Raw genomic sequence first — 41,838 nt, 5'->3', positions numbered from 1 at the left:
TGGGTTTACACCGCCTTTATTATTGATGTGTTTGCTCGCGCTATCGTAGGTTGGAAAGTCTCTAATCGCATGAACACCGATATGGTAATGGCAGCTTTAAATCAAGCGATAACAGACAGGAACCATCCCAAAGATGTCATTCATCACAGTGATCGAGGGGTTCAGTACTTATCCATTCGCTACACAGATAAGATGACGGACTCTGGCATTATTGCCTCGGTCGGCACTACGGGTGATTCTTATGACAATGCACTGGCTGAAACGGTTAATGGGCTGTACAAGTCTGAGGTAATTGACTATTTAAAGGAAGACTGGACTGGCATTAACGATGTTGAATTAGCCACGCTTGAATGGGTAGATTGGTTCAATAGGACTCGTCTACATAGCACAATTGGTTACGTGCCACCTTTTGAGTTTGAAAAGCGGTATTATGATAGTTTAATCCTGTCAGGTATTGCTGCCTGACTCAAGTAAATCACTCTCCGATATACTCGGGGCGGTTCAATGAAGTCTTTATCACCTACTTTGTATAAGTCTCGAAACTTATTGGTCATTATCTTCATTATATCTCTATCTTCAATAAATCTATCTAAAGTCGGCAAGAGCTGATCACTATTTTCAGACGCAAATAACCTTGGTTTATTATGAATGGTTTGAAAATCAGCATGATTCTTAAGGTGCTGAGCCTTACTAAGCCAACCGTCAAAAACATGCGGTTCTATCTCAAAAATATCTATTAATTCAGTATGCGTATAGTCTCCTTTTTTCGTGTAAGCATTCAGAACTTGGCGTACTTCATCAAACGCATATTTCTTACGTTTTTTATGCTTTACGCTTACTGGGTCTATAAGCTGGTTTTTGATTTTAGGCCTCATAAGCGGCTTGAGCTTTATTTTCTTAATGAAATAGCCATTCAAAGCAATCGGATCGTTTTTAAGCTTGCTTTTTCTACGTCTAGGCACATCTAGCACGTCACTGTGTTCAGGTTGTAGCATAAAATTTGTGTGATAAAGAAGCATCCCTATCTCAATATCTATCAAATGGACGTAAGAATCGAAAGTAGTACTTGGGCTTGCATGACCCGCTATGCCAGCTAATGCATATGTTTTCTTATACTGTATCGATGTTTCGATATAGTTCAATATTTCACGTGCCTTATCTTCATCATAGGGCAATAATTTTTTTAGCGCCTGCAAGCTGTTATGTTCATAATCATCAAAACGATAGCTGTTATCATATAAAAAAGACATGAGCTGAAAATTGGTCAGACAGCTGTGCCTTAAATGATGTGTTATCAAATTAATTAGTAAAGAAAGAAAAAATTACCATATACTCGATACCAAATGGAAGTTAATAAAATTAAGCGACAATGATAACGACTACAATATCAGTCAGTCAGATATTTATCAGTTGTTTGCTTATGGTCATAAGTATTTAGATGGGAGTGGAGACATGATGCTTATTTATCCTAAGCATCATCAGTTCGAAATACCTTTGGAGTGTTTTTATTTAGTAGAAAAATTGAGGTTGTGGGTAATACCATTTTGTATTGAAACTGACAAATTGGTTATCGGTGAATGGGTAGAAAGGTTTCCGTCTTTACCTCAAACTTAGTTTGAGGCTAATCCTTTAATCTCCTGAACTTATCGATAAGCATAAAATTTGGGGATCAGTTATCATCAGCAACTTTTAATAATCTTGGTCACAAAATGGTCACCGAGCACTTGGTCACCGATTTAGAAGAGTCAGAGTACATGCACACAGACTTATAGAAAATACATTATTAAAGAGTAGACTACTTCTTAAGGGTTGATAAAGACAGAATAACCAACCCTTACGAATAAAGGCTTTAAGGAGAATTTCAGACACAAAAAAACCTCAAACAATCTAATGTTTGAGGCGAAACTTGCTTAAACCCAAAGGTCTAAATTCGTTTTAAATATGGCGCAGCGGACGGGACTCGAACCCGCGACCCCCGGCGTGACAGGCTAGACCCACCATATTTCGTTAATGTATATTAAATTATATTAACCTACAAATTATTATAAAAAAAGGCCTACAGGATAATATTTCAAATGACGTTTAGCGTCATTTAACGTTATTTATCAAGTCAGATGTACCAATTTTGGTCACTTATAGAGTATAAAAATTATACTTTATCATGAAAATATAAGTATATATTTTATACATTTAACTTAGATAGATTTTGCTAAAAAGTGTGTAACTCTACATCCGTACTCCTCCAAAAGCCGTATCATACTGTTTCATTGTTAGCGAATGGCTACCGATTGCTGAACTAGACGTGGTTTAATTTACTGTTAAGATGCGTGATTAAAATCTCCCAAATTTAACTGTATGGGATTGACGGCAGGGTTCAGTCAGTTTGATCAGTAAGTCCGCGATCTACTTATTCTTATCCCTTGCCGCCGACTTTTGATAGTAGCAGGTCACGCTGATATTAAAGATCAAGCAAGCACGGCGTATGCTAATGCAACGCTCTTTGATATAGTGACAATCCATCTCACGGCGCCTTTGTGGCGCTACCACTTTTTTGTCATGGCATCCTGTAGGATGTCGGACTTAAGACATTCATCAGCGTACATTTTCTTAAGACGGGCATTCTCAACCTCAAGTTCTTTTAAGCGAGCAATCAAAGAGGCATCCATACCACCATACTTTGAGCGCCAATTATAAAAGGTGCTTTGGCTAATGTTGTGCTCGCGACATAGCTCGGTGATAGGACACCTTGTTCTGCTTGTTTGAGGATGTTAATGATCTGGTTGTCAGTAAAACGTGTCTTTTTCATAGGATTCTCCTGCTGATATATTTTAGCAGTTACTCTCTATTTTTAAGTGTTCTTTTTTATTGGGGGGATTACACTTCCTTGCCAAACTCCTTAGTAATCTGCGTCTGTGCTCCAAGCTCCTCATTGACTCGATTAGCATCGAAAACATTCTCAAGTATCCCTGCATACTCAGCTTGGTTGCCCGTAGTGATGCCACTATTACCTGCTATGCCCGTGATTCCTGCTTTGGTTATGCTGCTATCACTGTCGCTGTCATCACCGTAACCCAGTCCGTTCATCGTCGCTTGTGGCTTGCCTGTGGTGTTACCTAGACTCACGCCAACCTGAATCACATCACCGTCATAGCTGCTGGTATTCTCAATGTCTTGGGTAGTGATACCGCCAAGACTTTGGTAGTTGTTTAGACCTAGTTCTAGTGCTTTGTCTGTAGTGGTAGTCGCGCCACCTATCAGCGTAGTTTTACCATCCACAGTGAGGTCAAAGCCACCATCTCTTGTAAAGATACCCGACTGCTGACCCACCGCTTTATAGTCGGCGTTGATGTCTGTCTTACCGCCATTGACTGAGAGACTGGAGCCTGCGCCTTTTAGGTCAACATCAGCGCTAAAGCCGATGTTCTTCTGCTTGCTGTCATAATCGTAAGTATCTTGTAGCGATTCGATGTTGACGTTACCGCCAATCACGCCTTGGGCTTTATCAGTGTTGATGACCCCGCCAATGATGTTGACGTCATTGCCGATATCTAGAGTGGTGGTATTACCCACGTTGATTTGACTATTCGCGTAGGTAGTAGTGTCGCTCTTAGCGTAACCTTTGCCGCGACTAGCATTAGCGGTGATACCGATACCGTTTCCTGTTGACGCATATCCCCCAATCGCCGCGCTTGAGCTTGAGTTATCACTACGGGTGTTACTGTTTTGGGCTACCCCGTTGACGTTGAAGTCATTGTCCGCTTGGAACAAGGCGTTGTTGTTGACGTTTAGGTTACTGCCGTTGATATCAATATTACTATCTTTGCCAGCGCTTGTAGCGATAAGCGCTAGGTTGTTAGTATTAATATTTGAGCCTTGGTTGACCTCAGTGTAGCTTAAGCTATTTGATTGGCTCTTTTGACTACCGATAGTGGCTTGAATTCGGGTGTTGCCTGCGACGTTTTGAATGCTGCCAAGTGATTCTTGTACTTGGTTGGCAAGGGCTTTTACCTTATACTCGGATAAAACAGTGTTTTACTGTTCTATCGTTTACCATTAACAAAAGCCTTAGTCTTACAATTAGTCAAAGGTTTTTAATTGAGCTTAAGTATATCGGTGCTCTATTACTTTAAACAATTAAGAAGTTGAAGGTCTCAAGCTCTGATCAGTCCATACAATTCATAAAATACATAATTTTATTTCAATATTGAAACTCTTCTCCATATTCTCTAAAATCAAAAAAGCCTTCCTGCCTTGACAATAAATGAGCTGCGTATTTATCTATTGCTTCTGCTGGGTTGATAAGCGTCTTAATGCTATAAACATCTTGATCTTGGATAAAAAACATATCCTTACTGACGTGATTAGTAATAGAGAATAGTTGAAAATTATTCTCTTGCTCTAGACCATTAAACCTAGTGTCGATTAAAGCACGAAGTTGAAAATGAGTTTCATAACTGTCATCATCTTCATAATCCACTAAAAAAGGCTGTTGAAACTTATCTTCTAAAAAAGCGACTTTTTTCTTAGCCTCTTTTTTCTTTCCTTCAATATCTGTGCAAATTGAACCAAGAGGAGGGTTGTTACTTGATGGTAAAGCACTTGCGGCTAGCGGCCCATAGTTTACTCCGTCGGAAATATACCAACCTGCGCTACGCCACAACCATGATTTGACAATCTCTATTGGGATATTAAATTCATTTTCTTCCGCATCATCGAAGATATAAGGGGAATATTTTAAGTAAATAATAATGCCATTGATATTAATGCCAAACGCTGTGATATCTGAGAATATTTCTGGAATATCTGTTCTTTGGATAGCATAAAAGAACTGTTCTTTAACCTCGGATAAGACCTTGTAAGTTGCAGGCTGAGTAGCTTTAAAGGAGGTGAAAAAGTATTCGTGAAAGCTTTGTTCTTTTGGCTTACTGTCTTTAAAATTTAATGGGTCATGACGAAACCGATCAAATCCTAAGGTGCTAATTCGATTTTTATAGTAAATGTCATCTGCACTAAGCTTACTCAGGTCATAATATATTTCATTAAACTCGTTTAAAATCTGAGTATTCATTTTATTTACCTCCTTTGGCTTTGATAGCATCGGCTATATCTTTGCGTATCTGCATTTGAATTTCTAGAATACGTGCTTTGTATTGTGCATTAATCGGTATTGGCGTACCCCCTTTATTTCCATATTGTACCCAACCTCCATTTGAGTATTCTACTTTACTGCCTTTAGATCCATTCAAATAACCAGGTATAGGCATTAAATTATCACTAGAATTGATGATTTTATTTAATTCAGCAGTTGTTAAGTCTTTACCTGCTAACCTTTTAGCTTCAGCTCTCGGCAAAACATGATCAACCTGTGGTTTCACATTATCAGGAAAGTTCTTTAATTTACCATCAAAGGGATCTAAATAACGAACCTTATTTGTTTTAGGATCAACCCAACCAGCTGCTTTGAATTTTGGTTCAATACTTCCCCAGTTGTTAGTAAAATCGCAACAATCCGCATTATGTACCCAAATACCCATCTCACCAATATGATAAGTATGGAAGTCTTGTACTTCAAAGTTATAAACTGTGTCAGTTTCTTCTAATTGAGTTTGGCTAATAACAGTTGCTGTCACATTGCCATACTTATCTAATAGCTTCATTCCTGATTTTAGAATAGACGCTTTCCGCCAGCCTTCACCATCGATCCAGAATGGATGCTCTTCAGTAGTACTAAAGGTTTCTTCTAAGCCACTATCATGCTTGATCTTAACTTCATAAATAGGGGCATTAGGCGTGACTTTGGTAGCAATAACAGGGCGATAGTCATACTTATCACCAAACTCTTCTCGTGACCAAACCAGCTCACCATACTCAATAGTTTCAATAGGTTTTAGACCGTGTATAGTATGAACTAAAGTACCTGCGGTAAAGCATACTGTACCACTACATACTTTGCTAAAGTCTAAATTTTTGGGTGCGCTTTCTTGCACTGTTTCTTTAACAGCTTTCTGAGCAGTTGTACCAGTAGGTACTTTTCTCAATGCACCAGCGCCTAGAGCTTCATAGACTGCGCCATTTATAACTCTTAAACCCCCATCTATATAGATACAATCAGCAGGACGCGATGTACTACAAGAAACGACAGAATTGTTGTTTTGTTTATAACCATCTAAAGTCGTTTGTGTACCAGGATATAAACGATATACATTCTCAAGCTCTTCAAAATTAACGTTACTATAATCAACTCTAAGCTGATTTAGACAGGCTTCGGTGGGGTTATCTTGACAAGATTTTATCTCTTTAAAATTATCTTCAGCCATTTTTGCTGCTAAAGATCTAATCTCTCTAAGTTCAGTATCAAGTTTACCGCCCGTATATCTTCTTTTTGCTACGGCAATCTTATATAGCAAACTCTCAACATCTTTATTCTTTAAATTATTATTCTCAACCGCAACCTTATTTGTCTCTGCTGCATTGACTGTATCAGTCACATTACCCGTTGTCGCACCAATACCAGCACCCAAAGCGCTAGTAATGCTACTAATCGTGTCTTTTTGCTCAGCGGTTAGTTTGCTAGGATCACTAGTACCATAAAGGAAATTAGAAAGAATAGGAGCGGAAGCTTCTCCTGTACTAGCAGATAGGCCACCAGTCAGCGTATCATTGCCAGTGGCGTAACTGACAGCAGCACCAAGAATGCCATGAGCTAAAATATGGCCCGTTTGCTGAGCACCTGTGAGATTGCCATCTTGATTATCGGCAAGCTCTTTGTAGTACTGTCCAATCTGATTAGATACAAATGGACTAGCCGCTTTAGCAACATAGCCTGTTACGCCATTAGTATTAGGACCATAAACAGCTCCAGAGATAGCATCAAACAACAGACCTTGGTTTTGGACTTTATCAGCAGCTATGAGCTTGTCTTTTGCAAGGTGAAAATCTCCATTGTTAAACGCTGCTTCCGATTCAGCTCTTAAATCTTGTTCTTTTTTATTAATCTCCGTCTTAATCTTACGACGTTCCTGATCAAAGGCTTGGGTGATCTCAACCTGCGCCCCAAGCTCCTCATTAACACGTGTCTCATCAAACACATTTTCAAGCGCACCTGCATATTCGGCTTGGTTGTCAGTAGTGATACCACTATTACCTGCAATACCTGTGATGCCCGCTTTCGTGATACTACCATCACTATCGCTATCAGTACCATAGCCTAAACCGTTAGTGTTGCCTTGTGGCTTTCTATCGGTCATACCGAGACTGACGCCAACTTGTATCGCGTCTCCCTCATAGCCGCTAATATTTACTATATCTTGAGTCGTGATACCGCCTTTACTCACGTATTTGTTACGTCCAGCAGCTACTGCCGCATCGGTCGTGGTAATCGCGCCACCTATCAGCGTAGTTTTACCATCCACAGTGGGATCAAAGCCACCATCTCCTGTAAAGAGTCCTAATTGCTGATCGACTGCTTTATAGTCGGCATTGATATCGGTCTTGCCACCATTGACCGATAGCCTAGAGCCTGCACCTTTTAGGTCGATATCAGCTGTAAAGCCGATGTTCTTTTGCTTACTGTCGTAGCTTGCGCTGTCTTGCAAGGATTCAATGTTGACATCGCCGCTAATAGCGCCTTGGATATTGTCTGTGTTAAGTACCCCGCCTATGATGTTGATGTCATTGCCGATATCTAGGGTAGTCGTACCACCCACGTTGATTTAGCGGTTGGTGTAGAAATGCGAAAAAGCCACAATACTAAAAGTATCGTGGCTTTTTTTAAATTTAAATCGTCTAAAATTGCAAATTCTATTTTCCTATAGTAAAACAACACTATAAAAATTACTAATAGCTAAGTATTTATCAATTCTTCAATACCCTCACAATCACCTGAAACCTCGATAACATACCAATTTACAGCAATTAAAAAGCTCAAGTTACTGTTTGACAAAAAATACTCAATACCAAAAGACTCTTCCATCAACTCACCGACTCTTTGTATGTTTTCAACTTCCAAAACTATATTTCTATCAATTCCTTCTTGATCAAAAAACAGATAACCTTTTTGCCCTTTTATTGCTAAAGTATATGTAAACTCATTATATTCTAAAGGGATAATTTTACTATTATCTGATATTGCTAAATGACCGCTCGTCCTCAAAGGATCAAACTTTCTAAAAATTTTAGAAATTAATTTTTCAGCCTCTATTCCCTTAATAATTGAATAATTGAGACCTATTTTATCTGCGTTTGATGTTAATTCATTTACAATATACATTAACTTTATCTCCTTGTCGCTGGAATATAATCTACAAATATATGCCCTCTAACTCTATCTGAACCTTTACCAGGAGTCTGATATCCTATATGTGGCTGATGAGGCCCTTCACCTAGCTGACCGTTACTTTTTACATTATTAAACCTAGGTATATCTATATTGACGTTAGCACCGTTAGGGCCTACATATTCAGTAGGAATTGTTTTTCCATTGATATCTTTACCCCATTTCGAAACCTTATAACTTTTTCTAGGAATGCCAGTTTTTTTGAAGGCTAGATTTAAAGCATCTCTATAATTTGAAGAAGTTCCTCTTAAATCAAAATCTTTTTTAGGATTGAACTTCCAATTGCTTCCAGTCAGTCCGTTTCCTACTGCAGCTCCTTTGGCAACACGCGAACCACCGACACCTACTACGCCTTGAGCTATTACTCCAAGTATACCATCTTCTCTATACGCCGCATCACTTTGCCATCTAGAGTATCGACTTACAAACTGGTCATTATTAAACGTTACCCCTGTACGTAAGCTTCCCGTGCCAAGCCCACCTAAATTCTCTATTTGAGAATATAGTTTAGGGTCGAAAAGTGTGTCACCTTTGTACTTTTCGCTTCCAGTATAGTAATTCTTAATGTGTTGCCCACATCTTTGATAGTTGTAGTTGGTCTCACAATCGTTAGCGAAGCTTGCTTGCTGTACTTTATCAAGCTTTTGATAAACATTATTGACACGGGTGATACATTTTTGATTACCATTACAACCTTTTAAACCTTTTAGCCAATTCTCTAGTTGTATATGATTCAAGTAATTATTCTGAGTCTGATTGACACTATTAGCCGTACTGGCAGTATTTCCACCAACTGTAGCACCAACAACTGCTGACAGTCCTAAAAGTAGAGCATTCTTAGTTTTTTCATCAACGCCTTGCTCATCAAGATAATGGCTAACCGCAGGAACAGAGACCGCTGTCGTGCCACTGGCAAAAGCACCTTCAACACTTCCTGTCGCAATAGCACCAACTAAGGTATGCATAGCGACACGGTAAGCGCCACCTTCAGCCCATTTATCTGCTTCGTATAATTTGCCTTGTTCAATAAGATCTAATTGCCTTTTAACAGCAAAGTCCCCAACAGCCTTAGGCGCTTCCTTGCCGAATTCTTTAGTAATCTGCGTCTGCGCTCCCAGCTCCTCATTAACACGTGTCTCATCAAACACATTTTCAAGCGCACCTGCATATTCGGCTTGGTTGTCAGTAGTGATACCACTATTACCTGCAATACCTGTGATGCCCGCTTTCGTGATACTACCATCACTATCGCTATCAGTACCATAGCCTAAACCGTTAGTGTTGCCTTGTGGCTTTCTATCGGTCATACCGAGACTGACGCCAACTTGTATCGCGTCTCCCTCATAGCCGCTAATATTTACTATATCTTGAGTCGTGATACCGCCTTTACTCACGTATTTGTTACGTCCAGCAGCTACTGCCGCATCGGTCGTGGTAATCGCGCCACCTATCAACGTAGTTTTACCATCAACTTCTAGATCAAAGCCACCATCTCCTGTGAGTATTCCAGACTGTTCACCAACCGCTTTATAATCCGCATTGATATCAGTCTTACCACCATTAAGAGATAGACTAGAGCCTGCACCCTCCAAAGCAACATCTGCGGTGAAGCCGATGTTCTTCTGCTTGCTGTCATAAGTTGCAGTATCTTGTAGCGATTCGATATTAACGTCGCCAAGGATTTGGCCTTGCGCTTTATTGGTGTTAATGACCCCGCCTTTGATGTTGACATCATTACCAATATCTAAAGTCGTGGTATTACCAACTTTAATGTTACTGTTGGCATAAGTCACTGAATCGCTGTTGGCATAGCCTTTAGCGCGACTGCCACTAGCGGTTATACCTACACCACTGCCTGTTGAGGCATAACCGCCGATAGCGGTATTTGAGCTTTTATTAGTGCTACGGGTATTACTGTTCTGTGCCACGCCACTGACGTTGAAGTTATTATCCGCTTGGAATAGGGCATTATTGGTGACGTTTAGATTACTACCGTTAATATTGATATTACTATCAGTACCTGCGCCGGTTGCGATAAGCGCTAGGTTATTAGTGTTAATATTTGAGCCTTGGTTGACCTCGTTATAGCTTGAGCTGTTGGATTGACTCTTTTGGCTGCCAATAGTAGCTTGGGCACGAGTATTACCCATGCCTTTTAGATTGCCATCTAATAAATCATAACCAGCGCTATTGGCTTCTTTAGCAAGTGCTTTTACCTTGAAAGCGCCAGCGACACCTGCCATACCTTTCATGCGTACGCTGTCAGTGTTACCACCCGCATCCACAAGAGCGTTAATGCTTTTAGCACTGTCAACGAGACTGTTAGAGACCGATACGGTCATACCGCTTTGTTTAGATTTTTGCTCGCTCTGATTGGTGTAGACGTCCATGGCGTTGTCAATATTGATACTCTTAGCTCGAACGACGGTGTTGCCTCGATTGGGGTCTTTGAAGTCCTTATCACTGTCATCCCCCATTCCAGCGATCAAATTACTACCCGTTTGCTGATATTTGCCTCCTGCGGTGATAATGACGTTGCCGTCGATGGCACCGACATTGCTTGCGGTGTGGGTTAGTGCAGTGCTGGCATTGCTGTCATCGTTTTGCTGTTTGCCAATGGTAAAGCCCATGCCGCCATCAGCACTGAATAGGCCTGATTTCTTGGTTTGACTACTGCTGCTTTGGCTTGAGGTGTTCTTAGCGGCTAGGATGCTGATGTCTCTGCCTGCGGTAAGAGTAGTGCCTTTGTCACTAATGGCATTAGTGCCTGTGAGGCTGATGTTGTTACCCGCTTGGATGGTAACTTTATTACCTTCTAAGTTGCTGGTAATGGCATTATCGCTTTGTGAGTCAAAGCGCTCTTGGGTGATCTTTTTGCCTAAGAAGCCTTTGTCGGTAGATTTAGTGGCGGTGCTTAGGTTCTGAGTGTTACGACCCTCACTAAAGGTGATGTTATTGCCTGCAATAATACCAACGGTGCCAGTATTGCTGCTGATTTGAGTGGCTGTGCCGGTGACATTATTACCCGCTTTAACGATGATGTCACTGCTACCCGTAAGGTTGCTGCCAACATCACGGGTTTCGCCTTCTTTGATGTAGTTATTAGCATCGCCAATACTATTAGTCTGGTAGCTAGTTTTGACAGCATCAAGAGCGACATTACCCTTAGTGTCAATAAAGCTGCTTCCGCCTTGATTATCTAAACGACCAGCGCTAAAGGTGGTGTTGCCGCCGACGTTGGCAACAAAGGTAGTTAAGGGGTTGCCACTCGCATCGACTTGACCTTTGAGGCCATCGCCGATATAGATGCTGGCGATTTGAGTGATGCCTGTACGGGTCCCATTGCTAGCGCCTTTAACGGCTTCAGTGCTATAAGTGAGGCTGTTATTATTGAGATCGCCTCCAATATCAAGTTGCATAGCACTGTTAGCGCTTAAGGTCGCACTGAGGTTGTTGAGATCGTTTTTAGTGCCGATTTGGACGAAGTTGCCTTTGATAAGGCCGCCGTTCTCATTGGTTAGGTTATTAGCATTGATTTTGAGGGTGTTATGACCGACGATGTTGCCTTGGTTGCTCAAATCTCCGGTTAGTTGCATGTTGATATTGTTGGCAGCGATTAAGTTACCAGTGCCATCGATTTGACCTACCGCTTGGCGAGTATAGACTTTGGGTACCAATACCTTTTGACTAGTACCATCCGCTAAGGTGACCTCTTGCTGTACCAGCCATATCATGTCGGTAGTTAATTGAGCGACTTGATCAGCGCTCAAAGCAACTCCAGGACGCAGGTTTAGAGCTTGCGCTGTAGTAATGCCAGCATTCATAAGACCTTGATATTGAGAATCTTGATCACCGTAATTTCCTAAATAGTAGCGGCCTGTGAGCATCATGATCTGATCACGGATATACTGCTGCTCGTAGTAGCCATCGCCCAAACGCTTTTGAGTGATACTAGGATCAAGGCTGAGTCTATCGAGCATATAGTTTGACGAGAGCCAGTTTTTATAGTTGGCAAAGGCGGCATCGGACTCTACTAGATAATCCGCATTGCTATCAGGGTTGATACCGTAGAGACCACCATTAGGTAGAGTGACTTTATTGCCACTAGTTCTTATCTCTTCGCTGGCAAACTGATTAATTTGAGTGTTGATATTACCGATTAAGTCCTCAACTTGCGTCGCATTAATCGGCTTACCTTTATTTTGGGCAGCTATTAGATCTTGAATCTGTTGCTTTTGAGATTTAGTTAATTGGCTATTCTCAGCTTTAGCAAATTTATCTAATAAGTTCGCTGCGTCCGCCAGCTCAGTATTAGATACTTCAGTGTTGCCACTTTTGTTATCCGTAGTTTGACTATTTTGCGTAAGCGCTTGCAAAGCATTGGCTATAGACTTTAGCTCATTAACTTTAGGTGTACTAACACCGTAATCGATAACTTCTTTATTTATTTCTTGGTTTAGGATAAGTAGCTCATAAGTGTCTGTAATTATAGGCGCTGGACTATATTTTACAGGCCCCCCTATTTTATCACGGCTCTTTTTACTACCAAGGGCGTGAGAGCGGACTTCTAACAACTGATAGCTACCATCGCGAGCGCTAACTTCGTTACCGATTAAGTCCTCTTTGTTCTCATTAATTAACTCTTTGCCATAAATCTGTTTATTTTCACCAGATAAAATAATACTCTTCTCATTAGTAAAAGTATTACCTGCTAAATACATATCACTACCGGATATAATTCTGGAAGCATCGGAGGCGACTACTCTATCTTTAGATATCGTTTCCGTATAATTATAATCGTTATAGTCTTCACCTAGTTCCTCACCTGTTTCTTTAACATAGTAATCCCAACTGGATCCACGCAACTCGCTTGGATCAAACAATCGACCTTGTTTATCGTTTTTAAAGCGCCATTTATTAACATGTTTTTCAGAGACGATCTCAGTGGTTTTTCTAAAGTCTGCATTAACGTTATTAAGCGTATTAGCGCTGATAGCCATATCGCCTGCTGACTCAATAGAAGCGCCTTTATTAGTTACTGTATTAGCACGACCTATAGCTTGATGATTACTATCTAAACGACCGCCGATATGCATCTCGCCATTACTGATAATCTGCGCTTGACCATTGAAGTCCTCATTAAAGATACCGCTACGTGCCTGATTAGGATTATTATTGAGAGTGTTAACACCAATATCTAAACGGCGACGAGCTGCGATAACAGGAGCAGAGTCTGAGGTAACTTTGTAATATTTAAAGTTATTATTTGCCATTATCTGTTGATATTTACTAGGATCACTTGTTTCTAACTTGGCCAGTTCATCTAAGTAGGTTTGAGACATCCAAACTTGTTCTTTTGATGCGGCATCATAAATCTCTACCAAACACCCAGGACCTGCCTTGCAGTTATCAACCTGTGTTTTAGTAAAGACATCAGGGGTGTTATTTAGCGTTGTCGCCTTTATAGCGACGTGATCGCCATAGATACGCCCATTACTATAGTTATTGACGGTACTAACTGCATCCAGATAGCTATTGACCCCATTGATCAAACCACGATTGTCAATGTTAGCTGAGGCGTTGAGCGCAGTAGTGCCATTACTAGTGATCTCAGCGCCCTTTAGGTTATCGATGTTATTAGCACTAACCGTAAGAGCATTTTGTGCGGATAGTTTCCCACTATTAGTGAAATTGCCTTGAGTCGTCAATTTTAGATCAGCAGCGTTGATGGTATCGCTTGAGCCGTAGTAAACACTATCATAGACATTGATATTGGCTTGATCCACCGCACTAATCGTACCGCCTGCATTGCTATAGCCTCTAGCGGTGATACTCAGATCTTTATTGGCGTTGATTAGCCCTTGGCTGTTAGCAACGACTAGACCGCGCCCTGCTGTATTGCTATCGCTAATGACAATATCTTGACTATTGATGGTACCTGACTGGTTATTAAGCTGATTGCTAGCTTTGATAGTGATTTTATCATTGGCTAGCAGCTGTCCGCCCGTGTTGCTGATTGTAGAGGCGTTAATAGCTAGGGCATTACCAGCTAAGATGCCTTGGCTTTTTTCAGAATTTGCCGATTGCTTCGTACTTTGATTACTCAAAGTACCCGTGGTTAACGTTAAATCTGTGGCGGCTTGAATGAGACTGTCTACGCCATTGTTATTAATACGGCCACTGCTGGCATCACCTATGATTAGATCAACTTTGTTAGCTCCAATCTGACCGCCTTGGTTATCTAGAACAGCATTACCAGTCGCCTTGATAGTCAGCTGCTTAGTGGCTTGCAATTGACCTTGTTTATTGCCCACATTGCCTGAGCTATCAATGGTTAGATTATTAGCAGCGATAAGTCCAGATAGATTGTCCAAGCTACCACTAGTGATAGCCACATCACCATTAGTAATGATACCGAGCTGTTTGTCTGAATTAGCAGGGGTGTTAGTATTTTTATTACTAAGCGGCCCTTTACTTTTAACTAACAGCACTTCATCAGTGCCACTTTGTATAATCAGACCACTGTCGTTATTGATACCTTGCTGACTGAGTAAATCAATAGCAGCTGCAGACAAAGTACCCGTTTGATTATTGAGATCGCCACCCGTGGTGACTTTTAAGGTTTTAGTCGTTGCAATAAGACCTTGGTTGTTCAAAGACTGCTTAGTATCAATAGTCGTATCAGTAGCCGCTTGCAGACGTCCTAAAGAAGCATTGTTGACAGTAGTCGCACTGATCGTGAGATCTTTATTAACTGAGGCAATCTGCGCGTCATTCTTGAGAGTACCGCCATTGATACCCATAGACTCATTACTGGCTATAACCGCATCGCTGCTATTATTTAGACTATCATCCGCTGTGATGGTTGCAGTGCCTTGTGCCATTACAGTCGCTTTATCACTATTGCTTAATTGCTTAGACCCAATAGTGAGGTTTTGACCGCTTTGAATATAAGCTTTTTCGCCTTGATTAATAATATCTGTCGCAACTAGCTGAAGATCACCGCTTTGACTGACCAGTTGACCATTTAAATTAGTAAGTTTGCCCGCAGCGACTTGTAGCGACTTAGCTTGAACGGCTCCCTCAGTACTATCAAAGTCTTTATTAACCGTTGCCGTCATTTTGCCATTACTAATGAGCTTACCTTGCAGGTTTAATAGAGAATCAACAATGACAGTAGCGCCACTGTTAGCACTAGTATTGACATTAGCACTGTGGACTATTGACCCTTGAGTATTGTTAAGCTGTCCTTGAGTGTTGATAGTCAAACTTTCCGCTTTACCACCGATATATCCGGATTTATTATTGATATCGCCTTTGGTTACTAGCGTAAAGGCTTGATTGCCGGTCTGGATGATCGTCCCTGCTATATTTGACAGCTCGCTGATCTGCCAATCAAACTGTCCTGCTTGTAGCACGCCGCTATCGTTAGATAAGCGGCCAGTGGCGTTTAGCGTTGCCAGTTCTGCGACACTAGTATTGGCTTTATTTAAGTTAATATCACCAGCGGTAGCCCTTAGCAGTAGATTACGGCTTTGATTACGACTGCCTATTAAGTCAAGATCACTACCTGTCAAGCTAACACCACCCGTAGCAATGTTAGTACCCGCATTGGTTTGCTGTCCTCGGCTAATTACGCTCAAGTCAGCGTTACCACCAAGCTCACCATTAGCACTGAGTCCTGCGATCAGCTGACCTGTGCTACTTTGAGTAAGGCTACCCGTATTGATAATGCTGTCACCTAGAGCGGCGATACTGCCTGAATTACTAAGCTTGTTTTGATTAGCTATCGTGATGTCTTTGGCATAGAGACTGCCACTATTGATAAGACTGTTTGAATTGACTTGTAGGCTTTGGCTTGACGATATTTGAGCTTTATTATTTTGTAAGTTGCCTGCATTCATAATGAGGCTGCCGGTATTACTAGTAATAGCGCCCTTATCAGTTTGCTCATTACTGCTAGTATTATTGATTGTGCCGCTAACGTTGAGCTGACTATCCTTAGTTTGAGTAGCTACGTTTTCCTTACTGGCTACTGCTAGAATTCGACCATCGATATTATCTAAATCACTGGCGGTAATATCGAAGCGCTGAGCTTGTATCACTCCATTTTGGTTATCGATATTAGTCGCCACTTGCCAAGTCTGATCCCCTAAACTGAGCACTTGGCCTTTATCGTTAATCACTTTATTAGCAGTTATAGATAGACTAGGGTTAGCCTGCGCCGCCTGCATAATTGCGCCACTGCTATTATCTAAAGTACTAGTCGTTATAGCGACAGTACTGGCGTTACTCGCGATGCGACCACGAGTATTATCAATACCTTCTGCTAGACTTAGCATTAAGTTTTGATTGCCGGTTTGCGTGATTTTACCGTCAGTATTATCTAAACTCTTGGCTATAATATCGAGATTTTGCGCTGATATCTCACTGCTTTGATTGTTCAGATTGCCTTGAGCGCTATCAAGGGTCAAATTCTCTTTTGCCACTATCGTCGCTTTTTGATTGCTGATGTCACCAGTGGTAGCCCTCATAGTGATATTACGAGCTTGCGTGACACTTTCATCTAGACTCACACTACTACCGCTGATAGTCATATCACCAGTAGCCATTTGCTTGCCTTGACTGACTACCTTATCTTTAGCCGTCACTGTCAGAGCAGCACTACCACCCTCAATTAAACTACCATCCGTTTGCATACCGGCAACTAGACTACCAGATGCCGTTTGCGTGATGGTGCTTGCGTTAATAGTAGTATTGGCTTGACTACCGATAAGGCCACTGTTTTGTAGATCATTATTAAGGGTAATTTGGTTACCCGTTTGTCCGTATATCTGGCCGCTGTTAGTTAGACGATTCGCCACAATATTTAGCTGCTGCTGAGCACTAAAGCTACCTTGATTGTTAGTGACATCCTTAGCCTTGACAGTTAGTTTACCTTCACTACTAGTACGACCTTTAGTGTTAATAAGGTTGCCGTTAGCATCAATAGATAGATTGCCTTTGCTACTTATTATCCCTTGCGTATTATCAAGCTCACTACTATTAGTCGTTAGATTGCCATTACTCTGAATAACCCCTTGAGTGTTGTTTAGCTGGTTACCTGCATTAAGGGTAATATCGCCCATAGCCGCGATAGTCCCTTGGCTATTATTGATCTGATCCGATGAGCGAATGTTAATGTCTTTGGTCGCTGTAATTTGACCTTTATTATTATCAAAGTTTGCCAGTTGCCAATTGATTTGATCGAGTTGCAAACGACTGTCAGCGTTAGTGACTTGACCATTACCTGCAATATTTATACGATCTACGGCTAAGCTTGATTTACCTTGGTTGACTGCGCTTAGCGCATCAATGTTAATCTTCCCATTAGTGTAGAGGCTGCCCGTATTGGTAAAATTACTGACACTTATATTACCATCACGAGTGATAGCAGGTAGGGGCGCAAGGTTCGGCGTGGACGCTTCAGTATCACTACCCCCTTGCACACTGCTACCATTAGCGGCGCTAGTTGGTGGCTTAGTAGTAGGAGCAACCGTTGAGGGATTGCTGGCATTAGCATACAGATTTTGCCCGATAATGCCGCCTTGGCTATTAATCAAAGCGCTAGTATCAATAGCCAATTGACCGCTGCCAGTTTGTAGTAGTTTACCACTGTTGTTCAAAGCGCTAGCGGTGATATCAAAGCTGCTAGCTGCTATTTCTCCTGAGTTAGTAATACTGTCCGTTTGTTGTAAGCCTAGGGTATCGCGACTACTAATCACCCCGCTATTTTTCAAAGTTGCACTATCAATATCAATATTTGCACGAGAGCTGGCGATCGTTCCTGAATTATCAACGCTGAAACCTTTAGTGGCGATATCAACCTTACCTTGATTGGCAATCAGGCTGCCCGAGTTAATCAAATTACCATCATTGTCTAACTGCAAGCCACCAGAGCTTGCAATGATGCTACCTGCATTGGTCACACCCATGCCTTTATCGGTACCGATCAGACGAATTTTTCCTGCATACATTGCCCCAAGTGCCGACACATCAAGCGCCACACCGGTTGTAGTGTTGCTAGCATTACTATTCGCTGAAGTGATGACAGTGTCTTGAGCATCAGCCTCATAGCTGACTTTATTGCTACCAGTGATGACATCTAAATTCTTAGCATAGACAGCAGCATTAATCTCAGAGGTCTTAGCTATAATCTGTGTGTAGTCAGAGCCACTAGTATCCAAACCATCGCCGTCTATACGTACCTTACCACCTGTCACATCAAAGCCGGTTAGCTTGCCTTGATCCATCAAAGCATTACCGGTGGTCAATGTCGTACGCGAGGCATTGATAAACCCGCAACCGGCACAACTGATACCAGCAGGATTGGCAATCACCAGCTCAGCTCGTCCGCCTGCAATTTCAGTGTAGCCGCTCAAGCGACTTGGATCACTTGAATTAACCTCATTTAAAATAACACGGGCTTCACCGCGAGCCAGATACGGATTACCTTCAACCCAACCAGCAAGCTGGGTCTGAGCATTGGTGCGACTGTTATTTATAATAGCGCCATCAGCACCGACATCAAATTGACTAAAAACGTTACGTGAGACGCCAGCCGCGCTTGGGGCTTGAATATTCACTTGAGTGGTGCCGTTTGAAGACTTTAGTATTATTGCTTGTTGATTGGCAGCAGCGTTACGATCAGCGACAATGCTCGTGGCATCGGCATAAGCGCTATTACTGATACTGACGCTGCTAGCAACGATGGTGGCAAGCCCTAGCGCTAGCAATACATGCGAGCGCAGGGCTATAAGCTGACCGCCTTGATAGGTACTATTTGTTTGAGTAGCTGTTTGTGAAGCGCCTGCTACTTGGCTTACTTCACTACCGCTATTAGCAGGATTACCTGTTTTGCCTTGAGAGCGTGCCGCCTCAGACACCACCATGAGCATACCACGGGCTTTATTAAAGATAACTCGGTAGCAACCACTGTTCATAATGATGTCCTTAGGTATAGCATTGTTTATGACAAATATTTTTTTGAGCTAAGAAATTTGATAACGCTTAAAGGCGAGTCTTAATACTGCCAACCCAAGCTAAAGCCCGTCACCCATTCTTTATCACTAAAGTTATCGGGCTGAGCTAAAGGGTAACCGGCAAATAAGTCATAGCTGGTTCTAATCGGCGTGACATAGCCTTTAATCCCAACGACCCCGCCAACCAAGTGATTACCGAGCAGTAGATCATCTTGCGCAGCATTGTCGAGCTTCACATAACCGGCATCAATACCGGCATAAACCGCATGCGGCTTATCTCCTAGATAGGCACTGAGCTCTTGTCTTAGCAAAGCACCATGATCGCCACTTAAGCTACGCTCACCATCAAAGCCTCGTACGCTATAGCGGCCACCAATGCTAAAGCGCTCATTTGGTGTCAATGCCTCTGTCCCATATTGCCCTTTAAACGCTGCATGGTAATTGAGCGCTTTATCAGCAAGCTTGATAGGTTGATTGACATCAATGTTGGTTTTGATGATACCGGCACGCGCACTGCCTTCATTAAACAAGGCTTCAGGCGGACTAATAGCATTAAAGGCAGCCGTACCACGCTGATAGATCACATCACCTATCCATTGGGTTTGACCAATGATGGTCTCGTAACCAATACCTGCTTTATATCCTGCCGTGCGACGGCGCTGCACTTCAACTTCGGTATCATCGATATAGTTGTTTTGCTGCTTGGCATAACCGCCTGCTTTTAGATAGGTTTTACTGTGATTGTCACGGTGGACCAAATGGCTAACTAACGCTTCCGTGTTATAAGACTCACCACTATAAACATAATCTTGATTGGCACCGGCAACCGTCTGATCATAGTTATAGCCGCTGTGCGTGAGTATCAGTTGAGTATTATCAATGGGCAATACATACCCAACGTTATAGCCCCAACTGCCATCATTCTTATCATTACCGCCATCAAGATCATGGTTATAAGACAGATATAACAAATCGTTGTGCCAAGTTGGGTTGTCTAGTGACAGAGTCACATTACCTTGATAGACGCCCGTGCTCTCTTGACCTGAATCATCAACAGAGGCAGATAAGCGCCAGCGCTTGTCTTGCTGCCACTTGACTTGAATATCACTGTAACCCGGCGTGCTCATACGGCTACTTGGCGCAATGGAGAAATCTGCATCGGCCGTAGGAACACGCTTAAAATTCTCAAGCGCTTGTTCAATATCACGAACGTTTAATAAGTCACCGGAGCGCATTGGCATGGCAGGTGCGAAGTTGGCAGGGTTGCCCCCACTATTGAGGCGGCTATCGACATAAATAGGACGACTGGCTTTAATGTCGACCGCCGTTATCTGATCGATACGTCCAGGAATGAGGGTGAGGAACAGATTGCCAGATTTTAGATTTTGGTTTTGTACCAAGACGCGAGTGGTCACGTAGCCTTTTTCAATAATAAGGTTTTGAACGTTGGTGACTAGTCTGTTGATATCATTGACGGATAAACAGCTGCCAAGTAAGGAGGACTTACCCATCGTATAGGGCGTCAGTGCAAAACTGAATCGCTCGCTCAGCTCGCCGGTTAGATAGATATGATTGATATCAAAACAAGGGAGAGAGGCTGGGTCAGTATCCTGAGAAGCAGAAGGTGTGATAGAGGATGAAGGCGCAGGTTTGAAGACGTTGGTATCGATCGTGACATTGGGATTAACGAGCTGTTGCTGCTTTAAAGCTTCGCTACGCTGCTCTTGGTATTGCTCAGGCGTGATAGCCTGAGTAGCCATGCTCATCAAAATACTTGTCACACTGATCGATAAAAACCGCCACCCATGTCCTGCTCTATTCTGACCAAAAATACTTGTATACATAAGTCCACCATTTTTATAGTGGCAAAATTATGCTATTGATAGCAGCTCATTGCAAGCTTTTTTGCATTGTCTATTAATATCAACTTCATTATTTTTAATATACTTTTAATTGCTTACTTTGTATTAAATGGATACTTCTTTATAGGAATAAGCTTATCTATATAAGGCTTGTTCCTATAAAGATTTATGCCGCGGATAAGTATTTAAATTGAGCAGTTTAGATATCAATTGCTATAACGTAGATTTTTGATTTGATTTATATTTGCTAAGCTTCCATAGTTTAATGTCAGGCTTTGAAAGCTCAGGTAACGCCTCGTTTGGCTACATACGCGTGCAAGCGGGATGTAGATAATATCATTATGTTCGAACCATCGGTAAACACCATTCGTGATTAATAGTGAATCTACCTTGAAATATAGCCAAACAAGTCTTAAAACTCAACACTAACTAACAATGCTAAGGCTCCAATAATATATAGCTCTAATTACTGCCATTTTTCTTATTAACAGTGGACTTGCACTGCTTGTTTATCGTATCACGCTCTATATCTAACAAATTCGCAAAATCAATTTGACGCAAGTAACTTTTCCCACCATAAAAAAACCCGCTCCAGATGTCACTCTTATACTCTTTGCTAAGCACCCGTAATTGAGGCTCCATCGCTCCAGGCTTTTTTAAGGATAAAATTGATATAGATCTAATAAAATCCATATAGATAAAATCTATAATATCTTGTTCAAACTCAGCCTTGCTACTTTTTTTAGATTGACTATAACTGTGAAACAACGTGTTCTCAGTATTTATGTTATTGATATCAAATATAGGATTAAAGCAGCCTCCTATTATAGGATAAGCATTTGTCCCTGATCCTTGGCTAATCATTGATATATAATTGATTGGCAGTCCTCTATGAGGCTGGGGTCTCACAGTCATATCGGCTAAAAAATCCTGTTGGTCACCAAATAAATAGGCTTCATTAATAATTTTAGGGGCTGTAGTAGATAAGAATTAAATATCACACCATTTTCTCAGAGTTTTAAGCTGATTAGATGGTGACCCATAGTTGAATCTAAACTCACACTCTTTTAAAAACAAATGGAAGTTCTTCTTATCAATTCCATTATATTTTCTGAGTGTTCGTTTAGACTGGTTCCAAAAGTTCTCAATGCCGTTGATGTGATTGCTTTTACCGCAAGTGAACTCTTTAGAGTGATTGACTCTGAAATGTTTAAACTCGCTCACATCCAATGCATTGTAACTCCGATAGCTATCCGTATAAATAAAGCTGTCAGGCTTGATTTTACGCTTGATAACAGGCATTAGAGTCGTCTGTTTGGTGTCTGCTACGACAATGGTATAAACCTTGCCATTTCGTTTTAAGATACCAAATACGGCTGTTTTACCAGCAGCCCCGCGACCTCTTTTGCCTTTGCGTACACCGCCAAAGTAACTTTCATCTAATTCGACTTCACCATCAAAAAGCTCATCGGCTTGTAATGAGAGATAGTGATCTATCACAAGTCTGATTTTATGATAAAAAAGTGCCGCAGTGTTAGGCTGAATATCAAGCAAATCTGCGGCTGTTCTAGCAGTCACTTCAGCCGTGAAAAACTCTAAAAGTCGTCGCTGTACTTTTTTACTTAGTTTACAACGGGTTATCTTCATAAAAGTAGTCTAGCATAGTGCTTATCTACTACAGCCCCTACAAAGAGTACGAGCAAGAGGTTTATGGCATTTGTCTCATCGATTGATTCGTAAGATTCTGTCACATAATTTGTGCTTTGTGCTCAACAAAAAACTTGGTAACCCGCCACTTCAGTTTAAATTGCTTGTTTCAAGTTAAGAGTGGGGTATATAACAATAAAAATAAGAGTGTTATAGCTCTCATTTTTGACTTAGAATAAGGTGTGTATGATGTTAGACATTACATCATATTTTTTATTTTGAACTCTCAATCATTCGTAGTAATTTATGTCCGACCTTGTGCATTATTTTTCACAAAATAAATTTTGTGTTTTGATCGAATATCTAACATCTATACCAAATAAGTTTGCTGTCAAAACTATGCTTACAGATTTTCCAGCATTGATGACTTTAGCAGATCGAGTACATTCAGATCAGGATATGAGTCCACTTGATGCAAGTTTTTTTTATCCAGCAGGAATTGATAAAGTATTGCACTTTGCAGGTAAAGATAGAGATATACAGGATTTTTACAAATTTTTAGATCAAGCAAATTCTGCCAATATTCAAAACTTACTTTTACTGACTGGTGATAAATTAAAAAATCATGTTGATGAAGACTCGTATCTGAAGCGTACACGTTATTTAGAGTCTGTAAATGCAGTAATGACTGCCAAACAACATGGTGGATTTAATATCGGAGTCGCATTCAATCCATTTAAATATAATGAAGCTGAACATGATGCTCAATATTTTAAACTTCATAAAAAAATACATGCTGGTGCAGATTTTATCATCACACAATTAGGCTATGACATTGACGCCTTAAAGCATTGCAAGAAAATTATGCATGAAAATGGCTATACACAAAAAATTTTAGCCTGTGTCATGCCACTAAGTCTGGGACGTGCGAACTTTATGTTAAAACATAAAGTTGCTGGAATTGTTATTACTCCGCATATGGTAAAAGTATTAGAAGATGAGAAAAAATCTGGGAAAACTGAGTACGCTTATAGACGTTGTGCATTACAGGTTTTAATTTGTAAACAACTTGGTTTCGCAGGTATTCACCTATCTGCTTGCCATAATCCTGATGAACAATTGTTACTTGAACATTGGATTAATGCGTATCGTCATCTGGATTTAAATGCACTTGAATTATTATGGAATTCATTATGGCAAGTTAAAACAGGAAAAGAATTTATACCTGATTTTTCATATTCTTCGAAACAACCGTCAATAGGACAATTAATCAAATATCATCATTTACACATGATGCATAACACATTCTTTGATGCAAAACCTGCTAGAGCATTTGGTCGCTTTATTTTTAAAGCTTCTTTTTGGGAAAAACAGTCTACTACCAAAGCTTTGTTAAAAACAGAATGGCTAAGTAAGCATGCTGTTTTAGGTTGTGAGAGTTGTGGGCAATGTCGTTTGGGAGAAACAATATATATTTGTCCAGAAACCTGCCCCAAAGGTTTGGCCAATGGTCCATGTGGTGGAACCACATTGGATTACTGTGAGTTCGGTGATCGAGAATGTATTCATTCAGTCAAAGCTAGGCTTGCTAAAGTTGTGGGACAAACGCATATTTTAAAAGAAAAACTGATTCCAACAGTTCCTATTACAATACGTGGAACTAGCTCTTGGAAAAACTGGTATTTAAAGACAAAAGCTTAACTTTTTTCATCCATCGCATTTGAATAAAACTTCACACCAAGTTTAATTCGCTCACGATCATTTTTCATCCGCCATCTATTGGTATCTCTTAGTGAATAGACACACCCACAATATTCTTGCTGATAGAATTCTTCTTTCTTACTAATTTCAAGCATGCGAACAGCACCGCCATGTTTGCGCCAATTGTAATCCCAATACGTAATGCCATCATAGTGAGATGCAGATCGATGACCACAATCATTGATCTGTTGCATATTTTTCCAACGTGAAATACCTAATGAACTGCTGATAAGGCTAAAGCCATTTTCCTTTGCATATAAAGCAGTACGTTCAAAACGCATATCAAAACACATGGTACAACGAATGCCTTTTTCAGGTTCATTTTCCATACCTTTGGCTCGTTCAAACCAATTATCTGTATCATAATCACAGTCAATAAAAGGTATATTGTGTTTCTTTGCAAAACGAATGTTTTCCTCTTTACGAATTTCATATTCTTTGATTGGGTGAATATTAGGGTTATAAAAAAATATAGAAAAATCTATTCCAGATTCAATTAGCGTTTCCATCACTTCTCCTGAACACGGGGCGCAGCAAGAATGTAATAAAAGTTTTTTATGATCATTGGGAAGAGTTAGTTTTTGACGTTGTAATTTGTTAGACATAGTCTTTTGATGTGAGAGTTAAACTCTATATTCTACTTAAACTAAATACTATCGGCAAGCTTGATTACTGGTCTTATGAGGATTATGGCGCTCTAGTTTTTGATAACGATAAACTGGTTAAAATACATGCAAATACTATCTAAAAGCGAAAGAGGACTCCACCCGACATTAGGGTAGAGGTGAATTTCGCCTAGTGTTTATTATATTTTTATACAAATTAGCTACTGTATGAAATCTAAATAATCCTTAGAGTTTATATTCTATCGAACAAAATTAGTTGCGGTAATGAAAATCAACAAAGCGTATAAGTTTAGGCTTGAGCCTAATGCAGAGCAGGAGATTATTCTAAATAATCTTGTCGGCTCTGCACGTTTTGTTTGGAATCAAATACTAGCGATCTCATTTGAGATGTTTGCCAAAAATGAATTTATTAATGCCACCAACTTGGTTAATAAAATCATGGATTTAAAGAACAATCCTGATTTTTCTTTCTTAAGAACCCATGCCAACGCCGTATCTTTACAACAAAAAGTACGTGATCTCGCCTCTGCTTGGTCACGATTTTTCGACCCTAAAGTTCATGCTAGGCTCAAAGCAAATGAAAAGAAGCTTCGAAAACCCAAGTTCTTTAAGCTAAGCGATGGCACAGAGATTCAACTACGACAACTGATGCCAAGATTTAAACGTAAATCCGATGGCTGCGACTCAATCAGGCTTGTTCAGTTTGATAAGTATTGCCGTATTGAAGGCAACCGCATCAAACTACCTAGCAGCATTGGCTTTGTGAAGTTTAGAAAATCGCAAGACATCATCGGCACCATCAAAAACGTCACCATCAGCAAGAAATCAGGGCACTGGTACGTGTCTTTTGGTATGGAGCGAGAACTGGATCAAAACCCAATTCACCCCTCTACAAGCGCCATAGGGATTGATTTGGGCATCACTAAACTGATTACTACCTCAGAAGGTCAGCACATCCAACCCAAAAACAGCTTTAAAGCCAATCAAATTAAACTGGCCGCATTACAGCGCCAATTAAGTAGAAAAGTCTTATTCAGTCAAAACTGGAAAAAGCAGAACCGTAAGATTCAAAAATTACACCATCACATCGCCAATATTCGCCATGACTACTTGCATAAACTCACCACCGCGATCAGCAAAAACCACGCCATGATTGCTTGTGAGGACTTAAAAGTAGCCAATATGTCGAAATCTGCCAGCGGTACGTTAGAAAACAAAGGGCGTAATGTCAAAGCCAAGTCAGGATTGAATAAATCCATTTTGGATCAAGGCTGGGGTATGATGGTTGATATGCTTGAGTACAAGCAGCACTGGACAGGCGGATTGCTTGTCAAAGTCAATCCGCAATATACCAGCCAAACCTGCTTTGAGTGCAAGCATATCGCCAAGGAAAATAGACGCACTCAAGCAAACTTTGAGTGCATCCAATGCGATCATAAAGCGAACGCAGATGTTAATGCAGCTAAAAATATTTTATCGGCAGGACATGCCGTTTTGTCTGCGGAGGGAGGATGCAGTAAAGGTCGCCCGTTGAAACAGAAAACTTGTGACATTCGTGAGAAAGTCGCCTAAGCGCTAACGCTTTTAGAATCCCCCACTTGAGCTTGGCGAAAGTGGCGGGAGTATGTCAATACTAGTCGTCAATAGTAGGTTAAACCCCACTGGAGCCACCCTTTAGGGTCTTCAAACATATTTATAGACCATCTAAAACAGCCTAGTATTAACGAACTACTTATAAAAAGCAGTGTAGCTTTACGTGTGAAGCTACACTGCTTTTTTCAACACTCGATAAACCATCGCCACTCCGACCCCACACGCTTTTGCTATCTCATCTTTTGTCAGATTATTTTGACTGGCTAATTGCTTAATACGATTGTGTTTTGCGAGGTTCGCCTTTTTACCTGTTGGCTTATAGCCGCTATTGGCTAAACCCTGCTTAATGCGCTCCCTACGCTTGTCATTATCAAGCTTTGCCATCGTTGCTAATAAATCTATGAGCATATCGTTAATCACTTTGAAAATGTCACCTGTCATACCCTCACTAACGGTATACGTGGTGGGTAAATCAGCGACGACCAATCGCAAGCCTTTATCTTTAATACGCTGCTTTAAGATAGCAAAGTCGTCTTGTGAGAGACGGCTGAGCCTATCGATGCTTTCAACTAATAATAGATCCCCTTGTTCAGCCTTATGAAGCAATTCTGTTAATGCAGGTCTATCGAGCTTTGTACCGCTGTAATGTTCAATGTAATCAACATAGCTGCCCTCATACTGCTGACTAAACAAAATCAGATCTGCCAATGCTCTTTTGGCGTCTTGATCTTTAGTACTGGCTCTCACATAAATTCGCAACGTCATAGTCATCAACTTATCTTTTAAAGTTATATTTTCAGGTTCAATGATAATATGAGCAGTTTATTATCTTTTAGCTATCACAAATAGTCTAATAATAGACCTACTATCACTTAGTGAGTTTATTATTAGAGAATAGGTTAACGATAGAAAATATGGTCGCTACTAAGCATAGGCTGTTAAGAGCTGCTCACTCTAATTGCAGACTGTCTCGATTAGCTGTATAATATAGACTGTAATCTATATATTGGTTTTTATATGTGGACTGTCATCACAACAGAGCTGTTCAACCAATGGTTTGATCAGCAAGATGAATCAACGCAAGAAAAAGTATTGGCAGCTTTGGTGGTTTTAGAACAGCAAGGTCCAAGCTTGGGTCGCCCTTTAGTAGATACGGTGTATGATTCAAAGTTTACCAACATGAAAGAGTTGCGTATTCAGCACAGAGGCAAGCCACTCAGAGCCTTTTTTGCCTTTGACCCAAAGCGGCAAGCGATTGTGCTGTGTATCGGTGATAAAGGTAATAAAAAGCGTTTTTATAAAGAAATGCTAGCCACTGCAGACCAGCAGTATGAGTGTCACCTCAGAACATTAGGAGATCCATAACATGACTAAGACACTACAAGAGATGTTAGCTGAGCGCTCTTTAGATAGCCGAGCTCGTATTCAACAACTGGCAGAGCAGTTGCTTTTAGAAAACCAGCTGTCTCGTATCCGTGAAGAATTAGAGATCTCTCAAAAAGAGCTGGCTCAAACCATGGGTATTAAGCAGCCTTCATTGTCTGCTATAGAAAATCGCGGCAATGATCTTAAAATATCGACCATGAAAAAATATGTTGAGGCCATGGGTGGTAAGCTTCGTATCGATGTTGAGCTCCCAACAGGGAAGCACATAGGCTTTAATGTGTAATAATGAATTCAAGTGATTCAAGCGCTAATAAGCCACCTTCTTATGGGTGGCTTTTTTATTACTAATAATAGGCTAATGTTATCAGGAAAGCACAGTAGCCAGTCCCTTAATTCAAGGGCCTATTATATATGATTCCATATTAACAGTCTGTTATAAGTGGTCTGTTAATAGGTTTTGGGGGCTTTTTAGGTGGTTCCGCTAGGGTATACCTTAATAAAAATAAAAACGCATCTTTTATCAAAAAAACAATCATGGTTCTTGCGATTTGATTTTTATCGTAAGGCTGTGTGATTAAAACCTCCCAAGTTTAACTGTACGGATTTGACGGCAGGGGTCATACGTAAGGCTGCTGCTTTTTTCGCCCAGGCGGAGCTCGACCGCTGACTAAAATCATGATTCAATTTATCGACGACAATAAACATCTTTATGGGGTCGAGCTGATCTGTCGAGTATTACCGATTGCCCCGTCAACTTATTATCGTGCTCAAGACTTAAGCGACAACCCACACAAGCGCTCACTACGCAGTCAGCATGACGACTTCTACCTCAGTAAAATTATACGCATCTGGCAGGACAGCAAATGCCGTTATGGTGCGCGTAAAGTCTGGCAGCAGATGAAAGCAGATGGATTACGCATTGCTCGTTGCACCGTAGAGCGTTTAATGAGCCAGCATGAGATGCAGGGCGTCTGGCGCGGTAAGGGTAAGATTACCACCAACAGCCGTGACGACCAGAAGCGTGCTGATGACTTGGTTAATCGTAACTTTAGCGCTCATCGCCCTAACCAGCTGTGGGTTGCAGATTTTACCTATATCAAGACGACAAGCGGCTGGGTATATACCGCTTTTATTATTGATGTGTTTGCTCGTGCCATTGTGGGCTGGAAAGTATCTAATCGCATGAACAGTGATATGGTGATGGCCGCGCTCAATCAAGCGATAACAGATAGGAATAATCCTAAAGAAGTGATTCATCATAGCGATCGCGGGGTTCAGTACTTATCCATTCGCTACACTTCTAGAATGACGGACTCTGGCATTATTGCCTCGGTCGGCACAACTGGCGATTCGTATGATAATGCATTGGCTGAAACGGTCAATGGCCTATATAAGTCTGAGGTGATTCATTATTTGAAAGAGAGCTGGACTGGCGTCAACGATGTTGAATTAGCAACCCTTGAATGGGTAGACTGGTTTAACAAGAAGCGTTTGCATAGCACGATTGGTTATGTGTCACCTTTTGAGTTTGAAAAGCAGTATTATGATAATTTAATCCTGTCAGGTGTTGCTGCCTGACTCAAGTAAATAAGCCTCCGATAAAGTCGGGGCGGTTCAGTTTTCTTATAAAAACAACCTTCTACTAGTTTCCCACAGTACATAAATACCGATAAGCAATAGTATAGTTCCTGAAACTCTACCGATTATATTTGCAACTCTATTACTGCTAACTTTTGAAAAAATAAAACAATAAATAGATAGTAAACTATAGTCTAATAATATCCATACTAGCGTAAGAATCAGCATAGATGAATATATATCGCTTGATACCTCTAAGAATAAGGGAAAAAAGGCAATAAAAAAAACAACATCCTTAGGATTAGAGATACCTATAAGAAATCCGTCTTTAAAATGGTTCTTCGTAACAAGACTTGAGCTTTCTTGTACAGTCTGCTTAATATCAATTTTGTCTTTTATAATAGTTATAGAAAAATATATAAGATAAAAGGCACCCAAAAAAGAGAGCCAGAGCATTGCGGTTTCGCTAACTGAAAACACTCCCTGAAGAATAATAAATGATATGGCTATTAAAACTAGAGATGCAATATTAGTCCCTGCTACTGTTGCTAATCCTGCTTTAAACCCACTTTTCACGCTTGCACTTACCACTAGTACAGTTACAGGTCCTGGAGTACCTAAAAATAATAGAATGGCTAAAAAATAGGCAACCAACAGAGAGTAATCAATCATTTATTAATACCTTTTTATAGGAAGTATCTTTAGATACCATTTGACTAAAGTGGCCTGCAGTAATGCCGGTAGCATTATACTTTGGCAACACTCTTATTGAAGGCGTCTTGATGTATAAAGTCACTACTTAAATAAAATTGAATCAGATGAAAAATACACCACGCAGCATTCATTTTGGTTAGTCATAGTCATCATCTCTCTATAATCGTTTAAGGTAGGTACTTAACGAGGTATGCTGAGACTGTCTCAACAATCTTAATCATTTATTTGATTAGCCAACAGCTAAATTCCAACTCCCTGCTTGGGAGGCGCACCCGTTTGATCAGATCAGTAAGTAACATATAAAAAAATGAATGTTGATATCAGCAATGGTATTAGATTAACAGATCCCTTTAAGTCAGCTGCTTTGCTTTATCAGCCACGCGCATATCAAAACCACAATCAGAGCGTTTGTTCTTATCTGCCAACGTTAAGTCAGATTGTGGCAGCGGCTTATTTGAAAAGTTTGGTCTTATGCCGTGGGTTAACTTATTGAAATCACTGTCGCTCATATCTGTTGCGGCAAGTGATTGGTCTAATCCGCTCGTGGCTGTATTAAGATGATTGTCCTCTGATGCGCTCTTAGCTGTACTCGTACTGTATAGCGCATCACAAGACATCAAACTTAACCCAAGTATCATTAAACCTGTTACTTTATATAGAACATTCATTGCAGCTCCTTATTTTATATAGCTTACGTTTTCACAGTCTGTCGTTAAATATGGGGCGTTATATCCACTGCCTAAACCAAAACTTAACCTTTTCCCAAAATGATATTTGAGGATGGCTGTCTTGTTTGGATGTACTATGAGTATTAACTGAATCGGTACTATTACTCAACCCCCTTTTATCAGCGCCGCTAGGGAACGCAGCGTTCAGCTTATTGCAGGTAGGATATTTGGCTTGCAGCTTCTGTAAATAATATTCCTGATCCTCTCCTATAAACCCATCTAATATGCCGATACCATCGTGGCTATCATGGCGACAACTGCCGTTTTCTCGGTTCCATGCTAAAAAAGACACTAAAGGTTTGCCAATTATTAATTTATCATCTTTACAGCTTAGGGTTGCTATTGATACTACCGTATAATCTTTTGGTTTACCGCCATCTTGGTTATACGCCAGCCCAATAACCAAGTCATTTGGCTCGATACCCTTCAACTCAAAATCACTTTGCCAATGTTCAGGCTTAGAGTAAAAAAACCACATTCTAAGGGTACGAAAGACAAAGCGTGGATTGCTAAATTGCAAGTCGAAGCCTTTTTGCTGATCATCTATTAGTGTGGGCTGCGATGATTGCAAACGAGCAATAAATACATCGTTATCCGAGTGCGGCATACAAGCCCAGACAGTTTGCATGGTCAAAAATAGTATGATCAAAATAGGCATGCGATATAAAAAACGCATTTTATAATCCTTCTTTCACAAATCAGCTTACTAGAGTTTTATTTGGTACGAATAATGAATCGATAAACATCACCACATAGTTTCCAAAAAAACCAAATCAATACAGCAGCACACGAACCAAAGCCAAGAACAATAATGCTTATTCTAATACCGCCATCCAGATTACCATTCCAAATATGCGGCGCAATAGGTGGCCCCATCGTGGCAGCAAAGGCCAAGAAAAACCCTAACATTACTATCAAGCCTGTAATGGTAAGACGTATCACTATCACTAATATTTTATCAGCCCAGCTATCTTCCTTTTTATGTTTTAAAAAATCAAACATGACTATCCTTTTGATTAGCTACTTAACTCTATATCTATTGCCTCCAATTAAGGCTTATTCACCTGACCCAAAAATAATATTGCACCAGTTTTATTGTCTTTAATCATAAACATAAATGGATGATCGGCTTTAAATTCGGCAGGATAAGACATACCAGTATACATACCTACAATAGCCGTCGCTGCCGCCGCTTCGGTCCCTTTTTCATCGACGGTGACCACCGCTTGATGATAGACCTCATCCAGCTTTATCGGTGGGCCATCAGCATATAAGTTAAATTCAGCCCCATTATTAAACGCTTTTGGCATACCCATATCAGCGAGCAACGTTTTCATCTGATAACGCGCATCTAACTTAAACTTTGGCAGTTGAAGGTCCACCTCTTGTCTTACTAAGCCTGAACGCCATTGCTTAATCTTAGTTGCATTTAAACTCTTAGCTAATTGCTGCATAGCAAGTTTATGATTGAATTTGGGTAACACTACGAGCATAGATAGGTCATCACCTTTATAAGGCAATTGCACGACCTGTATATGTTTGTCCTCATAATAGTCAAAATAAGACTGTTGCTCCATCATCTGGACGGTAGAGGTTCTGCCGATAGCATTATAAAAAGGCTGGGCACTGGTTCTTTCAGCCATAAAAGGCAGGGTCCAATCGCCCTTGAAATAGACGGCGTTGGTTAGTACCACAGCAGTATCAGATTTAATGCTACCCTTGGGTAATAATTCAGGAATCAACTGTTTGGTTTTATCAGCTATCTTTTTATTAATGGTCTGACGCGCAGGATCAGGACTGCCTTCAAAATCAAGAGCGGTCACTTGGCCGCTGTAATAATGTTGTACTGTATCCAAGTAGTTTTGGTTGGGACGCAACCCTTGTTGCATCCATAAATCATTGGCCGTGGCAAGCTTGTAGTCGGGATTGAGCTTATTAAATTGATTGTAGAGCGCAGCGCTATTAGGGTTAAGAACATCCATTGAGGGATAATGAAAGGTCTTCTGAATTTGCGCTTTTGTTTCCCCTTCCGCTGCGGCATAGAGCATTGCCATCGCAGTAGATAAGCTATAGGGTGAGAAAAATACGTTCTCATCTACTTGCTCAGATTTGCCGTTTATCTGCTGATACATATCAATGGCGAATTGATTGTTGGCAGTGACGACTTCAGCAATACCCTCTGGTATTGAGGTCAAAGCCTTTACCTCAATCGGAAGCGCTTGATGGTTAATAGTTGGCTGATTATGAGGAATGGTATCTGTTACAGCACCCGTTCTATTATTTCTTATAGTACTGTCACAGCCACTGACTACGAATAATAGGCTACTAATCGTTAATGCACTTATGAAGCGGCTATGCCATAGTTTTTTGGAGAAAAGATAAGAGTTATTTTTCATAACTGGTTCACTAATGATATAGAGTTAAGATGATGCCATTCTAGTATCATCTCTATACAATAGTTTAGCGTACTTTGGTAAATATAATATACATAAGATAGAAAGTTTAAAATGAGCTATATTTTTAACAGTATAAAATTAGGGAAGAACAGTTATTTTTTTCAGCTAAATCAGCTATTTTCATGCTCGTTTGTAGAAATTCTGAATAGTTGAATCCCTCTGAACTAATAGAAAAAACTCTCTTGTTTACGTTAAAATCAAGATTGTAAATCTCTTTATTTTCAACGCTTTTTAGATTTTGAAGAGTAGCAAGATGACCTGCTAAATAAAAATTCAATGATTCTATATATATGTGAAGAGAATAATTATTTTCAGGGGTTAAATATATCTCATTTATCTCAAATCGTTTCCCATCATTATTTTCATAATATCTAAAAATAGAATTAAACTTACCTTTATTCAGAGCCCCTGAGTAATCAGCCCCTACAAGCTTCAAGTCATTACCAAGTAATGCTTCTATATCAGTAGGAATAAAACTTAGTTTTTTTAATATATTTTTTAAGCCATTATTTTTTTCCAAAGCAACTTTCAAGTCGCCAGCTTTAGTAAATTCATGAGTAATATTTCCTCCACTATAGCTACCATATTTATTTAAATTTTCAAAGTCCCGTTTCAAACTATTAATTTCAAATTCTGGCAAACCACTATCCGCTACTTTCATGTATTTAACATTACTATCGACATTATCGCTGGATTGAACTAAGTTTTCAGCATCATTAGTAGTTATAGGTAATGCTCCTGTTAATTGGACTTTAGATTTATCTGAAAAAGCTGCATTACCTGCAATCGCTGTGTTTGTGGCTACGTTATCAGTAGGCTTAATTTCTTTCGTGGTACTGTCACAGCCACTGACTACAAATAATATGCTACTGATAGCTAAGGCACTTATAACAGAATTAATATGTGTTTTTTTAAGACAACAATACTTTTTATTCTTCATATTGGGCTCAAAAATAAATTAGGATTATAAGAATATTCAAGGCTGAGTAGTGACTGTAATAGCCACTATCTCGGCTACTGTATAGGGAACTGGACAGATATATATTTGGCGGTTTCAAAACAACTGATTTACTCTGTATTCATCCTCCCAGTTGTTTTGTATTAACGTTTTCAGCTCCTTTTCACTTTGGAATGTGCTGAAGTCCCCCTATGGCAGGATAGTTGTCACCCCTAAAAAAACAATCCAAATGGGGGCATCAAGGACTAATTATGCCACGCTACAGTGAAGACCGTAAAAAAGCCATACTCAGCAAACTACTACCACCCTTCAGCCTAACCGTTGCCGAAGTCTCAAGAAATGAAGGCATCGGCCTACAAACTTTGTATAATTGGCGTCATCAAGCTAGAGAACAAGGACAGCCCATGCCTGGAAACAAGACAACCCCTGATGACTGGACAAGCGAGACCAAACTTGCCACCATCATCGAAACCAGTGGACTATCTGAAACAGAGCTTAGCGAATACTGCCGCCGTAAAGGACTCTATATTGAACAAATAAAAGTATGGCGTGCTAATGCCCTCCAAGGCTTCAATAGTAGCAAACAACAAAGCCTTAAATACAAACGTCAGCAGCAGACGGACAAAAAACACATCAAACAGCTACAACGCGAACTTAATCGCAAAGACAAAGCCTTAGCTGAAACTGCCGCCTTATTAGTACTGCGAAAAAAGTTGGAAGCGTTTTGGGAGACCGACAACGAGGACGACTGACCCTACTGCCCAAGCGCAAACAATACCTGTCGTGGATACAAGACGCGAATCAGTCAGGTGCCAGATTTACCCTTGCCTGTATTGAGGTGGGCATCAGCGTGCGTACCTATCGGCGCTGGTATCGTAACGGTCAAGTGACTGCTGACAAGCGGCCTGATGCCGTGCGCCAAGCCCCGAGGAATAAACTGACACCGACTGAGAAAGCTGCCATTATAGCCGTCTGCAATCAGCCGCGCTTTGCCAGTCTACCGCCCACCCAAATCGTACCAACCCTCCTTGATGAGGGGATATACTATGGCTCTGAATCCACTTTTTATCGGATATTAAAGCAGCATAATCAACTCAATCATCGTGGTCGAGCTCTGGCACCTCGCGTATCTAAAGCACCAAAGACCTTCACAGCGACGGGTCCTTGCCAGGTATTTTGCTGGGACATCACTTATTTGCCAAGCCCGGTTCGCGGGCAGTTTTATTATCTGTATATGATAGAGGATGTCTATAGCCGTAAGATTGTCGGTTGGGAAGTGCATGATTGTGAGTCAGGAGAGCTTGCAGCCGAGCTGCTACAGCGTACGTTAATCAGTGAAAATGCGCTACACACGGGCGTGGTATTACACTCAGACAATGGGGCACCGATGAAAGAAAGCACAAACCATGCGCATGAAAGCGTATGAGCTTGGCGTTGTGACGTCATATAGCAGACCAAGAGTCAGTAATGATAATCCTTTTGCAGAGTCGCTCTTTAAAACTTGCAAGTATCGCTCTAATTGGCCAACTGAAGGCTTCAAGAGTTTGGATGCAGCAAGACGGTGGGTACTGACGTTCACGCGCTGGTATAACCATGAGCATAAGCACAGTCAGCTTAACTTTGTGACGCCCAATCAGCGCCATACGGGTGAGGATAAGAAAATACTGGCGAAGCGTCTGCTAACGATGCAGCATGCTAAAGCTCAAAACCCACTACGTTGGGGTAGTCAAAAGGTTAGAAACTGCGAGCCTGTGGGACCGACAACACTCAACCCTGTAAAAGAGCACAAACAGCCAATATTACAAGCCGCTTAATTTGGCTTGATAGTGACAACTAGCTTGATAAACTCCGAAGTAAATGGTTTAGTTGCGCTAAAAACATTAAAAAAATGTCATTTTTGTTAAGTTCATGAATAAAAAATAAAATAAATTAGAATAATAATATAATAAAGTCTTTTATATCAAAGGTATTATATGATATTTTTATCATGAACCTAATTTCAGATAAATATAAGTTAAATGGTTTTAGAGGAAGAAACGGATTTTCCTAAAAACTGTGTAACTGCTTATAATTTACTAACAGGAGAATAAGCAATGACTAACCAAACTGACCTTAAGAACTGGCTGAGCAAATACAAAATTTCTTGAACCAACCATACGTTTTATATAGTGCATATTATATATAAAAATTATTTTCCCTTATAAGGCTTACAATATATATCTTATATAATTACTACTAGATATAACGCTTAGGTGACTTAGAAGGCGCTTTGTATCTTGCTGCACGCGCTATGGCCCTTCATCACCGCTTACTTTATTATAAGATAAGTGTTTATGTTCAAGGTTGGGATGTAGCTAAAGATTTTATTAAAGTATTTAGAAGTATTTAAATCCAAAGTAACGCTATGAATTACCGAAAAACGATTTTGAGACAGCCAAACGTGCCAGCCTAAACGATTTGCTAATCGTGTTAATCTGCTCTAGGAGCCTTGTTAGTCCGGTTTAGTTGTAGGTATCACCCTAAACGTAAAACAGCTACTATAAGCGGCTGTTTTTTAATGCTGGCGGGTATGATCGTTATTCCTCCATGCGCTGCTTTCTGAGATAACCGATGTATTCATCACAGAATTCATCGGCGGCTTTATTGGCAAAATTGGACGGGTCATCATCAATTCGTCGATCAACATGGAAATTTGCGCTATTAGCGAAGACCCGCGAACCCTCGTCTAATCGATGACAGATGAAAAACTCATCAGTTTTAAAGTCGAGCGCTATCAAGCGGCTTTGATCCTCAATTTGAGCACTACCACTCACCACGTTACCGCTTAGGTCTAAAACTGCATTTTCACTCATAATTAGTTCAAGCTCATGACTGCCCGCCACGTTGATTTTAGCCACAGTGTCATCAGACAAACAAAGTAAGTCCCGATCATTAACGCTCTTTGAAGTAGATGTCATACTAAGCTCAACGAAACATGAACCCCGGGTTACAACGCTTGATAGTTTTTTAAGGTTTATATGCACTGGAATATTTTCTGTTAACGGCTCTTTCTTTTTTATATAAATGCCGGTAATCACTCTTTTTTTGCCTGTGCCACTCCAAAACATTTGTATGTAATAGGTATTACATACCTCATAAAGCTCTTCTAGCGTACCGATGAACCTTGCATTTTTCTCTTTTGGCTTGGACTCTACGTTTATTTGTCCGTTAAACAAACCTATTGAAGTGACTTCTGATAGGTCAATTAAGGCCAGTCGGTCAGTATTAAAGCCGCCGCTGATATATGTTAGCCAATAACAAGCGTAGTACACCATAATATTGACCACATCTCGTTTATATTCCTCTTTTAGCTGACCTGCATTGATATATTCATTGGCTTCTTCAGGCCATATTTGATCACTAAGCGTTGTTAGTCGTGCAGCTGGATCGTCAAACTGTGTTATTAACGCCAGTAAGATATCGTCAGAATGAGTATCCAAATAAGCGTTTAGAGCGGGCATGTTGTTATCACTAAGCTCTTTTATCCCATTCAATATTTTGGTTGCGGCTAACAAATCAGAGCCATCATCTTCATCAATTTCAACCTGATTGCCAAGACTATTAGCAAATATCATAGGCCAAACAACATTTGTGAGCTCAACAAGTGCGTCAAACCCGCCTACCAGCTCAAAAGTGGCATCGATAAGCGGTTTACTCCAGCCCTTACTCGCCAGCAATGCGATCAGCTTTTCTTTGTTATGGTGCATGTTGCGCTCCCTATTTTAAGTATATGGTATAAATCAGAACTTCTTAGCGACAAACTAAGAGGTGTAGAACGTATTAACTGATATTTCTTCTTCGGTTGCATAGCCATTTATTTCAACGCCGCCAGTGATATTTAACTGAACTATAGTAGCAAGCTCCAATTCTACAGTTTGCTTAAGCAAGCTATTGTCAAAGTCTTTAAAGTCAATGAAACTGACTTCAATGTTATCTATGGTAAAGTAAAACGAAACGTCTTTGCTATCTGTAATATAGTTTTCTAAAAAAGTAAGAGGGTTTTCATCAGTGGAAGCCTAGATACAAACATTAGCGATGTAGTATTTTTTATGATTGGTCATATCGCTATATCCTTTGTGGTTTATGCGGCTGGTATGATTGACTTATTGCCTAATCATTAATAGCTAATATTATATAACCAAACGTAATTTTGAAGGATTTTTTATACATACCTACTTATATGTTTATCTACTCAAAAACCCCATTCACCGCGTTACTAGGTCTTTGTCTTTTATGAGGTAGCTCGCCCATGTTTTTAGATCAGCGACGTCGATTTACATTCTAAGCGACTTTAGGGGATGTTTGGTGTAATGGGTAATATGTAGTATAAAAGGCTCAAATCTCGCTAATCTATTTCTATTGGCATAAACCGGCTTACAGTACCAAAGGATAAAACGGGTGAAAATATAGGTGGCTCTTATCTTGCCAGCCTGTACTTTGTATAAGCTGACATGACATGATGACAGCAACTAACTGCCCAGGAATAACTAAGGTTTACTGTTCGTTTGCGAATGCTACGTAGCGTCCACATTTTCATTAATACCTACTTCTGCGATAGGTGATATTCTAAGTATTAAATTTACTAATAACTCGTCCTTACTAGGTGCGCGTTCAAGCCACGGATCATGAATATGAAGTCCGTTCTTCTTAATTAAAGCCAACTTTAAGGCCTGGTCATCAGTGAATGCTGCCACCTTACAGTCAAAGCAATAATAATGAAAGTTGCGCGCCCGGTGGCAAATATTATGATCTTCCGTTTGAGCAATTAATTGTGCTGCAGTAAACTGTTTAGGCATCTTGTGCTTCACACTTTGATTTATCCTCTTGTAGAGTTTTGTGCCGCTATACATTGGATATGAACTGCAAATTTCTCTTAGCTGCGGTACTGCACCATCTAATCTATCAACCCCACGAAAGAAGACTCCACCCTACATTAGGGTTGAGGTGAATTTCGCATATCCTAATTTTTAACACAGACGCTTCACTAAAATCACTAATATATTGATAAAATAATTAACTATTGCAATATTTATTAACTCACAACGAGCATTCCATGAAAATCAATAAAGCGTATAAATTTAGGCTTGAGCCTAACGTAGAGCAACATGTTATTTTAAATAACCTTGTTGGTTCTGCACGTTTTGTTTGGAATCAAATGCTTGCGGTATCGTTTGAGATGTTTGCTAAGAATAAGTTTATTAATGCAACCAATTTGGTTAATAAAATCATGGATATTAAAGCAAATCCTGAGTTTGCATTCTTAAAAGCAAGCTCTAACGCGGTGTCTCTACAACAAAAGATTCGTGATCTCGCTTCTGCTTGGTCACGTTTTTTTGACCCTAAAGTTCATGCAAGGCTGAAAGAGAGTAAGAAAAAACCTAAAAAGCCTAAGTTCTTCAAGCTTGCTGATGGCACAGAAATCCAATTACGCCCGCTTATGCCGCGCTTCAAGCGCAAATCAGATGGGTGTGATTCAATACGCTTGGTACAGTTTGATAAATATTGCCGTGTTGAAGGCAATCGTGTCAAACTACCGAATGGTATTGGTTTGGTGAAGTTTAGAAAATCACAAGAGATTATCGGCACCATCAAAAACGTTACCATCAGCAAGAAATCAGAGCATTGGTACGTGTCGTTTGGCACTGAGCGAGAGTTGGAGGAGAACCCAATTCATCCTTCTGCAAGCGCCATTGGTATTGATTTAGGTATTAACAAACTCATTAGCACCTCAGATGGTCAGTACGTCAAGCCAAAAAATAGCTTTAAAACCAATCAAGTCAAGCTGGCTAAATTACAGCGTCAATTAAGTCGTAAGGTTTTATTTAGTAATAACTAAAAAAAGCGAAACCTTAAAATCCAAAAGCTTCACCATCACATCGCTAACATTCGCCATGACTACTTGCATAAAATCAGCACTGACATCAGCAAAAACCACGCCATGATTGTCTGTGAGGATTTAAAAGTAGTTAATATGTCGAAATCTGCAAGCGGGACTCTTGAAAATAAAGGTCGCAATGTCAAAGCCAAGTCAGGATTGAACAAATCAATTCTTGATCAAGGATGTGGCATGATGATTGATATGATGAATTATAAGCAGCAATGGTGCGGCGGCTTACTCATCAAGGTAGATCCAGACCCGCGTTATACAAGCCGAACTTGCTTTAAATGCAAGCATGTTGCGAAAGGAAAATAGACACACCAAAGCAAAATTTGAGTGCGTTGAATGTGGCCATCAAGAAAATGCTGATATCAACGCAGTTAAAAATATTTTATCGGCAGGACATGCCGTTTTGTCTGTGGAGGGAGGATGCAGTAAAAGCCGCCCAATGAAACAGAAAACTTGTGATGGTCGTGAGAAAGTCACCTAAGAGCGTTTGCTTTTAGAATCCCACATTTGAGCTTGTCGAAAGTGGCGGGAGTATGTCAACAAACTCCTTTGATTATTTGTGCTGACTGACCTTATGTCTGATCAATACAGATATCAAAGTATTTCCAAACGTAACTATAAATATTTTTTGAACGTATATACTTATATGTGTATCTACTTAAATACTCACACTACGCTTCACTATGCCATTGTTATCTATGTCATAACTAACCTATATTTTTAGATGGCAGCCAGAATTAAAGCCAAAAAAACCTCTACCTAAAAATATTCATTAAGGTAGAGGACCGGAGAATTTTAGATTAAGGCTGTTTTGAGCTTTGTAACTTGAGCAATAGTACATCTGTTTTTAACTTCAAAATCTTGTGCTGTTTCTTTCTTGAATGCGAATACGTTCACACATATTTTTTCTGTCGTTGGCACGTTCTAAACCAGTCGCCAATACTATCATGGTTGTGCTTGGGTCAAACGCAATAAAGCGTGGTTTACTTGCCTTTGTATTGCTGAGTGATAACGTGTCTAAATGGCTTTAGAATTATGCTGCAATAGCGTGTAACTCCATGTAGCATGGCTACCAATGTATCCATCAAATCATTGTTGCTCAAAATATATTTAACCGAATTAGTGGTAATTTTATCTTGAAGTTTTTATCAAAAAGCGCCGTAAAACCATGTCACTTTTAGGGCGTGGATATCAGGCGTCAACCGTTGTCATCTAAGATTGAACACAGCTTGTTAACCAAGCTCATT

26 protein-coding genes, 5 pseudogenes and 1 other annotated feature are annotated in these 41,838 nt (G+C 40.3%); of the genes and pseudogenes, 11 read left to right on the top strand and 20 right to left on the bottom strand.

What is annotated here, in order from left to right; genetic code table 11:
• The coding region (locus tag AC2FA3_RS13560) for an IS3 family transposase (protein WP_490510036.1) at nucleotides 1-465 on the top strand (465 nt) is incomplete at its 5' end.
• On the opposite strand, the gene AC2FA3_RS13555 is transcribed toward AC2FA3_RS13560, so the two are convergent.
• Complete coding sequence (locus AC2FA3_RS13555) at nucleotides 429-1,250, bottom strand: hypothetical protein (RefSeq protein ID WP_490510035.1); 822 nt, start codon at nucleotides 1,248-1,250, stop codon at nucleotides 429-431. The genes AC2FA3_RS13560 and AC2FA3_RS13555 overlap by 37 nt on opposite strands.
• 43 nt (nucleotides 1,251-1,293) lie before the next feature.
• Between AC2FA3_RS13555 and AC2FA3_RS13550 the strand changes: the two genes are divergently transcribed.
• On the top strand, nucleotides 1,294-1,614 hold the full coding sequence (locus AC2FA3_RS13550) for a 5-methylcytosine restriction system specificity protein McrC (protein ID WP_490510038.1): 321 nt from the start codon (nucleotides 1,294-1,296) through the stop codon (nucleotides 1,612-1,614).
• 792 nt (nucleotides 1,615-2,406) lie between these two features.
• On the opposite strand, the pseudogene AC2FA3_RS13545 reads toward AC2FA3_RS13550, so the two are convergent.
• The 9 genes and pseudogenes from AC2FA3_RS13545 to AC2FA3_RS13505 form a co-directional block, all read right to left on the bottom strand.
• Nucleotides 2,407-2,806 (bottom strand): annotated as a pseudogene (locus AC2FA3_RS13545) (transposase); the annotation flags it as partial.
• Between the two features lie 68 nt (nucleotides 2,807-2,874).
• Nucleotides 2,875-3,927, bottom strand: a complete 1,053-nt coding sequence (locus AC2FA3_RS13540; RefSeq protein WP_490510037.1) for a hemagglutinin repeat-containing protein — start codon at nucleotides 3,925-3,927, stop codon at nucleotides 2,875-2,877.
• Between the two features lie 271 nt (nucleotides 3,928-4,198).
• On the bottom strand, nucleotides 4,199-5,068 hold the full coding sequence (locus tag AC2FA3_RS13535) for a hypothetical protein (protein ID WP_490510034.1): 870 nt from the start codon (nucleotides 5,066-5,068) through the stop codon (nucleotides 4,199-4,201).
• A gap of 1 nt (nucleotide 5,069) precedes the next feature.
• Entirely contained in the window at nucleotides 5,070-7,706 is a 2,637-nt protein-coding gene (locus tag AC2FA3_RS13530; RefSeq protein ID WP_490510033.1) for a polymorphic toxin-type HINT domain-containing protein, read from the bottom strand.
• Between the two features lie 137 nt (nucleotides 7,707-7,843).
• Nucleotides 7,844-8,269 (bottom strand): hypothetical protein, encoded by a 426-nt coding sequence (locus AC2FA3_RS13525; RefSeq protein WP_490510032.1) that lies wholly within the window; start codon nucleotides 8,267-8,269, stop codon nucleotides 7,844-7,846.
• 5 nt (nucleotides 8,270-8,274) lie between these two features.
• Nucleotides 8,275-19,317, bottom strand: coding sequence for a two-partner secretion domain-containing protein (locus AC2FA3_RS13520; protein ID WP_490510031.1), 11,043 nt, complete (start codon nucleotides 19,315-19,317; stop codon nucleotides 8,275-8,277).
• Nucleotides 19,318-19,397: 80 nt separating this feature from the next.
• A complete protein-coding gene (locus tag AC2FA3_RS13515) occupies nucleotides 19,398-21,200 on the bottom strand; it encodes a ShlB/FhaC/HecB family hemolysin secretion/activation protein (RefSeq protein WP_490510030.1) in 1,803 nt (600 codons plus the stop codon).
• A gap of 480 nt (nucleotides 21,201-21,680) precedes the next feature.
• Nucleotides 21,681-22,133, bottom strand: a complete 453-nt coding sequence (locus AC2FA3_RS13510; protein ID WP_490510029.1) for a hypothetical protein — start codon at nucleotides 22,131-22,133, stop codon at nucleotides 21,681-21,683.
• Between the two features lie 75 nt (nucleotides 22,134-22,208).
• Nucleotides 22,209-22,865 (bottom strand): IS1595 family transposase, encoded by a 657-nt coding sequence (locus AC2FA3_RS13505; protein ID WP_490510028.1) that lies wholly within the window; start codon nucleotides 22,863-22,865, stop codon nucleotides 22,209-22,211.
• A 37-nt stretch (nucleotides 22,866-22,902) separates the two neighbouring features.
• Here AC2FA3_RS13505 and AC2FA3_RS13500 point away from each other — a divergent pair.
• Nucleotides 22,903-23,043, top strand: a pseudogene (locus tag AC2FA3_RS13500) (IS982-like element ISPsma1 family transposase); the annotation flags it as partial.
• Between the two features lie 128 nt (nucleotides 23,044-23,171).
• Nucleotides 23,172-24,566 carry a methylenetetrahydrofolate reductase C-terminal domain-containing protein gene (locus tag AC2FA3_RS13495; RefSeq protein ID WP_490510027.1) on the top strand — a complete coding sequence of 465 codons (1,395 nt, stop codon included), beginning with the start codon at nucleotides 23,172-23,174 and terminating at the stop codon, nucleotides 24,564-24,566.
• Here AC2FA3_RS13495 and AC2FA3_RS13490 read toward each other — a convergent pair.
• Nucleotides 24,563-25,231 carry an epoxyqueuosine reductase QueH gene (locus AC2FA3_RS13490; protein WP_490510026.1) on the bottom strand — a complete coding sequence of 223 codons (669 nt, stop codon included), beginning with the start codon at nucleotides 25,229-25,231 and terminating at the stop codon, nucleotides 24,563-24,565. The genes AC2FA3_RS13495 and AC2FA3_RS13490 overlap by 4 nt on opposite strands.
• Nucleotides 25,232-25,516: 285 nt before the next feature.
• Here AC2FA3_RS13490 and AC2FA3_RS13485 point away from each other — a divergent pair, with 285 nt between their 5' ends.
• Nucleotides 25,517-26,824, top strand: coding sequence for an RNA-guided endonuclease InsQ/TnpB family protein (locus tag AC2FA3_RS13485; protein ID WP_490510025.1), 1,308 nt, complete (start codon nucleotides 25,517-25,519; stop codon nucleotides 26,822-26,824).
• A gap of 192 nt (nucleotides 26,825-27,016) precedes the next feature.
• Here AC2FA3_RS13485 and AC2FA3_RS13480 read toward each other — a convergent pair whose 3' ends face one another.
• The gene (locus AC2FA3_RS13480) at nucleotides 27,017-27,616 is read right to left on the bottom strand and encodes a recombinase family protein (RefSeq protein ID WP_490510024.1); all 600 of its coding nucleotides are present in this window, start codon (nucleotides 27,614-27,616) and stop codon (nucleotides 27,017-27,019) included.
• Nucleotides 27,617-27,862: 246 nt separating this feature from the next.
• On the opposite strand from AC2FA3_RS13480, the gene AC2FA3_RS13475 reads away from it, so the two are divergent.
• The 3 genes and pseudogenes from AC2FA3_RS13475 to AC2FA3_RS13465 all read left to right on the top strand — a co-directional run.
• Nucleotides 27,863-28,210, top strand: a complete 348-nt coding sequence (locus AC2FA3_RS13475) for a type II toxin-antitoxin system RelE/ParE family toxin (RefSeq protein WP_290189212.1) — start codon at nucleotides 27,863-27,865, stop codon at nucleotides 28,208-28,210.
• 1 nt (nucleotide 28,211) lies between these two features.
• Nucleotides 28,212-28,514: a helix-turn-helix domain-containing protein gene (locus AC2FA3_RS13470; protein ID WP_475130157.1), complete on the top strand. Its 303-nt coding sequence runs from the start codon at nucleotides 28,212-28,214 to the stop codon at nucleotides 28,512-28,514.
• 350 nt (nucleotides 28,515-28,864) lie between these two features.
• Nucleotides 28,865-28,981: a sequence feature (AL1L pseudoknot), on the top strand.
• A pseudogene (locus AC2FA3_RS13465) lies at nucleotides 28,868-29,809 on the top strand (IS3 family transposase); the annotation flags it as partial. Its footprint overlaps the feature before it by 114 nt.
• Nucleotides 29,810-29,854: 45 nt before the next feature.
• Here AC2FA3_RS13465 and AC2FA3_RS13460 read toward each other — a convergent pair.
• The 6 genes from AC2FA3_RS13460 to AC2FA3_RS13435 form a co-directional block, all read right to left on the bottom strand.
• On the bottom strand, nucleotides 29,855-30,481 hold the full coding sequence (locus AC2FA3_RS13460) for a LysE family translocator (protein ID WP_490510023.1): 627 nt from the start codon (nucleotides 30,479-30,481) through the stop codon (nucleotides 29,855-29,857).
• Between the two features lie 392 nt (nucleotides 30,482-30,873).
• Nucleotides 30,874-31,191, bottom strand: a complete 318-nt coding sequence (locus tag AC2FA3_RS13455; RefSeq protein ID WP_490510022.1) for a hypothetical protein — start codon at nucleotides 31,189-31,191, stop codon at nucleotides 30,874-30,876.
• A 58-nt stretch (nucleotides 31,192-31,249) separates the two neighbouring features.
• On the bottom strand, nucleotides 31,250-31,927 hold the full coding sequence (locus AC2FA3_RS13450) for a hypothetical protein (protein ID WP_490510021.1): 678 nt from the start codon (nucleotides 31,925-31,927) through the stop codon (nucleotides 31,250-31,252).
• Nucleotides 31,928-31,965: 38 nt separating this feature from the next.
• The gene (locus tag AC2FA3_RS13445) at nucleotides 31,966-32,253 is read right to left on the bottom strand and encodes a hypothetical protein (RefSeq protein WP_193032394.1); all 288 of its coding nucleotides are present in this window, start codon (nucleotides 32,251-32,253) and stop codon (nucleotides 31,966-31,968) included.
• A 47-nt stretch (nucleotides 32,254-32,300) separates the two neighbouring features.
• Complete coding sequence (locus tag AC2FA3_RS13440) at nucleotides 32,301-33,647, bottom strand: serpin family protein (protein ID WP_490510020.1); 1,347 nt, start codon at nucleotides 33,645-33,647, stop codon at nucleotides 32,301-32,303.
• 124 nt (nucleotides 33,648-33,771) lie between these two features.
• The gene (locus AC2FA3_RS13435) at nucleotides 33,772-34,647 is read right to left on the bottom strand and encodes a hypothetical protein (RefSeq protein WP_490510019.1); all 876 of its coding nucleotides are present in this window, start codon (nucleotides 34,645-34,647) and stop codon (nucleotides 33,772-33,774) included.
• 269 nt (nucleotides 34,648-34,916) lie between these two features.
• Here AC2FA3_RS13435 and AC2FA3_RS13430 point away from each other — a divergent pair.
• Nucleotides 34,917-36,479: pseudogene (locus tag AC2FA3_RS13430) on the top strand (IS3 family transposase).
• A 762-nt stretch (nucleotides 36,480-37,241) separates the two neighbouring features.
• Here the strand turns inward: AC2FA3_RS13430 and AC2FA3_RS13425 are convergent.
• Nucleotides 37,242-38,411 carry a hypothetical protein gene (locus AC2FA3_RS13425; protein ID WP_490510017.1) on the bottom strand — a complete coding sequence of 390 codons (1,170 nt, stop codon included), beginning with the start codon at nucleotides 38,409-38,411 and terminating at the stop codon, nucleotides 37,242-37,244.
• Between the two features lie 807 nt (nucleotides 38,412-39,218).
• Entirely contained in the window at nucleotides 39,219-39,500 is a 282-nt protein-coding gene (locus AC2FA3_RS13420) for a hypothetical protein (RefSeq protein WP_490510016.1), read from the bottom strand.
• A 257-nt stretch (nucleotides 39,501-39,757) separates the two neighbouring features.
• On the opposite strand from AC2FA3_RS13420, the pseudogene AC2FA3_RS13415 reads away from it, so the two are divergent.
• Nucleotides 39,758-40,897: pseudogene (locus AC2FA3_RS13415) on the top strand (RNA-guided endonuclease InsQ/TnpB family protein).
• Nucleotides 40,878-41,072, top strand: a complete 195-nt coding sequence (locus AC2FA3_RS13410) for a zinc ribbon domain-containing protein (protein WP_490510015.1) — start codon at nucleotides 40,878-40,880, stop codon at nucleotides 41,070-41,072. The pseudogene AC2FA3_RS13415 and the gene AC2FA3_RS13410 overlap by 20 nt, the downstream one beginning before the upstream one ends.
• Nucleotides 41,073-41,838 lie beyond the last annotated feature (766 nt).

Source organism: Janibacter sp. CoH_79_TC_3 (assembly GCF_058197955.1).
The sequence above is the reverse complement of the archived record's forward strand: the minus strand, read 5'-3'. Positions and strand labels throughout refer to the sequence as shown.

What these genes read in the sequence shown, in the direction of transcription:
- AC2FA3_RS13410 (WP_490510015.1), top strand. Translation starts at nt 40,878, where the DNA reads ATGTTGCGAAAGGAAAATAGACACACCAAAGCAAAATTTGAGTGCGTT.
- AC2FA3_RS13445 (WP_193032394.1), bottom strand. Translation starts at nt 32,253, where the DNA reads ATGTTTGATTTTTTAAAACATAAAAAGGAAGATAGCTGGGCTGATAAA.
- AC2FA3_RS13480 (WP_490510024.1), bottom strand. Translation starts at nt 27,616, where the DNA reads ATGACTATGACGTTGCGAATTTATGTGAGAGCCAGTACTAAAGATCAA.
- AC2FA3_RS13495 (WP_490510027.1), top strand. Translation starts at nt 23,172, where the DNA reads ATGTCCGACCTTGTGCATTATTTTTCACAAAATAAATTTTGTGTTTTG.
- AC2FA3_RS13450 (WP_490510021.1), bottom strand. Translation starts at nt 31,927, where the DNA reads ATGCGTTTTTTATATCGCATGCCTATTTTGATCATACTATTTTTGACC.
- AC2FA3_RS13460 (WP_490510023.1), bottom strand. Translation starts at nt 30,481, where the DNA reads ATGATTGATTACTCTCTGTTGGTTGCCTATTTTTTAGCCATTCTATTA.
- AC2FA3_RS13435 (WP_490510019.1), bottom strand. Translation starts at nt 34,647, where the DNA reads ATGAAGAATAAAAAGTATTGTTGTCTTAAAAAAACACATATTAATTCT.
- AC2FA3_RS13475 (WP_290189212.1), top strand. Translation starts at nt 27,863, where the DNA reads ATGTGGACTGTCATCACAACAGAGCTGTTCAACCAATGGTTTGATCAG.
- AC2FA3_RS13525 (WP_490510032.1), bottom strand. Translation starts at nt 8,269, where the DNA reads ATGTATATTGTAAATGAATTAACATCAAACGCAGATAAAATAGGTCTC.
- AC2FA3_RS13555 (WP_490510035.1), bottom strand. Translation starts at nt 1,250, where the DNA reads ATGTCTTTTTTATATGATAACAGCTATCGTTTTGATGATTATGAACAT.
- AC2FA3_RS13535 (WP_490510034.1), bottom strand. Translation starts at nt 5,068, where the DNA reads ATGAATACTCAGATTTTAAACGAGTTTAATGAAATATATTATGACCTG.
- AC2FA3_RS13490 (WP_490510026.1), bottom strand. Translation starts at nt 25,231, where the DNA reads ATGTCTAACAAATTACAACGTCAAAAACTAACTCTTCCCAATGATCAT.
- AC2FA3_RS13455 (WP_490510022.1), bottom strand. Translation starts at nt 31,191, where the DNA reads ATGAATGTTCTATATAAAGTAACAGGTTTAATGATACTTGGGTTAAGT.
- AC2FA3_RS13485 (WP_490510025.1), top strand. Translation starts at nt 25,517, where the DNA reads ATGAAAATCAACAAAGCGTATAAGTTTAGGCTTGAGCCTAATGCAGAG.
- AC2FA3_RS13425 (WP_490510017.1), bottom strand. Translation starts at nt 38,411, where the DNA reads ATGCACCATAACAAAGAAAAGCTGATCGCATTGCTGGCGAGTAAGGGC.
- AC2FA3_RS13510 (WP_490510029.1), bottom strand. Translation starts at nt 22,133, where the DNA reads ATGACTGTGAGACCCCAGCCTCATAGAGGACTGCCAATCAATTATATA.
- AC2FA3_RS13440 (WP_490510020.1), bottom strand. Translation starts at nt 33,647, where the DNA reads ATGAAAAATAACTCTTATCTTTTCTCCAAAAAACTATGGCATAGCCGC.
- AC2FA3_RS13505 (WP_490510028.1), bottom strand. Translation starts at nt 22,865, where the DNA reads ATGAAGATAACCCGTTGTAAACTAAGTAAAAAAGTACAGCGACGACTT.
- AC2FA3_RS13470 (WP_475130157.1), top strand. Translation starts at nt 28,212, where the DNA reads ATGACTAAGACACTACAAGAGATGTTAGCTGAGCGCTCTTTAGATAGC.
- AC2FA3_RS13520 (WP_490510031.1), bottom strand. Translation starts at nt 19,317, where the DNA reads ATGAACAGTGGTTGCTACCGAGTTATCTTTAATAAAGCCCGTGGTATG.
- AC2FA3_RS13420 (WP_490510016.1), bottom strand. Translation starts at nt 39,500, where the DNA reads ATGCCTAAACAGTTTACTGCAGCACAATTAATTGCTCAAACGGAAGAT.
- AC2FA3_RS13515 (WP_490510030.1), bottom strand. Translation starts at nt 21,200, where the DNA reads ATGTATACAAGTATTTTTGGTCAGAATAGAGCAGGACATGGGTGGCGG.